The following is a 53,657-nucleotide window of genomic DNA, read 5'->3' as shown; positions in this document are numbered from 1 at the left end:
GCGATCTCCTCCATGCGCCCGCCTGAATAGGCGACAATCAGCGGAACGAAAAACAGTCCGTCTTTGATGACTTGATTGCCGTGCTCGTGCCGCCGCGCGTCACTGCGGCAGCCCTGCCAGACCGGGTGCTGGAAGAGCGCATTGATCTCGTCAGGCTGGAACGCATTGCGCTTGCTCCGGGCCCGCACTTTCTCTTGGCGACGTAGCAGAGATGGGTCAAGATCCCGGTCTACGGCGGACCCTTCGTTGAATCGCGCATGCTTCAACACCGCGCCAAATTGCTCAAGGTACGAGTTGTAGGTCGAGGGTGCGCGACCCAGTTGTTCGTCTTCCAGTTCCAGCGCTTCTGCTTCGAGATCCATCCACGTCAGGAGGGCGTCATCTTTTCGTTTCAGAAAGTTGTTCCTAAGATTCTCGACCCGCTCTTCGAAAACCCGGAAATGAAATTGCTCCACTTCGGTAACAGTCTGAACGCCCGCCAGCAGGCAAAACGTTTTCACCCGAGAACGCCGCGCATCGGCTGTCTTGTCGTCCATCTCGCCGTTTGCCTGGGCGATCTTGATGCTGCGTTCACAAGCGCCCGCGATGTCTACGCCGTAGGGCTGTTTGGCGGGCGAACGGTGCAGCGGCTCATTGCAGCCTCGCGCTGCCTCAAATTGCTCAGTCAGCCGCTGGATGGTCAACGGCTCATGAGCGAGTCTAACGCCGGGTGTCAGACACACTGGATCAAGCTCAGCGGTCGCAGGTTCATGCGCAATCGTTTTCGCCACAGGGGCGAGATTCGTGGGCGGCGCCAGAGTTTCCGGATGAGCAGGCTCTTGCATTGGGAGGCCTTCGGACACGGGCTTCGCGATTTCGCCGAGCATGTCCTGGTACGTTTTACAAACGGACACCTGGTCCGTGTCGAGGCAGTCCAGAGAGGCAAGCCGCGACTGAAGATAAACCTCCATGATTTGAGCGCGATGCTCCATCGACCTCGGGATCATTCCTGTCGCCTTGGTAAACTCCTCTGTCAGTGCATTCATCGTTTCCGGTGCCAAAAGGGCATGGGCCTCTGCATGGTGACACCGCATAATGTCAGCCAGCATGTCGGATGACCATTCCGGATTGATTTGGCTAGGGGGAAACGGCTTTCCAATCCCGTTCTGCAAGAGAGAAGCCAATGCAATTCGGAGAGGTTTACGATTTTCCGGAGCAGCAAAACCGGAACGGCCCAAGACCCATTCAAGCCGCCGCTGACGGCGCGACTTCTGAATTGACTGCGTCAACCGTACCTTCATGTAACGGTGCATCAGTTCTTCCGGGATCTCGTCCAGAACAAAGGTAAACGCATCCAGCACGTTCTCGAACTCCATGGTCAGCATCCCAACACATGTAAGCGCAAGATTCGGGTCTTTCGTCCCTAAGGAGACCAAGACGGGTGAACGAGATGTGGATAACTTTGGGATGCGCCGACGAAAATAGTACTGTCCGCGTTGCTGGTAGAGGTAAATTGAAAGGGGCATGCAATCTCCGGGTTTCGGAGAGCCTGCTTCGATGGGTGAAATGGAGCAGAGGCAACCTGATGTGCGACCTCATGTGCAACCAAATTCGCCAACTCTGGGAAACAACATCGGAGCCAAACACCAAATGCGTTTATTCTCAGATGCTTACCAGGAAATTGGCTCCGGCGGTAGGGATCGAACCTACGACCAATTGATTAACAGTCAACTGCTCTACCGCTGAGCTACGCCGGAATGCCTATGTCTGTCTTTCGGGCAACGCCCTCGGACAGCGGCTCTTTAACGCGGGCGGTCCGGGGTGCGCAAGAGCAATTGACCGATTGAAGTGAATTTTTTTCGATTATCTGCAAACGCCCGTAAAATGCGCCCCGCGACACGGTTCGGCACCGGGGGTCGGCATCACAGGTCCGTGACACATCTCCTCCCCCAGCGCTTAGGGCTGGACGGGTTGCGCGGGCTGCGGTTGAAACTGGGCTCGTATGAACAACTCAATGTCCTGAAAGGGAAAACATGACCTTCCTCTCCCCCTACCAGCCGCAGATACTCTCGCTTTTCCGCATCATGTCGGGGCTCTTGGTGCTGCAACATGGCACGACCAAGATCCTTAGCTTTCCAGCCGGGCCGATGAACGGCGTGTCGATCGCCTCGATGGGTGGAATCGCGGGCGTGATCGAATTGGTCTTTGGCGTCTTGCTGGTGATCGGCCTGTTCTCGCGCCTGTCAGCCTTTATCCTGAGCGGCTTGACGGCGGTGGCCTATTTCATCGCGCATATGCCGCAGGGGTTCTTTCCGCTGCTGAATGGCGGTGAACTGGCGGCGCTTTACAGCTTTGGCTTTCTCTACCTCGCAGCCGCCGGGCCGGGGCCGTGGTCGGTCGACGCGATGCGCGGGCAAGGCTGAAAACAAAACGGCATGGCCCTGGAACGGGCCATGCCAAACTCACAGGGGTAGCGGCCCTGATTAGAAACCCGCCGCCTGCCCGTCTTTGCGCGGATCGGACCCGGCGGAATATCCGCCCTCGGGCAGACGCTGCACCAGCTGCGCGCCGCCGAAACCGAAAGCATTGTCCGGCGCTTCGACATGGACGACATGACCCAGATCGCGCAGCCCTTGCAAAAGCTCGGGCGCCATCGCCGGCTCGCAAGCTACTTCCAGCCCCGACAGAATGCGCCAGCGCGGCGCATCGGCGGCGACCTGAACGTCCTGCCCCCAAAGCTGCGTGCGCAACAGCAGTTGCATATGGCCTTGGGCCTGAATCGGGCCGCCCATCATGCCATAGGCCATCAGGGGCTGGCCGTCCTTCATCGCGAAGCCGGGGATGATCGTATGGAAGGGCCGCTTGCCCCCCGCCACGATATTCTGATGCCCCGGCTCGGTGGTGAAGCCAAAGCCGCGGTTCTGCATCGATACGCCCGTCCCCGGCACCACCACGCCCGAGCCGAAGCCCGCGTAGTTCGACTGGATGAAGCTGACCATCATGCCCGAGGCATCCGCCGTGCTCATCAGAACCGTGCCGCCTTGCTTGGGCGCGCCCGCGCCAAAGTCCTGCGCCTTCTCGGTCGAGATCAGCGCGGCGCGGGACTTGAGGTATTCGGGATCGAGCAGCGCCTTTTCGTCGACCTCCGTCATGGCCGTCCGATCCGCCACATAGGCATGCAGATCGCTATAGGCGAGTTTGCAGGCTTCGATCTGCAAATGCACCGCCATCAAGTCGTCTGCGCCATGCGCGCGGATGTCGCTATGCTCCAGAATGCCAAGCGCCATCAGCGCGGCGATCCCCTGCCCGTTTGGCGGAATCTCATGCAGCTCTACATCGTCGAAACTTTGGCTGATCGTGCCGCACCATTCGGGCTTGTTCGCCGCCAGATCTTCCATGGTCATCGCACCGCCATTGGCCTTGGCGTGCGCCACGATCTCTTCGGCGATCTCGCCTTCGTAAAAGGCGCGGCCATTGGTTTCGGCAATCAGGCGCAGGGTGCGTGCGGCGCCGGAGTTCCGGAACCGCTCGCCGGCTTTCGGGGCGCGCCCCTCGGGGAGGAAGGTCTCGGCAAAGCCCGGCTGTTTGCCCAGAACCTCGGCCCCGCGCGCCCAGAGTGTCGCGATGGTGGGCGAGACGAGGAAGCCCTCTTCGGCATAGCGGATCGCCGGGGCCAGCACCGTCGCCAGATCAAGCTTGCCGAACTTCTCCATCAATTCGACCCAAGCGCTGACCGCGCCCGGCACGGTGACACTGTCCCAGCCATGCTCGACCATGCCCTCGGGGAACCGCTCAGGCGACCAAGCGGCAGGCGCGCGGCCCGAGGCATTGAGCCCGTGCAGCTTCTCCCCGTCCCAGAGGATGCAGAAAGCGTCAGAACCCAGCCCATTGCCCGTAGGCTCCACCACCGTCAGCGCCGCGGCGGTGGCGATCGCCGCATCAACCGCATTGCCCCCCTGCTGCATCATCAAGAGACCGGCCTGCGTGGCCAAGGGCTGAGAGGTCGCGACGACATTGTCGGCAACCACAGGAGATCGGTGGGACGGGTAAATGGGATCGTGACGAAGCATGGCTGTCCTTTGCTTGGGTAAGGCCAGCGGCGCGGTCAAACCGGCCGCCTGCGGCGTTGCCGGCAAAGTGAACGTGAATGCATCTGCATGCAACTGCCCAGCGGGAGAATTCCGCGGGGATAACGTGCTTGTTGGCGGCTTTGTTACCCGCCGCTGCCCGCGGAGCTGCGCGCCTTGAGGCGCAGCATCTTGCGGTGGTGGCGGAAACTCCGCTCGCAGTGGCCCGGGGTAAAGATCATGACCCACAGCGCCCAAAGAACGCTCTCCTCCCGGTATTGCCACGCCCTTGCACAGAGCGACTGATCGGCATCGGAGAAGATGCAATTATGCAGGATGCGAGACCAGTCTCTTACGTTAACCAACATCTGGAACCCCCTTTCGCTGAGCGATGGGGCGTCTCGCCGCCATCGCCAAGGATCTGGTCCCCCCGGATATTTAGAATGCTGGCCGAAAATTCTGCCGAGAATAAGGCGGAGGGCTGGTGAGACCGTGCCGGGCAAATGTAACGAAGTTGCAAAGCGGGGGTACGCTGGGGCGCATGCGATGACGGCCCGGTCGGGGGCGGTACTATCGTGCAGGTGTGGGTGGCGGAGACGAAGGGATTCGAACCCTCGAGACCCTTCCGGGCCTACTCCCTTAGCAGGGGAGCGCCTTCGACCACTCGGCCACGTCTCCGTCGACCCGTCTAAAGAGGTCGCGCCCGAGGGGCAAGGCGAAATTCGTGGGAAATTCTGCATTTCTTGCGGTGGGTTTCTTTTTCCGCCCGCTGATCCGCTGCGCTGAGACGGAATGCTGCGTGATCAACTGTGCTGCTGTGCAGAAGCAGCCATCCCAGCAGCCCCAACCACTGGCATTTCCCGGCCATTTGGCGCGGCTGAAGTAACTTACACGGCAGCGTGAATAACTTGTGAAACAATGCGAGGGATATATCAACTAACTGAATATATACAGAAAAAAAGACCGCAGCCTTCCTTCGCACAAGCAAAACGCCCCGCCCTATCCCCAAACTCGCAACCGCAGCGAAACTTTCGCTGCGGAGCGCCCGTTACTTCACCACAAACGATGACATCGCAATGACGCGATTTAACAGAAACCTGAAGGAACACGCTATGAAACTCATCATGACCACCGCCGCCGCCGCTTTGATCTCGACCGCTGCCGTTGCCGACAACTCCACCCGTCACAACGACATTTTCCTCGACACTTCGGTGAACGCCGACGGGAGCGACGTCTATGGTAACAGCGACCGTATGCGGAACCCGCATGCCTCGACCAAGGCGAACGACATCATGCTGAACACCGCCGACACCGACAAGAACCGCGACACCGTGATGAGCACACGCAACGCCCTGCGCAGCCCCGGTGAAGGCTATGTCTACGGTGGCTTTGGCCCGGGCAACGACAGCAAGTAAGCTGTTGCCCCAACAAACAAAAAGCCCGGCAGCGCGCGCTGCCGGGCTTTTTATGTCGGCGGAGGCCTCGGCCCCTGCCCGCTGATCATGTGTTGAACAGAAAGTGCAGCACGTCGCCGTCTTTGACGATATAGCTCTTGCCTTCGGCCCGCATCTTGCCCGCTTCTTTTGCAGGGCCCTCACCGCCGAGGCTTACGAAATCATCATAGGCGATGGTCTCGGCACGGATGAAACCCTTTTCGAAATCACCGTGGATGACCCCCGCCGCCTTGGGCGCGGAGGTGCCGGACTTGATGGTCCAAGCGCGCGCCTCCTTGGGGCCGACGGTGAAATAGGTCTCTAGGTGCAAAAGCTCATAGCCCGCGCGGATCAGCCGGTCGAGCCCGGCTTCCTTCAGCCCCATTTCTTCAAGGAACATCTCGGCCTCTTCGGCTTCGAGCTGGCTGATCTCTTCCTCGATCTGGGCCGAGATCACCACATGGGAATTGCCCTGTGCGGCGGCCATCTCGGCGACTTTGGCGGAATGTTCGTTGCCTTCGGCGGCCTCGGATTCGCCCACGTTGCAGACGTAAAGCACGGGCTTGGTGGTCAGCAGCTGCAGCATGCGCCAAGCCTTGGCGTCGTCCTCGTCGACCTCGACCACGCGGGCGGGCTTGCCGTCTTCCAGCGCCTCCAGCGCCATGCGCATCAGACGCTCTTGCTGGACCGCTTCCTTGTCACCGCCCCGCACCTTGCGAACGATGTTTTGCAAACGTTTTTCGATGCTCTCGATGTCGGCCAGCATCAGTTCGGTGTCGATGGTCTCGGCATCGGCCACGGGGTCAACGCGGCCTTCGACATGGGTCACGTCGCCATCTTCAAAACAGCGCAGCACATGAGCAATGGCGTCGACTTCGCGGATGTTGGCGAGGAACTGATTTCCCAGACCTTCGCCCTTAGACGCGCCTTTCACCAGACCGGCGATGTCGACGAAGGTCATGCGCGTGGGGATGATGCTTTTCGACTTGGCGATCTCGGCCAGCTTGTCGAGCCGCGCATCGGGCACCGCCACCTCGCCGACATTGGGCTCGATGGTGCAGAACGGAAAATTCGCCGCCTGCGCCGCAGCGGTGCGGGTCAGCGCGTTGAAAAGGGTCGATTTGCCGACGTTCGGCAGACCGACGATGCCCATTTTGAAACCCATGACGATACCCCTATAAAAGCTGCGCGTGTGTTAGGGGTAAGGGCCGCAAAGCGCAAGGCTCAGCGCGCGCGTCGGTCCTGATGCGCCTGATAGATCAGGATCCAAGCCAGCAGGATGAACATCGGATGCGTCAACCCGCCCGAGAAGATGATCGCGGGCAGCCAGATCAGGAAGACCACGATGGACAGGATGGGCCGTCCGATCAGCAGGATCGACAGCGGCGGCAGGAAAAGGGCGAGTACATAATTCATGGCCCATGAGATAGGAGGCTTTGCGCAAAATGGAAGGGCGCGGCGTGCCATAGGCGCCCACCGGAGGCGAATTTTGCCGCCCCCTGCCCCGCGGTGGATTGATTTTCACCGCGACATTCGGCATTGCCGAGGAAAGCACCAAATGAGGCAAGCCACATGACCCGTATCGACGCCAAATTCGAAGACCTCCGCGCCCGCGGCAAAAAGGCGTTTGTCTCCTATGTGATGGCGGGCGACCCGGATTTCGACCGCTCGCTGGAAATCGTGCGCGGCCTGCCCGCTGCCGGGGTCGACATCATTGAGCTTGGCCTGCCCTTCACCGATCCGATGGCCGATGGCCCGACGATCCAGCTTGCCGGTCAACGCGCCCTCGAAGGGGGCATGACGCTGAACCGCACGTTGGAAATGGTCCGCGCCTTCCGCGAAAATGACGACACGACCCCGATCGTGCTGATGGGCTATTACAACCCGATCTATTCCATGGGCGTCGAGACGTTCCTGAAAGAAGCCAAAGACGCCGGGATCGACGGGTTGATCGTGGTCGACCTGCCGCCCGAAGAAGACATCGAGCTTTGCCTGCCCGCGCAGGATGCCGGGTTGAACTTCATCCGCCTTGCCACACCGACGACCGACGACAAGCGCCTGCCGCGCGTGGTGCAGAACACCTCCGGCTTCGTCTATTATGTCTCGATCACCGGCATCACCGGCTCGGCCGAGGCGAATGCCGCGGATGTCTCGCCCGAGGTGGCGCGCATCCAAAAGGCCAGCGGCCTGCCCGTCATCGTGGGCTTTGGCGTGAACACGCCCGAGAAAGCCCGCGCCATCGCCGAAGTGGCCGACGGTGTGGTGATCGGCTCGGCCATCGTCAGCCGGATCGCCAATGGCGACAGCGCAGAGGATGTGCTGGGCTTTGTGAAATCACTGGCCGACGGGGCGCATTCAGCGTAATCCCCCTCGCCTTGGGAAACGACCCCAAGCCCGCGCTGCCCCACTGGCCGCGCGGGCTTTTTCGTTGCCCCAGCCTTCCCAATTGCCAAGCCCCCCACCAGTTGCTACCAAAAGTTAACCCATTCAGCACAGGTGGCCCATGCCCGTCATCACCAGCATCGACGATCTCAAACGTATCTACAAACGCCGCGTCCCGCAGATGTTCTACGACTACGCGGAATCGGGCAGCTGGACCGAGCAGACTTTCCGCGAGAATTGCAGCGATTTTGACCAAATCCGCCTGCGCCAGAGGGTCGCGGTGGATATGTCGGGGCGCAGCACGGCGACGCAGATGATCGGCGAAGAGGTGGCCATGCCTGTGGCCCTCGCCCCCGTGGGCCTGACGGGGATGCAATGCGCCGATGGGGAGATCAAAGCCGCACGCGCAGCCGAAGCCTTTGGCGTGCCCTTTACCCTCTCGACCATGTCGATCAACTCTATCGAAGACGTGGCAGAGGCGACGACGAAACCCTTCTGGTTTCAACTCTATACCATGCGCGATCAGGACTATGTCAGCCGCCTGATCCAGCGCGCGAAGGACGCGAACTGCTCGGCCCTCCTCATCACGCTCGATCTGCAAATCCTCGGACAGCGGCACAAAGACCTGAAGAACGGCCTTTCCGCCCCGCCCAAACTAACGGTCAAAACGCTTGCCAACCTCGCCACCAAATGGGGCTGGGGGCGCGAGATGCTGGGCGCGAAGCGGCGGCATTTCGGCAATATCGTGGGCCATGTGCATGGGGTCACCGACAACGCGGACCTCGGCGCTTGGACGGCAGAGCAGTTCGACCCCTCGCTCGATTGGGACAAGATTGCCAAGATCAAAGAGCAATGGGGCGGCAAGGTCATCCTCAAGGGCATTCTGGATGCCGAGGATGCGCGCATGGCGCTGAAAGTCGGGGCCGATGCGATCATCGTCAGCAACCACGGCGGGCGACAGCTTGATGGGGCGCTAAGCTCGATCCGCATGCTGCCAGAGATCCTCGACGCGGTGGGCGACCAGATCGAAGTCCATCTCGACGGCGGTATCCGCTCGGGTCAGGACGTGCTCAAAGCCATGGCGATGGGGGCCAAAGGCACCTATATCGGGCGCGCCTTCATCTATGGGCTGGGCGCGATGGGGCAGCCGGGCGTGACCCGCGCGCTGGAGGTGATCCACCGCGAGTTGGATCTGACCATGGCGCTCTGCGGAGAGACGCAGATCGCCAACCTCGGGCGGCACAACCTGCTGATCCCGCGCAACTTTGGCGGTGATTGGCAGGAACGGCCGCGCGATCCGGGCACATGCTGATCTTTCTCAGCCGAAACCTTACCTTTCTCGCCACGCCTAAAACCGGGACCACCGCTGTCGAAATGGCGCTGAAACCCGAGGCCGAGATCATCTTTTCGCGGGGGCGCAAACATCTGACTGCCCTGCGCTATCGGCGGCGCGTCCTGCCCTTTTTGCAGGAAACCTTCTCGGCCTCCCCCGAGGCTTTGGCGGTGATGCGCAACCCTGTCGAGCAAATCCGAAGCTGGTATCGCTACCGCAGCCAGCCCCGGCTGGATGGCAAACCGCTCAGCACCAAGGGGCTAAGTTTCGAGGACTTCGCTCTTGAAGTCATTTCCGACACGCCCCCGCCCCGCGCGCAGATCGGCAGCCAGTTTTCCTTTCTGACCTCTGACCATGGCGACCTGCTGGTCGAGCACCTCTTCGCCTATGAACGCCAACCGGCCTTTCGCGATTTTCTGGCCGAAAGACTGGGGCGGGAGGTCAAGCTCAAGCCCAAGAACGTCTCCCCCGATCTGCCCGCGCCCCTGTCGCAGGAGGTCGAATCCCGCCTGCGCGCCGCACGCGCCAAGGAGTTTGCCCTCTACGACCGGCTCATGGCGGCGGATGGCTATCTGCGCACGCCGCAGGAATAGCGACGCCCCCGCCCTTTTGCCCTTTCCAGCCGGGCAAAACCGGTCTATACGCGCGGCTTCACGCGGGAATACAGCCTTGGAGGATTCCCGCCCTAACAAATTTGGAGACTAAAATGGCCGGAGAGATTCCTGATCTTGAAGCCCAGGTACGCGCGGGGACAGGCAAGGGCGCCGCTCGCCAAGCACGTCGTGACGGCATGGTTCCTGGTATCGTATTTGGTGGCGACAAAGAGCCGCTGCCGATCAACATCCCCTTCAACAAGCTGCTGACCAAGCTGCGCGCAGGCCGCTTCAAAGCGACCCTGTTCAACCTCAAGGTTGAAGGCCACGACGACGTTCGTGTGATCTGCCGCGACGTTCAGCGGCACGTTGTCAAGGACCTGCCCACGCACATCGACCTGATGCGCCTCAAGCGGACCACCAAGATCAACCTGTTCATCAACGTCGACGTCAAAGGCGAAGAAGAATGCCCCGGCCTGAAAAAGGGTGGCGTGCTCACTCTGGTCCGTCCGGAAGTTGAACTGGTCGTCACCGCCGCGGACATCCCCGAGCATGTGACCGTCGACATCACCGGCCTCGAAATCGGCGACAGCGCGACCATCAGCCGCGTCGACCTGCCCGAAGGTGTGAAACCCACGATCGACCGCGACTTCGTCGTTGCCACGATCTCTGCACCTGCTGGTCTGGCCGCGTCAGATGACGACGATGACGACACGGCAGCGGACGAAGTGCCGACAACCGAAATGGGCCCGCCCGACGGTGAATAATAGCGCGCCGCAAGGCTGTGCTGAAACGGGGTCGCATCACGCGGCCCCGTTTTGCGTTTGGGGCCCGATTTCTTTCAAAGAAATCGCCCCGGAATTTGCAAAAAATTCCGGCGACCTTGGGGACATTCTCCCGCCCCGCTTGTTAAGATAGGCGAAACCAAAGGAGACCTCGCCCATGAAACTGATCGTCGGCCTCGGCAATCCGGGCGCGAAATATGCCCGCAACCGTCACAACATCGGCTTCATGGCGCTGGACCGCATTGCCGAAGATCACGGGTTTTCCGCGTGGAAGGGCAAGTTTCAGGGCAGCGTCAGCGAGGGGCGTTTCGGCTCTGACCGGGCGGTGCTGCTCAAGCCCGAAACCTTTATGAACAACTCCGGCCAATCGGTTCAGGCGGCGATGAAGTTCTACAAGATCGACCCCGCCGATGTGATTGTTTTTCATGACGAATTGGACCTCGCCCCCGGTAAGGTCAAATGCAAGACCGGCGGCGGCCATGCAGGCCACAACGGGCTGCGTTCGATCCACGCGCATATCGGGGCGGACTATGACCGCGTGCGCATGGGCATCGGCCATCCCGGCCATAAGGACGCGGTGGCGGGCTATGTGCTGCGCGACTTCCCCAAAGCAGACGAAGGTTGGCTGGACGATGTGCTGCGCGGCGTCTCGGACGGGGCGGCGGATCTTGCACGGGGCGACACTGGCCGTTTCATGAATGCCGTGGCGCTGCGCGTGGCCCCGCCCCGCTCGGGCACCGGCAGCAAGGGGCCAAAGAAGCCCACCGAAGCCCAGCCAAAGCCCGCCCCCCGCAAGCCCGAGCCGGAGGCAGAGCCCCAATCGCCGCTGCAAAAGCTGATGGACCGCTTCCGCTAACGCTTTCGGCCTCACGCCCATCCCGGCGCCCCTGCTGACGCCCGTGCTGACGCAATGTCGGGCTGGCCCCCGCCCCCGCGCCGTGGTTCACTGCGGGCTAACAGGGGGGATATCATGCGTACATTCGGAAAATGGCTGGGCCGGGTCTTGCTGGCGCTTTTGCTGGCGGCCATCGTCATCGGTCTTTGGAAGCGGGAAGAGATCGAACGGCTCTTGGCCGTGAACTCTCTCTTCTCCGAAGAGAAGATCGTGCACAACTTCAGCCATATGGACGGCGCTTTCCTCTCCGCCCCCGTTTCGCGGGGAGACGGGCTGACGACCGAGCTTCCCTATGGCCCCGAAACCGAACTGCCAAAGGCGGTGGACGACTGGATCGCGGCGCGTGACGTGACCGCGTTGGTGGTGCTGAAAGACGGTGCCATCGTCTATGAGAACTACTTCAAAGGCACCGGCCCCGAGGACCGCCGCATCAGCTGGTCGGTGGCGAAAAGCTATCTTTCGGCGCTGGTGGGCATCCTGCTGGAGGAGGGCCAGATCGCATCCCTCGACGATCCGGTGACCAAATATGCCCCCAGCCTGAAGGGCAGCGCCTATGACGGGGCCAGCCTGCGCAACGTGCTGCATATGGCCAGCGGCGTCACATTTGACGAAGATTATCTGGACTACGATTCAGACATCAACCGCATGGGCCGGGTGGTGGCGCTTGGCGGCAGGCTCGACGATTTCACCGCCGAATTGTCCGAGACCTTCACCGCGCCGGGCAGCCAGTGGCAATATGTGTCGATCGACACCCATGTGATCGGCATGGTGGTGCGTGGTGCCACCGGGCGCAGCGTGCCGGAGTTGCTGAGCGAGAAGGTCATCGCGCCGTTGGGGCTGGAACATGCGCCCTATTACATCGTCGATGGCTCCGGCACCGCCTTCGTGCTCGGGGGCCTCAATATGACCACGCGCGACTATGCCCGTTTCGGCCAGATGTTCGCCCAAGGTGGGCAATGGAACGGCCAGCAAATCGTGCCCGCAGACTGGGTTAAAGAATCGACCAGCCCCACTGCCCCCACCGCCGAGGGGCGCATCGGCTATGGCTACCAATGGTGGATCCCGCAGGGCGCGCCCGAGGGGGAATATATGGCGCGCGGCATCTATGGGCAGTACATCTATGTCGACAGCGCCCGCGATGTGGTCATCGCCACCAATGCCGCCGACCGTAAATTCCGTGAGGCCGGGGTGGCGGAACATAACATCGAGATTTTCCGCCAGATCGCAGCCTCACTCGACGAGGACAGCTGAGACAGAAAGGAAGCCATGACCCCGGACGACAGCATCAACGTTCTGAACCAGCCCCTTGCCATCTGCGGGACCGATCCGGTAACGGGCTTTTTCCGCGATGGCCATTGCAACACCTGCGCGCAGGATCAGGGCAGCCATACGGTCTGCGCGGTGATGACGGCGGAGTTTCTGGCCTATTCGAAATATGTCGGCAATGACCTCAGCACCCCGCGCCCCGAGTTCGGCTTTGCCGGGCTGAAGCCGGGCGACGCATGGTGCCTTTGTGCCGCGCGGTTCTTGCAAGCCGCAGACGAGGGCTGCGCCCCGCGGGTGCATCTGGCCGCCACGCATCTGCGCGCGCTTGATATCGTGCCGCTGGAGGTGCTGCGCGACCATGCCATCGACCCGAGTGAGGATTAACCATGCGCCTGCGCCTCTTGCCCCTCCTGCTGCTCTTGCCCGTCACCGCTTGGGCGGAAACCACCCTGCGCCCCGTCGATAGCGCCCGGTTAGAGACCTTTGACGCCGCCTTTGGCGATGCCATGATGCAAGCGCTGAACGGGGGCGACGCCGGGGATGTGGCGATTTTAACCCGCGCGCTCTCTGGGCAGCCTCAGGTCGCATTCTCCGCCGATTTGCAGGGCGATTGGTCTTGCCGCACGATCAAGCTGGGCGGGATCAGTCCGCTTGTGGCCTATAGCCCGTTCAAATGCCGCTTTACCGCCAGCAATCGCGGTTTCACCTTTGAAAAACTCACCGGATCACAGCTTACCAAGGGCGAGATTACCCTGCGCGAAGGCCGCGCGATCTATGCCGGGGTGGGCTATGTCCGGGGCGAAACGCCGCCCGATTATGCCGATCTGCCCGAAGATTTTACCTCAGGCGGCAAGGTACAAAGCGACGTGGCCGTGTTTCAGCGGGTCAGCCCCACCCGCGCGCGGCTGCTGTTCCCGTCACCGGCAGTGGAAAGCGATTTCGATATTCTGGAACTGACGCGCTGAGGCGCCACGCCACCCTTAGGCCGCGTGGCAGAGATGCAGTTTCGACTTGGGACGCGGCATCAGGGAATCGTCCATCAAGTCTTCGATAAAGGTGCTGAGAAGCTGGGTCCGCCCGGTCACGCCCGCCTTGCGGTAGATCGCATTGGTCTGCGCCTTCACGGTCCCTTCAGACGTGCCGCGCATCTCAGCAATATCGCGTGTATTCAAACCCTTAGTCAGGAAAATCGCCACGTCCCGCTCTGCCGGGGTAAGGTGCCATTCGCGAAAGTGTTCTTCGAGCACATCGGCGAATTCCACCGTACAATGACGCAGTGCCGTCTCTGCCCGCTCGGCCCGCTGGAGGCTCATCCGCAGTGCCATCCAGCCCAGAACGACCCCGAGAATCAGACCCAAAACCTGAATGCCCTTGTTCGGACCAATATCAGCCAGCGGGGTACCGAAAAGCGTTACGCCGCGCCCCTCCAGTGCAAAAACGAGCACGAAATAGACAGTGGCGTTGAACTGTAGAGCGGCGATAACCCACAGTGCGATCTTTTTCTTATTATTCATGGTGAAGCCTTGCCTTGGTGTTCGCCGTATTTAACCGCGGCGCACCGAAGTGCAAGGGATGGCGGACATGCGCCTTGATCAACCCTTAGTGATTTGGCACCCGCCCCGGGGGGCGAGTGCATTCTCTTGAGGCCAGTTCAGGGTTGCTTGGCTGGCCGGAAGACTGTTTTACCGCAATGCCTTAGCAGGCATCAGGCCGATATCAGCGCGGGAAACGGTTCACTTTCTCGGCGTCTTGCGCGGCGGGGAATACGGTGACGGTCACGTCAGATGTGTCTTCTGCGCGGAAGGTGCCGTTGTTGAAGATGTCCAGTTTCACATTGTCGACCGCGTCGTTGCGGCTGGCGTAGGAAACGCCTGCATCAGCTTTGTCGTTATAGCCGATTTGCTGGCCTTCCATGCCCTGTGCGAAAGCGGCGGAGCCTGCTGTGGCAAGGATCAGGGCGGTGGTTGCGAGTGTCTTTTTCATGTCGTGTCCTTTCGGGAGAAAGTTAGGGTCGCGCAGTAATCAGCGCGGGAAACGGTTGACCGAAGCGTCGCTCTGCGCGGTCGGGAAGACGGTGATGGTCACGTCGGAGAGGTCTTCGGCGCGCAGGATACCGTCTTTGAAGACTTCCAGCTTGGTCTCATCCACGGCTTCGCTGCGGCTGGAGTAGGAAACGCCATTGTCGGTCTTGTCGTTATAGCCGATGCGCTGGCCTTCCATGCCTTGAGCGAAAGCAGCGGTGCTTGCGGTGGCGAGGATCAGTGCGGTTGTTGCGAGTGTCATTTTCATCGTTTTAGCCTTTCGGGGGAGAAAGTTAGGGGGAGGAGCCGTGGCCCGCGTTTAGCGGACGAAACGGCCATCTTCTTGTGCGTCTTGTGTGGTGACGAATACGGTCGCTGTTGCCTCGGCAGGTGTTTCGGCGCGCAGATCGTCGAAGCTTAGAGCGTCGGAAGTGACGTTGCGTGTCGAATAGGCGGCATCTGCGTGATCTGCGGTATAGCCGACCTGCTGGCCTTCCATGCCCTGTGCGAAAGCGGCGGTGCCTGCTGTGGCAAGGATCAGTGTGGCGGTTGCGAATGCGTTTTTCATATCGTGTTCCTTTCAGTCCCGGGTTGGGTTGCGAGCCGCTCATCGGTGACGCGGCGTCGTTGGGATGACAGGGAAAAGGGCATTCGAGGGGGGATTGGCTATCTGCCCCGGGTTTAAATCGTCCGGTCTAAACCCCTGTAAGAGCGTCATAAACTTTGGTTTACGAAGCAAATCGGGCGCGAAAAACTGGAGGATGTTGCCTTAGCGTCAAGCCTACAAGGGCGAAACGGGGTTTCGCACGCAGGCGCGCTGGCTATAACAGAAGGCTAGCCGGTCTTTTCTCAAGGTGAAAGTTTTTTCGACCTTTTTCGGCAAAGAACTTAACCCCCTGCCCAAAGTTTATGCGCAAATCGCGCCCTTCGCTTCACCGCATAAAAAACGGGCCTACGTTTTCACGCAGGCCCGTCAAATTCGGCTCAGATTCGCGAGGGGATTTAGGCGAATTCACCCATATCGAAGTCCAATGCACGGGCGACGGTGAAGATGTCTTTGTCGCCCCGGCCACACATGTTCATCACCAGCAGGTGATCCTTTGGCAGCTCCGGCGCGATCTTGAGCACATGGGCCAGCGCGTGGCTCGGCTCCAGCGCCGGGATGATCCCTTCAAGCGCGCAGCACAGCTGGAACGCCTCCAGCGCCTCACGGTCGGTGATCGAGACGTATTTCGCGCGACCGATGTCATGCAGCCAGGAATGCTCTGGCCCGATGCCCGGATAGTCGAGCCCGGCAGAGATCGAGAAACCTTCGAGGATTTGCCCGTCATCGTCCTGCAGCAAATAGGTGCGGTTGCCATGCAGCACGCCGGGGCGGCCTCCGGTCAGCGAGGCGCAATGCTCCATCTTCTGATCCACGCCCTTGCCACCAGCCTCGACCCCGATGATGTTCACCGACTTGTCGTCGAGGAAGGGGTAGAACAGGCCCATGGCGTTCGACCCGCCGCCGATGGCGGCAATCACCGTGTCGGGCAGACGGCCCTCTGCGGCGTCCATCTGCTCGCGCACTTCCTTGCCGATGATGGCCTGAAAATCTCGGACCATCGCCGGATAGGGGTGCGGCCCGGCCACGGTGCCGATGCAGTAGAAAGTGTCGCGCACATTGGTCACCCAGTCGCGCAGCGCGTCGTTCATCGCGTCTTTCAGCGTGCCGCGCCCGGAGGTCACCGGCACCACCTCGGCACCCAGCAGGCGCATGCGGAAGACGTTGGGGGCCTGACGCTCGACGTCATGCGCGCCCATATAGACCACGCATTTCAGACCGAACTTGGCGCAGACGGTCGCGGTGGCCACACCGTGCTGGCCCGCCCCGGTCTCGGCGATGATGCGCTTCTTGCCCATGCGGCGGGCGAGGATGATCTGCCCCAGCACGTTGTTGATCTTATGCGCGCCGGTGTGGTTCAACTCGTCGCGCTTCATATAGACCTTGGCGCCGCCCAGATGCTCGGTTAGCCGTTCGGCGTGATAAAGCGGGCTGGGGCGGCCAACATAGTGGGTCCAGAGATCATGCATCTCGGCCCAGAAACTGTCGTCGGTCTTGGCCTTCTCATATTGTTCTTCCAGCTCAAGAATGAGCGGCATCAGCGTTTCCGAGACAAAGCGCCCGCCGAAATCGCCGAAACGACCCTGTTCGTCGGGGCCGGTCATGAAGCTGTTGAAAAGATCGTTGGCCATTGCGCCTCTCCTAGAATGTCGCGTCAGCCTTACCGCAGCCCGCCCGCCTACGCCACCATGAGTTTCGCAGGTGGCCAGAGCGGGGCGGCCTTGGGCTAGTCAAAGAGTTTGAACAACTCGCGTCTGACCGCATTCTCCAACTCATCCTTCACGATATCCTCGGTCGAGCGGTTGTCGTCGGGTGCGATGTTCAACTCTTCCTGTATCTTTTCGCGTACTTTATCTTCGGCCTGCTGCTTTTCTTCGGCAAAGTTCAGATCAATCGCGGCACGCAGATCGGCCTTGATCTCAGGGTCCGCCCATGGCCCCCTGATCCGCACCGGCACCGCCAACCCACCGCGCGACGCATTGACGCGCAGGGCCTTGGGCGTGACCGTATAGTCCAGCCTCTGCGCCCCCAGATCGACCTGCCCTGCCCCCGTCGCGTTGAAGTTCGGCAGCAGCATCAGCAGATCGTCGTTGCGCAAGACGCCGTTGGAGATGTCGAAAGTCGCCTCCACGGAATCGAACACCGTGCTGCCGCCTGCGGCATCGACGGAGCCAAGGAGCGCGTCCAAGTCGATCCCTGCAATCGTGCCGCGCCCCATGGTCAGCGCGCCAGAGCCGCTGAGCGAGCGCATGATCGCGTCAATCGACTGCCCCACCCCGAGGAACGACAGTTCGGCATCGCCCGCCCCGGTAAAGCGCGTCACCCCGGCGGTATCCTCAAGCAGGTCGCGCATCTGCACGCTTTGCGCTTGCAGTTTGCCGCCCACCGACAGGCCATCGCGGTTGTTCATCACAAACTCCCCCGCGACCTTGCCGCCATAGGCGTTCATATCCTGTAGGTCGAAGACCATCCGCGCGCGGTCATTGCGCAGCACGGCGCGGGTGGGGCCAAGGTCGAGCTGCCCCAGATCGATGCTTTCCGCGCTCAGGGCGATGTTCCCGTCAAAGGCGGAGAGCCAGTCGGCGTTGATCTCTTGCCATGACCAGCCCTCTGCATCCGCCGTGGCGGTGCTGTCGGCGCCTGCGGCCTGATCGCTTTCCTCGGACAGGGCCGAAAGGTCCAGCGCCCCGGTCCGCAGGTTTGCGGTGATCCGCGGCGTACCGTTCAGGGCCAGATCGGCCTGCCCGGTCAGGCTGTTGCCGCCCAAATCCACCGCGAGATTGCGCAGCGACAGACGCCGATCCGCCGTCAGGGTCAGCCCAGAGCGCAGATCAACCGACCGGCCCAACCCCCGCGGCAGCGTCACAGCGCCCGCGCCGAGCGACGCCAGAAACCGCGCCGTATCGGGGCTGTCGATCCGAATATCCCCCGCCAGCGCCCCGTTGAGCGCGCCGCGCCCGTCGAACAGGGCTTGCGCCCCGCCCGTCGTAACCTCCGCCCGCAGCGGCTGCACGCCGCCCTCCAGCAAATCCGCAAATCCTTCGATCCGCGCAGCAAGCTGAACCGGCTCGCTCGCTGGTGCCATGCTGGCGGTGATCTCCGCCGCCCCGCCTCGCTCGGGCCAGTCCAGCGCCAGATTGACACCATCATAGCGCAGCAGGTCCGCCCCTTCGGCGTCATAGATCAGCGTGGCATCGGTCACCGTCAGCTTCTGAATGCTCAGCGGGCGGCGGCTGGCGCTCGGCGCGCTCTCGGTCTCGATCCGCGCACCGCTGGCGCTGTCGGTGAACTGCCAGCTTGCACGGCCATCAAGACGTTGCTCCAACCGGATCACCGGGCTTTGCGCCGCGATATTGGTGATGCGTATCTCACCGCGCAAAAGCGCGCCCGCATCCACCCCAATCGCCGCATTGGCCGCCGTCAGCAGCGCGCCCTTGTCGGTCCAATCGGCATTGCCGACCTCAAGCCCGCCCGCGGTCACCCCCAGCACCGGCCAGAGCGTCACGCCTACATCGCCGGTGATCGACACCTCCCGCCCGGTCATCCGGCTGAGTTGCTCACTGGCGATCCGCGCGATCCGTTCGCCGGGCAGCAGGAACAGCGCCCCCAGCATGATCACGACGATCAGCAACAGCGCGCCGATGACCCGTATAATCCATCTCATGGCTCTCTCCTCCTGCCCGGCGGCTCTTTCCCCGCTCATCCGCTTGCCTTATAGCGCACGCCATGAGCACAAACCCACCCAATCTGCGCCCCGACCTCGCCCCGCAGGCGAAGATCAGCGATCCCGCCCGCCCCGGCCAGCCGACCATCGGCATGGTCAGCCTCGGCTGTCCCAAGGCATTGGTCGATTCCGAACGCATCCTGACCCGGCTTCGCGCCGAGGGCTATGGCGTTTCGCCCGATTACGCGGGCGCCGATGCGGTGATCGTGAACACCTGCGGGTTTCTCGACAGCGCCAAGGCCGAAAGCCTCGATGCCATTGGCGAGGCGTTGACGGAGAACGGCAAGGTGATCGTCACCGGCTGTCTGGGGGCCGAGCCGGATTATATCCGCGAACATCACCCCCGCATCCTCGCCGTCACGGGCCCGCATCAATACGAACAGGTGCTCGACGCGGTGCATGGCGCGGTGCCGCCCGCGCCCGATCCTTTCATCGATCTTCTGCCCGCGCAGCAGGTCTCGCTCACCCCACGGCACTACAGCTACCTCAAGATTTCCGAGGGCTGTAACCACAAGTGCAAGTTCTGCATCATCCCCGACATGCGGGGCCGCCTACAATCGCGCCCGGCCCATGCGGTGATGCGAGAGGCCGAGCGGCTCGTCGACAGCGGCGTGAAGGAACTCTTGGTCATTAGCCAAGACACCTCCGCCTACGGGGTCGACATCAAACATGCCGAGGACCGTGGCCACCGCGCCCATATCACCGATCTGGCGCGGGATCTCGGCTCCCTCGGTGCATGGGTCCGGTTGCATTACGTCTACCCCTACCCGCATGTGCGCAAGCTGATCCCGTTGATGGCCGAGGGGCTGGTGCTGCCCTACCTCGACATTCCATTCCAGCACGCGCATCCGGACGTGCTGAAACGCATGGCCCGCCCCGCCGCCGCGTCGAAAACCCTCGACGAGATCGCCGCATGGCGCGAGACCTGCCCCGACATCACCCTGCGCTCGACCTTCATCGTCGGCTATCCGGGCGAGACGGAGGAGGAATTCCAGACACTGCTCGATTGGCTGGACGAGGCGCAGCTCGACCGGGTCGGATGCTTCCAATACGAAAACGTCGAAGGCGCGCGGTCGAACGCGCTGCCGGATCATGTGGCGCCCGAGATCAAACAAGACCGTTGGGAGCGTTTCATGGAAAAGGCGCAGGCCATTTCCGAGGCCAAGCTCGCCGCCAAGGTCGGCAAACGCCTCGACGTGATCGTGGATGAGATCGACGAAGACGCCGCCACCTGCCGCACCAAATCCGACGCGCCCGAGATCGACGGCAATCTCTTCATCGACGAGGATTTCCAGAACCTCAAGGTCGGCGATATCGTCACCGTCGAAGTCGAAGAGGCGGGCGAATACGATCTTTGGGGATGTCAGATCACCTGACGCCCCCGCGGGTTTCTCTCAGGCGTAAGCGCCTGCCGAATAGGTCAGCTCATAGCTGTGGCTGTAAAGCTCGAAGACGATGCCGAAGGGGTCTTCGACATAGACCATGCGGTAGGGTTTCTCGCCCGGGAAGTATTCCCGCACCGGCATCCGCTGCTTGCCGCCCGCCGCGATGATCCGCTCCAGCAGACCTTCGACATCAGGGTCTTGGATGGCGAAGTGGAAGGTGCCGTGGCGCTTATGCTCCAGCTTTTCTTCAGGGGCGTAGTTGCCGGGGAACTCGAAGATTTCGATCCCGATGCCATCCGCTGTCGCCAAATGGGCGATGCGCAGCGATCCCCAGCCGGGGCCGAAGACATCGGTGCACATGACGCCGATGGCGGTGTCTTCTTCCACCGCTTCGGTGGGCTGCATCACGACATAGAACCCAAGAACTTCGGAATAGAATTTCACGGCGGCGTCGAGGTCCGGCACGGATAGGCCGATGTGGGAAAAGGTACGGGGGGTGGTCATATGTAGTCTCCTGTTTGCGTTGAGGTTGAGATAGACAGGCGCACCCCACATGTGAAATTATCAAATCTCATCGAAATCATAACGAACCGTTTGTCATGCTGAACGCCACCTGGCTTGAGACCTTCACCACCCTTTGCGAGACCGGCCATTTCACCCGCACGGCGCAGCGGCTCAACATGACCCAGCCGGGCGTGTCGCAGCATCTGCGCAAGCTGGAAGACCAGTTGGGCCAGCCGCTGATCGCGCGCGATGGCAAAAGTTTCACCCTGACCCCGGCGGGCGAAGCGCTGTTTGAAACCGGCCTTGCCCGCCGCCGCGAAGAGCAGCGCCTGCGCGAACGCATCGCGACCGACCTGCCCGACCGGGGCGTGGTGCATATCGCCTGCTCCGGCAGTTTCGCCATGCTGCTCCAGCCGCTCCTGCTGGCGTGGATGACCCAAGCGCCTGACCTCTCTCTCCATCTCGAAGCCGCCCCCCAAGCCACAATCCGCGCCGGGCTGCTCGATGGGCGGTTTGATCTGGGCGTGCTGGCCGATGACCCTGCCCACGCAAGGTTAGAGGCCCGGCATCTGGGGCGCGAGGAACTTTGCCTCGTGCTGCCGGTTAATGCATTGGAACAGATAGAAAGTTTTGCCGATCTCGAAAGCCGGGGCTTCATCGCCCATCCCGATGGCTTCGCCTATGCCGACGATCTGCTCCAGCTCAATTTCCCGGACAGCTATCCGGGGGCCGACCGGATGCGCCTGCGTGGCTATGTGAACCAGATCGGCCAGATCCCAGCGGCAGTGGCGCGGGGCGTGGGCTATACGCTTTTGCCCCGCAGCGGGGTCGAAACCTTTGCAGCCAAGGACCGGCTCAGGCTGCTGCCTCTGCCCAAGCGGCGTTGGCATGACCTCTGGCTCGCCTCCCGGCGCGGGCGCCCCCTGCCCGCGCGGATGGTGAAGACGGCGGAACTGATCGCAGAGGCGGCGGAACAGCTACGATAGCGGACGCCTCACAGATATTGTGGAACAAAACACCCCCGATACTAGATATACTATCATGGAAGGGCGAGATTACGGAGAGACTTGAACATGTTCCCTTTCTGTTCTATATGTAGAACGCAGTAGCAGAGGAATGACCAGATGTCTTTTCAACCTCAGTTTCCCGGCATCTTCGACCTTGAGCAGCAAGGCCGCCCGCCCCGTGGCAGCGATAGCGCGCAGCCCAAACAGGCCGACCGCCGCATGCCCGCGACCGAAAAACAGATGCAATACGCCCAGTCCCTCGCCAAGCGAACGGGTGAAGAGCTTCCGAAAGGCATCGAAGCGGATCGCGCGGCGGTCTCGGAATGGATCGACGCCCATAAACCGCAAGCGTTGGAGGGGCCCTTTGCCGCCTACCCTTCCGCCAAACAGGTCGCCTTTGCCGAACGCATCGCGCGGTTGAAACGCCGCGATGTCCCGCAGGAGTGTTTTCGCGACAAGACCCTGATGTCGCGCTGGATCGACGGCAACAAACCGCGCTGATCCACCGGGCTCTGCGCTTTACCTTTCGTCACCCATGGCAGAGGGTGGTTTCGCTGCTACCTTTCTGTCATGGGCTATCCGACCTCCATCGCTGAGACTTTGGCCGACGGCACCGTGCATGTGCTGAGCCTTGGCTTCGCCATTCCCGCCAGCATCCTTTTGATGATCCATGCCGCCGGGCAAGAGGGGCAATTGACCGCCACGGCGATATATGCGGGCTGCATCCTTGCTTCTTTCACTGCATCTGCCGTCTACCACCTGCTGCCCTTCGATCGCAGCCGCGCCTTTCTGGGCCGGGTCGATCATGCGGCGATCTACTTTAAGATCGCGGGCACTTATACGCCGCTGGTGATGGTGATCGGCTCTGGCTTTGCCTATGGCATCCTTGGCGTGGTCTGGGCGCTGGCGGTGATCGGCGCGGTGGCCAAGCTCTGGTTCTGGCGCACCGATGCGCGCGGGTCACTCGCGCTCTACCTCGGCATGGGCTGGCTCTCGGTGCTGCTGATCTACCCGATGTGGCACAATCTGCCGGGGGCAGCACTGGCGCTGGTGGCCGTGGGCGGGCTGACCTATTCGGCGGGTACCTTGGTCTATGCCCACCCGGGCATGCGCTATCAAAACGCGATCTGGCATGTCTTCGTGCTGGTCGCCACGGCCTGTTTCTTTGCCGCCATCGCGCTCAGTCTTTAGCCTTCGGGCGCATCCAGATAGGCCCGCACGCATGTTTGCACATGGCGAAACCGATCGCCGCCCAGATGTTTGCCGCCGTACCAGCGGGTGACGACGATCAGATGATCGGTCAGCCCCTCGCGCTCCAACATCCGCAGGATCACCATGCCCGCGCCGGATTCGCCATCGTCCCCTTTCAGCGGGCCGCCATCCGACAGCAGCACCGCCCAAGTGTTATGCGTGGCCTTGGCGTAGGATTTGTCGCGTTTGAGGTCTTTCAACGCGGCATCGACCTCGGCCCGGTTGCGCGCAGGGCAGCCCGACACCGCATATTTCGACCCGCGGTCGTTCAGCACCTGACCCAGTTTGCGCAAAGCGTTACAGCCCCGCCATGGTGCGCCGCACGATATCGATCCGGGCGTTATTGGGCGGATGGGTGCCAAGGAAACGGTCGCCGGGATCGGGAATGCGGGTAAAGAACTCGGCCCCCCTCAGCGGATCATAGCCCGCCCGCGCGGTGATGATCGTGCCAAGGGCGTCGGCCTCAAGCTCGAAATCCTTGGAATATCGCCGCGCGCCGACCTCTGCACCCAATTCCTGCGCCGTGCGCACGGCATTGGCATCGCCCCCGCTCAGCGTGGCGAGACCGGCAAAGATCACCGCCCCCGCCATGGCGTTTTGCTGCTGGCGTTCAATATGGCCCGCGATGTGATGCGCGGCCTCATGGCCCAGCACAAAAGCAAGCTCGTCTTCGTTGCGAGCATCGGCGATCAGCGCCAATGTGAACGCCACGATGGGGCGGCCATTTTTATCAAGCGTTTGGAATGCATTGGCCGGTTGGCCGGGGCGGTCATCAACCACGATATTGAAATCACAGTTCATCCCCGTCGTCCGATTGCGACACTCCCGTTCGGCCACGGGTTCAAGCGTGCGGACCACCTGAACAAAGCTCCGCGCCGCCGCGCTTGCGCTCAGCCGCGGGCTTGTCTGCCCCGTGGTCTGCGGCCTGTCGGCCGGGATCGGGCCTGTCTGGATCGGTGCCACCTCACAGGCAGAAAGCAGGGCGATGACGGCAAATGCGCCAAGGGCATTTAACAATTTCACGGCTGATCCTCGCTCGGGGGTCCTTGAGCCACCTGTCTATCATGACGCCCTGCCACCGCCACCCCCGTTCACGGAGCTTTGACGCTCATACGGCGGCCTTGCGCTCGCGAGCACAAAGCCTAATGTGCCCTCATGTTTACCATCGAGCATGAATTCGACGCCACCGTCATCACCCTGATCGACGAATCCGACGCGCCCCTGCGCGAGGACGTCACCGTCTCTGCCTTCGCGGGGCAGATCACGATCGAGCAATGGGACGCCCGAACCGACCGTGTGGCCAAGATCACCCTGTCCCCCGCGCAGCTGAGCGATCTGACGGCGGCCTTAAACCTGCCCGAGGGCATCTACCGAAGCAATTCCTGAGGATCGTCACATGGCCACCGGCACAGACATCAAGACCTATTTCAACGGCGCATGGCATGACGGCGATCTGCCGACCATCAGGGCCGCCGACCACGGCGCATGGCTGGGCACCACCGTTTTTGACGGCGCGCGGCTGTTCGACGGGCTCGCCCCCGATCTGGAAGCGCATTGCGTGCGGATCAACCGCTCGGCCCGCGCGCTGATGATCACTCCCACGGTTGAAACCGAGGATATGATCGAGATGTGCCGCGAGGGGCTGAAGAGCTATTCGCGTGATCAAGCGGTCTATATCCGCCCGATGTATTGGGCGCTCGCGGGCGACGAGTTGGGCATCGTGCCGCGCGAAGGTGCCACCGGCTTTGCCATCAGCCTTGAGGCCATCCCCATGGCCCCGCCCGAGGCCGCGACCACCCTCACCCGCACCCGCTTCCGCCGCCCGGTGCTGGAGGATAACGTCGTTAACGCCAAGGCGGGCTGCCTCTACCCCAACAACGCCCGCATGATGGTCGAGGCGCGCTCCAAAGGTTTCGGCAACGCACTGGTGGCCGATGCCATGGGCAATGTCGCCGAAAGTGCCAGCGCCAATGTCTTCATGGTCAAGGATGGTGAGGTCTTCACCCCCATCCCCAACGGCACATTCCTTGCCGGGATCACCCGTGCGCGGCATATGTCGAACATGCGCGAGGCGGGGATGAATGTGCATGAGACCGTCCTCAGCTTTGACGATTTCCATGCCGCCGATGAGGTCTTTCTGTCGGGCAATATGATGAAGGTCACACCTGTCAGCGCCTTTGACGACACGCAATATGGCACCGGGGACAACCAGAACCCGGTCACGCGCCGGGTGCGTGAAATGTACTGGGATTGGGCCGCAAGTCAGCGCGGCTGAAGGCCCGGACGGCAGCGGCGCGCGAAAGCAATTGCCAGCGCCGCCCGCCCGCGCCATGATCGCACCGCACCGGGAGGAGGTGCGGAGAGAGGGTTTGATGCGGAAATTCCTAGTGGTGTTGGACGATAGCACCGAATGTTTGAATGCCATGCGTTTCGCCGCCCTGCGCGCAGCGCGCACGGGGGGCGGCGTGGCCGTGCTTTCGGTGATCCCACCCGAAGAGTTCAACCATTGGATCGGCGTTGGCGACCTTATGCGCGAAGAGGCCCGCGAACGGATCGAGGTGCATTTCGAGGTCTTCGCCAAATGGATGCGCGACAAACAGGGCGTCGATCCTGAGTTGATCATCCGCGAGGGCGAACCGACGGACGAGATCATTCAGCAGCTGTCCGACGACCCCGACATCGGCGTTCTGGTGCTCGGCGCCAGCGGTGACCGCAAGAAAGGCCCCGGCCCGCTGGTCACGCAATTGTCGCGCTCTGCCGGCGCCCTGCCCGTGCCGATCACCATCGTGCCCGGCGATCTGAGCAAGGAACGGCTCGAAGCGATCACCTAAGCGTTCTGCCGCCCGCCCCAATGCCCGGCGCCGCAATTTAGAACGGTTCTAAACCTTGACTTGCCGCCCGCGCAGGCGCATATCAGGAGCCACGCCGAAAGCGAGGTACACCCCATGTTCATCCAGACCGAATCCACTCCGAACCCCGCAACGCTCAAGTTCCTGCCGGGTCAGACCGTGCTGGAGATGGGCACCGCTGATTTCCCCTCTCCCGAAGCCGGGGCGACCTCCCCGCTGGCCCAACGGCTCTTTGCGGTCGAAGGCGTGACCGGTGTGTTCTTCGGCACCGATTTCGTCACCGTGACCAAGCAAGACGCGGTGGAATGGGACCATGTGAAACCCGCCCTGCTCGGCGCTATCATGGAGCATTTCCAGTCCGGCGAGCCGGTCATGGCCTCTGACCACCAGCCCACATCCGGCCACGCCGCGCATGAGGGCGAAGACGGTGAAATCGTCGGCCAGATCAAAGAGTTGCTCGACAGCCGCGTGCGCCCCGCCGTGGCCCAAGATGGGGGCGACATCACCTTCCACGGATTTGAGCGTGGCGTCGTCTATCTGCATATGCAGGGCGCCTGCGCCGGTTGCCCCTCTTCGACCCTGACGTTGAAAATGGGCATCGAGAACCTGCTGCGCCATTACATCCCCGAGGTCACAGAGGTGCGCCCGGTTGCCTGAGCATCACGCAAGCGGGCCACTGATTCTGGCCTTTGACACATCGGCCGCGCATTGCGCGGCCGCTTTGCTGTCGGGCAACCGGATATTGGCCTCCCGCACCGAGCCGATGACCAAGGGTCAGGCCGAGCGGATCATGGTCCTTTGCGAGGAATTACTGAGCGAGGCCGGGCTGGGCTATGCCGACCTCACCGCGCTTGGCGTCGGCATAGGGCCGGGCAATTTCACCGGTATCCGCATCGCCGTTTCTGCCGCCCGCGGGCTGGCGCTTGGCCTTGGCATTCCGGCGGTTGGGGTCGATGCCTTCGACGCGCTGCGCGAAGGCCATGACGGCCCCTGCGCCTGTGCAGTGGATGCCCGCCGCGATCAGGTGTTTCTGCAAGGCTTTGACAACCCCGGCATTTCCGAACCCGCACTACACGACGCCGCCGCCCTCCCGGCCTTCACCGGCCCGCTGATCGGCACGGGCGGAGAGCCGCCAGCGATGCCCGTGGCCGAAGCCATCGCCCGCATCGCTGCGCGCCGCTTTGCCAGCAATCCGCCGCGCCCTGCGCCGCTTTACCTCCGGCCCGCCGATGCCGCCCCCGCCCGCGACGCGGCACCGGTGCTGCTGCCGTGACACCGGCGGCCCTCGCCACGATTCACGCTGCGGCCTTCACCCAAGACAGGCCGTGGCAAGAGGCGGAGTTCGCAAGCCTGCTCGACAGCCCCTTCGTGCAGCTTTTCACCTGCCCCGGCGGCTTTGCCCTGACCCGCACCATCGCGGGCGAATCCGAACTGCTGACGCTTGCCGTGGACCCTGCGCAGCAACGTCGGGGGCTGGGCCGGGCCCTGCTGCGCGACTGGCTGGCCGCCCTGCCCGCCGACTGCGAAAGCGCCTTTCTCGAAGTCGCTGCCGATAATCTGCCCGCCCGCGCGCTCTATGATGATCAAGGTTTTGCCCAAATCGCTACCCGCCGTGCCTATTACGCGCGCAGCGGCGTCCCACCCGTGGATGCCTGCATCCTGCAACGCGTCTTGACCCATGGTCACGCTGGCGATCCGTGCGGCTTGCCCTCAAAAAGCGGTTGACCCTACCCCCCGCCTGCGCCCTAGATTATACCTGATCACATGATCCACAAACGCCGTGGCGGCAGCATCTGATTGACCGCCCGACACCACAACCCGGGAGACACCAAATGACCCTCATGACGAAATTCCTCGGCGCTGCTGCGGGCCTCGCGCTCACCGCAGGCGCGGCAGCGGCTGAACCGGCGCTGATCTTCGACCTCGGCGGTAAGTTCGACAAGAGCTTCAACGAAGCGGCCTTCAACGGTGCCTCCCGCTGGGCCGAAGAAACCGGCGGCAAATTCGCCGAGATCGAAATGCAGTCCGAAGCGCAGCGTGAGCAGGCCCTGCGCCGCTTCGCCGAATCCGGTGCCAACCCGATCATCACCATGGGTTTCGCCATGGCCGATCCGCTGGCGACCGTCGCGCCCGACTATCCCGACACCAAGTTCGCCGTGATCGACGTAAACTGGCTTGACCTGCCCAACGTGCGTCAGGTCAGCTTTGCCGAACATGAAGGCTCCTACCTCGTCGGCGTCATGGCCGCGATGGCCTCCGAGAGCGACACCGTGGGCTTCGTCGGTGGCATGGACGTGCCGCTGATCCGTCACTTCGGCTGCGGCTATGCCCAAGGCGTCAAAGCGACCAACCCCGACGCCACCGTCATCGCCAACATGACCGGCACCACCCCCGCCGCGTGGAACGACCCGGTGAAGGGCTCTGAGATCACCAAGGCGCAGATCAACCAAGGCGCTGACGTGGTCTATGCCGCGGCGGGCGGCACCGGCGTGGGCGTGCTGCAAACCGCTGCCGACGAAGGCATCCTGTCGATCGGCGTCGACAGCAACCAGAACCACCTGCACCCGGGCAAGGTCCTGACTTCCATGCTGAAACGCGTCGATGTCGCCGTCTATGACGCGATGATGGCGGGCGAAGACCTTGAAGTCGGCGAAGTCGTGACCCTCGGCCTTGCCGAAGAAGGTGTTGGCGTTGCCATCGACGAGCATAACCAAGATCTCGTGACCGAAGAGATGAAGGCCGCTGTCGACGAGGCGCGCCAGAAGATCATCGACGGCGAGATCAAAGTGGTCTCCTACTACGAGAACGACAGCTGCCCGGCACTGGACTTCTGAGCCCGATTTATCCACAATCGACCCCCGGGGCCGCGCCGATCATCGGCGCGGCCCCTTTTAAAACCCCACAGCGTGACCGGGGCAGCGATGGACCAACGCCAGATCAAGGGCTGCAACGCCCGCAGGACCTTTTGACATGACCGATACCGCCCCCGCGATCGAACTCAAGGGCATCTCCAAGGCCTTCGGCCCGGTACAGGCCAACAAAGATATCTCCATCCGCGTCATGCCGGGCACGATTCACGGCATCATCGGCGAGAACGGCGCCGGTAAATCGACGCTGATGTCGATCCTCTACGGCTTCTACAAGGCCGATGCGGGCGAGATTTTCATCAGTGGCCGCAAGACCGAGATTCCCGACAGCCAGGCCGCCATCGCCGCCGGCATCGGCATGGTGTTCCAGCACTTCAAGCTGGTGGAAAACTTCACCGTGCTCGAAAACATCATCCTCGGCGCCGAGGATGGCCGCCTGTTGAAGCCTTCACTATCGAAGGCGCGCAAGACGCTGATCGAACTGTCGAAGGACTACGGTCTCAACGTCGATCCCGATGCGCTGGTGCAAGACATCGGCGTGGGCATGCAGCAGCGCGTGGAAATCCTGAAAGCGCTCTACCGGCAGGCCGACATCCTCATCCTCGACGAGCCCACGGGCGTACTGACCCCCGCTGAGGCCGACCAGCTCTTCCGCATTCTCGGGCGTCTGCGGTCCGAGGGCAAAACCATCATCCTGATCACCCACAAGCTGCGCGAGATCATGGAGATCACCGACACCGTGTCGGTCATGCGCCGCGGCCAGATGACCGCCACCGTAAAAACCGCCGAGACCTCGCCCCAGGAACTGGCCGAGCTGATGGTCGGGCGCAAGGTGCTCTTGCGCGTCAACAAAGAGCCCGCCACCCCGGGCGAGGTGATCCTCGATGTCAAAGGCCTGCGGGTCGTTGACGACAAGGGCGTCGAGCGGCTGCGCGGGATCGACCTTCAGATTCGCGCGGGCGAAGTGCTGGGCCTCGCGGGCGTTGCGGGCAACGGCCAGTCGGAACTCTTGGAAGTGCTGGGCGGCTATGCCGACGGCACCGGCAACGTTACGCTCAACGGCACGCCGCTGGACCTCTCGGGCAAGAAAAGCGACGGCCAGTCGCGCCGCGCGCGCGGCGTGGCCCATGTGCCCGAAGACCGCCAGCGCGAAGGACTGATCATGGATTTTCAGGCTTGGGAGAACAACGTCTTCGGCTACCACCACGACGATCGCTTCAACAGTGGCATGCTGATGGACCACGCCGCGATCCGCGCCGATGCCGAGGACAAGATGGCCCGTTTCGACGTGCGCCCGCCCGATCCGACACTCGCCGCCAAGAACTTCTCGGGCGGCAACCAGCAGAAAATCGTTCTGGCGCGCGAGATCGAGCGCAACCCAGACCTGCTGCTGATCGGCCAGCCCACGCGCGGCGTCGACATCGGCGCGATCGAATTCATCCACGAGCAGATCATTGCTCTGCGCGATCAGGGCAAGGCGATCCTGCTGGTCTCGGTCGAGTTGGAAGAAATCCTCGCCCTGTCGGACCGCATCGCGGTGATGTTCGACGGGCAAATCATGGGCGAACGCGCCGCCGATCAGACCGACGAAAAGGAGCTTGGGCTGCTCATGGCAGGCATCACCGATACCGAGAACGAACACAGCGTGGCCGAGGTCGAGGCCAATCTCGCCCGGGCGGGCGGCGACGCGCGCAAGGAGGTCTGAGATGGACGTGATGCCGAAATGGGCCGAGGTGATCCTCGTGCCGCTGATCTCCCTCCTGCTGGCCGCCGTGCTTTCCGCGCTGGTCATCCTCGCCATCGGCGAAGACCCGATCGCGGCCGTGAACCTGATGGTCAAGGGCGCGCTCGGCTCGACCTATGGCTGGGGCTACACGCTCTACTACGCCACCAACTTCATCTTCACCGGCCTTGCGGTCGCCGTGGCCTTCCACGCGCGGCTTTTCAACATCGGCGGTGAGGGTCAGGCGATGCTGGGCGGCCTCGGCGTGGCGCTGGCCGCGCTCTACATCCCCTGGCCGCATTGGACGCTGGCGCTGATCGGTTGCGGCGTCATGGCCGGTGTTCTGGGCGCCATCTGGGCGGCGATCCCGGGCTGGCTACAGGCCAAGCGCGGCTCCCACGTCGTCATCACGACGATCATGTTCAACTTCATCGCCGCGGCGCTTTTGAACTACGTTCTCGTCAACGTCATGCGCCCACCGGGCAGCATGGACCCGGCCAGCGCCCGCTTCCCCGAGGCCGTGCATCTGCCGACCTTGCACGAGTTGCTGGCCCCCCTTGGCATCGCCTTCTCGAAATCCGCGCCCGCCAACGTCTCGCTGCTGGTGGCGGTCGGCGCCTGCGTGGCGATCTGGATGCTGATCTGGCGCACGCGTCTGGGCTATGAAATCCGCGCCTACGGCCATTCGCAGCCGGCGGCGAAATACGCGGGCATCTCGCCCGTGCGCATCACCATGATCACCATGATCATCTCGGGCGCGCTGGCGGGGCTGATGGCGATCAACAACGTCATGGGCGAAAGCGAGCGTCTGGTGCTAAACGCGACCGAGGGCGCGGGCTTCATCGGCATCGCCGTGGCGCTGATGGGCCGCTCGCACCCGGTGGGCGTCTTCTTTGCCGCCCTGCTCTTCGGCTTCCTCTACCAAGGCGGCGCGGAACTGGCGCTCTGGACCTCGATCCCGCGCGAGTTGATCGTCGTCATCCAAGCGCTCGTGATCCTCTTCACCGGGGCGCTCGACAATATGGTGCGGATGCCGCTGGAGCGTCTCTTCTTGATGTTCCGCCGCCCCGGCCCGCCCAAACCCGGCCCCCGCAGCGCCCAGTCGGAGAGCCCGGAATGAGCCCCTATACCCCCCTGAGAAAGCGGGTCTGACCTATGGACTACATCACGCTCATCCAATTGCTCGACAGCACCGTTCGGCTCGCGACGCCGCTGCTCTTGGCCTGTCTTGCCGGTCTTTTCTCCGAACGCGCGGGCGTTTTCGACATCGGGCTCGAAGGCAAGATGCTGGCCGCGGCCTTCTTCTCGGCGGCACTCGCGTCGCTCACCGGGTCGGTCTGGCTGGGTTTGGCGGCGGGCATCGCCTCCTCGCTGGCGCTCAGCGCCGTGCATGGTCTCGCCTCGATCACCTTCCGCGGCAACCAGCTCATTTCCGGCGTGGCGATCAACTTCCTCGCCGCCGGCATGACCGTGCTGATCGCGCAGGACTGGTTCGCCCAAGGGGGCCGCACCCCCTCGCTCTTCGGCGGCGCGCGGTTCGAGCCGATCACCCTGCCCTTCGCCGAGGCGATGGAGAGCGTGCCGGTCATCGGCCCGCTCTACGAAGAGCTCATCTCCGGCCATTCGATCCTCGTCTATGCCGCCTTCCTCGCCGTGCCGCTGACATGGTGGATCCTGTTCCGCACCCGCTTCGGCCTGCGCCTGCGCGCGGTGGGCGAGAACCCCGCTGCCGTCGACACCGCCGGTGTCTCGGTCGTGGGTCTGCGCTATGCCGCGGTGGCCATCGCGGGGCTGCTCTGCGGCGTGGCGGGGGCCTACCTCAGCACCGCGCTGCAGGCGGGTTTCGTCAAGGACATGTCGGCGGGCCGCGGCTTCATCGCGCTGGCCGCGCTGATCTTCGCCAAGTGGCGTCCGTGGTACGCCCTTTGGGCCACCCTGCTCTTCGGCCTCTTCGGCGCGCTGGAGACCCGACCGGACGTGATCCAGTCGGTCATCGGCATCAAGGTGCAGGGCCAGCTTCTGGGCGCCCTGCCCTACCTGATGACCGTGGTGATCCTCGCCGGTTTCGTCGGAAAAGCGATCCCGCCGCGCGCGGGTGGCGAGCCCTATGTGAAAGAACGCTGACACTTCCTTCCGGCCCTTGCACCCGAGGGCCGGATCGGCGCAACCTGTCAAAGTGGTCACCTCACCGCGACAAGCTATGTTGAACTGCGCGGCCGTTCGGGGCTAGGAAACGTCATGCAAATCTACCTGCCCATTGCCGAAGTATCGGTCAACGCCTTCCTCCTTTTGGGGTTGGGCGGCATCGTGGGCATCCTTTCGGGCATGTTCGGCGTCGGCGGCGGGTTTCTGATCACGCCGCTGCTGTTCTTTGTCGGCATCCCGCCCGCCGTGGCGGTGGCGACCTCGACCAATCAAATCGTAGCCTCTTCCTTCTCGGCGCTTCTGGCGCATCTCAAGCGAAAGACGGTCGATTTCCGAATGGGCTGGGTGCTGCTGGCCGGGGGCCTGATCGGCTCCGGCATCGGCATGTTCATCTTTAACTACCTGAAATCGCTCGGCCAAGTCGATCTGCTGGTGACGCTTTGCTATGTCGTTTTCCTTGGCATTATCGGCGGGCTGATGTTCGTGGAATCGCTCCGCGCCATCCGCCGCACCCGCAAGGGGGGCCGAGTCAAACGCAAGAAGCACTATTGGGTGCATGGGCTGCCGTTCAAAATTCGCTTTCGGGTTTCGGGCCTTTATATCTCAGTGATCCCGCCGGTGCTGGTCGGCGCGGCTGTCGGGATGCTTTCGGCGATCATGGGCGTGGGCGGCGGTTTCATCATGGTGCCTGCGATGATCTACCTGCTTGGCATGCCGACCAAAGTGGTGATCGGCACCTCGCTTTTGCAGATCATCTTCGTCACCGGCTTCACCACCATGCTCCATGCCACCACCAACCAGACGGTCGACATCGTGCTGGCGGTGCTGCTGCTGGTGGGCGGCGTGCTCGGCGCGCAGGTGGGCACGCGGATCGGCGTGCGGATGCAGGCCGAACAGCTGCGCATCCTGCTCGCGGTGCTGGTCTTGGCGGTCTGCGGCAAGCTGGCGCTTGACCTGTTGCTGGAACCGGCGGAACTCTATTCACTCAGCCCGGTGGCGGCGGAATGATGCGCGCGCTAATCGCCTTCCTTGGCCTGTGTTTCACGGCCCTGACCGCCACGGCGGAAGAGGAGATTGTGCTTGGCCTCAGCCAGGCCGAAGTCTCCATCACCACCAATTTCGACGGGTCCGAGATTCTCGTCTACGGGGCCGTCAAACGCGAAACCCCGATCCCCGATGGCGCGCCGCTCGAAGTTGTCATTACCGTCTCCGGCCCCTCGGCCCCGGTCATGGTGCGCCGGAAAGAGCGGCGCTTTGGCATCTGGGTGAACACCGCCGCGGTTGAGGTCGACCGCGCGCCGAGCTTCTACGCCGTGGTCACCTCCGGTCCGCTGGCCGAGGTGCTCAAACGTATCGAAGACCTGCGCCACCGCATCTCCATCCCCCGCGCCATCCGGTCGGTCGGCGCCCCGATGGAGATCGCGGACCCCACCCAATTCACCGACGCGCTGATCCGCGTGCGCAAAGATGCGAACCTGTACCAAGTCATCGAAGACGGGGTGAAGGTGGATGAACAGACCCTCTTCCGCGCCGCCGTCGCCCTGCCCGCCTCGCTCACCGAAGGGGCCTATGACACGCGGATTTTCCTCACGCGCAGCGGCGATGTGGTGGCGCAATATGAGACGATCATTGACGTGCGCAAAGTCGGGATGGAGCGTTGGTTGTTCAACCTCGCCCACCAACAGGCGTTTCTCTACGGGCTGCTGTCGCTCTTCATCGCGGTCGCGGCGGGCTGGGGCGCTTCGGCCGTCTTCGGCCTCATGCGCCGCTAAGCCGCGCCATCCTCGGTCGCCTCAAGCGTCAGCGCCGCCGCTGGCGCCGCCCGCAGATCGTCCACCCGCAGCGGCCCCGAAGGCTTGCTGAGCCGGTTGCGCACCACCCAGATCAGACGCTCCTGCGCGCGGGTGATGGCGACATAGGCCAGCCGTTTCCACAGCGGCTGCCCCGCCTCGCTCCGCCCCATCCGCGCGGCGGCATAAAGATCGGGGGCGAAGACCTGCACGTTCTCCCACTGGCTGCCTTGGGCCTTGTGGATCGTCACCGCCGCCCCGTGCAGAAAAGTCGCCCCCATGCGGGCGGCGAAGGGGATGAAGGGCTCTTCTTCGTCGGGTTTCTCGATCTTCACGATTGAGGCGGCACTCACCTGCGGGTCCTCGGCCCCGATCACATGCAAGCGGCTGAAGCCGGGCTTGCGCCCCTCGCCCAGATAGACCACCTGCGCGCCCTTGATCAGGCCGCGCGCCTCCAGATCCAGCCGTTTCTTGCGGTGTTTCAGCGGCAGCTCGATCCCGTCGCAGATCAGCGGCTCACCGGCCAGCAACGCATCCTCCGGCGCGCCATGTACGCTGCGGAACGCATTGATGAGCCGGATGCGCGTCGCGTTGCGCCAGACCAGCACCGGGCTGCGCGCCATGAGATCGACTTCGACACGCTGGCCCCAGACCACGCGGTCATCCTTGCGCGCCGCGTCTTCGATCATCCGCTCAAAGTCATGAAACTCCAACTGCGGATCGGCCAGCGCATGGGCGAGATCAAGGATCGGGTTGTCTGCCTCTTGCCGGTGAATGCGGTTGAGGTTCAAGACGCGCTTCTCGGGCAGTTTCTCGAAGACCATCGTGCCCGACTGCCCCACCGGTGCCAACTGCGCCGGGTCGCCGAACAACAGCAGCGTCGGGAAGATCTCTTTCAAATCCTCGAACTGCTTGTCGTCCAACATTGAGCTTTCGTCGACAAAGCCGATGTCCAACGGCTCTTCCCGCCGTTTCCAGCCGGTGATGAAGTCGCTGCCACGCAGCCCCGCCGCCGCCAACGCCCCGGGCACCGACTTGTTGTTCGCGAAAAACGCCGCCGCGCGGTCCAGTGCCATTTCACTGAGGCCCTCGATCTCGGGCTTCTCACCGTTGCCGGTCAGCCATTCGGCGATGCGCTCATACTCGGGGTGATAGACCGGCGTATAGAGAATGCGGTGGATCGTCGTCGCGGGGACCCCGCGCAACCGCAGCACGCTCGCCGCCTTATTGGTGGGCGCGAGGATCGCCAAGGTGCGCTTCTCGCGCTTCTTGCGCGATTCGTAATCGCCCGAGACGATCTCGACCCCGGCCCCTTCCAGCGCGCGGTAAAGCTCGGCCAGCAGCAGGGTTTTGCCCGATCCGGCCTTGCCGGTCACCGCCATCACCTGATCCGGCCCGCCCGCAGGCGGCATCAAAAGCGAGTCGTCCAGATCGATGCCCGCAGAGCGCAGCATATCGGCCACCTTGTCATGGGCGGCGGCTTGGTCTTCGGAATAGGTGAGCGCGGTAGATGTCATTGGGCGACCCTAAATGAGCCCCGCGCCGGGGGCCAGATGGCTTTGCTCCGCGCGCCTGCAATTCATGTGGATTATCCGCCTCAGACGACGATGAGCCCCCGGCTGAGTGCACGGGCGACAGCATGTGTGGTGTTGGATGCCCCGAGTTTGAAGCGGGCGCTTTCCACATAGGCGCGCAGCGTATGTTCCGAAATCGACAAACGGTCGGCCACTTGCGCGCGGCTATAGCCCACCGCCAGCAGGGTCATCGCATCCACCTCGCGCGGGGACAACGCCTGCACGGCACCCGGCGCCCGCTCCGGAGCCAGCGCCAACGCCTTTTCATTGAAGCAATGGGCCGCCCAGATCAAATCGCGGCGGTGCCGCGCGGTGAAAGCGGCCCAAACCCGATCGGTGCAACTGTGGTTCGTGGTGAAAAGCGCGAATTGCCCATGCGGCCCCCGGATCGGGACCGAGAACCCCTGATCGCCGACCCCATGGTACAAAGCATCCCGGCGAAACTGCCGCGCCGCGCGAGAGGACCAATCGAGGTCTTTCCAATCCACCGGCTCAAACCGGCGATAGCAGCCCGCGACCACAGGATCGATGCGCAGGTAGTTATGCGCCTGATAGCGCTCAGACCAAAGCGCGCCATAGGTGCCGCAGCCATATTGCACCCCCGCCGTGTCGACCCAGTGATAGACGACATGCAGAATGCCATAGTGATCACGCAGGTCTTTGCAGGCCTGCCCAAGGGCGGGCTGGCCATCAGCCTGCGCCAGCCTTTCCCAAATCCGTTCCAGATGCGGCTCTATCCTCATGCGTCTGGCCCATGGCCCTTTCGCGTTGCAAGGACATCTCAGCCAGAGCGATCAGCGCCGCGTCGTCCAACTGTTCCGCCGTGCGCGGCAGTTGGTTCGCCATGGCAAAAGCCCTGAGATCGGCCAAAACGTCCAATATCCAATCATCTCGCATGAGGGTCGCCCAGCTTTGGTTAATGGCAGATTAATACAACCCTAGCATGTACGAAATTTTGCACCATCCGCGCTTTCTGCCCCCCCATAAATAGCGGGGTTTCGGGCGCTAAGCCTCTGTTTCGACAGGGCTCCACGCAAAACCCCCGCAGCCGAAGCCGCGGGGGTCTCATCTTAGCCGATCCGTGTCGCTTAGTCGCGGGCGACCAGCGTGTCTTCCAGCGTGCGCAGCCCGGTCGTCGGGGCTTGGACCAGTACCGACATATTGCCCGGCTTATGTTCGTTGCGCATCATCTTCATATGCGCCTCGGGCAGATCGGCCCAGCTAAAGACCTCGGACATGCAGGGGTCGAGCCGCCGCTCCATCATCAGCTTGTTGGCCGCACTCGCCTGTTTGAGGTGGGCAAAGTGGCTGCCCTGCAAGCGCTTCTGGTGCATCCACATGTAGCGCACGTCGAAGGTCAGGTTGAACCCGCTTGTGCCTGCGCAGATCACCACCATGCCGCCCTTCTGCACCACGAAGGTGGAGACCGGGAAGGTCGCCTCGCCGGGGTGCTCAAACACCATATCGACGTTCACGCCCTTGCCGGTGATGTCCCAGATCGCCTTGCCGAACTTGCGCGCTTCCTTGAACCACTCGGCATATTCCGGCGTGTTCACGGTAGGCAATTGGCCCCAGCAGTTGAAGTCCTTGCGGTTCAGCACCCCCTTCGCGCCCAGATCCATCACGAACTGGCGCTTGCTCTCGTCGCTAATCACGCCGATCGCATTGGCGCCCGCGGTGTTGATGAGCTGGATCGCATAGGAGCCGAGGCCACCGGAGGCGCCCCAGACAAGCACGTTCTGGCCGGGCTTCAGGTCATGCGGCTCATGGCCAAAGAGCATCCGATAAGCGGTCGCCAGCGTCAGCGTGTAGCAGGCACTTTCCTCCCACGTGAGGTGCTTGGGGCGCGGCATCAACTGCTGGCTCTGCACCCGGGTGAACTGCGCGAAAGAGCCGTCGGGCGTCTCATAGCCCCAGATCCGCTGGCTGGGCGAATACATCGGGTCGCCGCCGTTGCATTCCTCGTCGTCGCCATCGTCTTGGTTGCAGTGGATCACCACCTCATCGCCAACCTTCCAGCGGGTCACCTTATCGCCCACCGCCCAGACGATGCCCGAGGCATCGGAGCCCGCGATGTGGTAAGGCTCGCCATGGCCGTCGAAGGGGCTGATCGGCACGCCGCGCGCGGCCCAGACACCGTTGTAGTTGATGCCCGCCGCCATCACGAGGACCAGCACGTCTTGGCTGTCAAGCTTGGGCACGTCGACCACCTCTTGCAGCATCGCGCTGTCGGGGTCGCCGTGCCGTTCGCGGCGGATCGCCCAAGCATACATCTGTTTCGGGACATGCCCCATCGGGGGCATCTCGCCCACTTCATAGAGGTCCTTTTGCGGGGCGTCATATTCGGCGTGTTTCGTATCCAGTGCCATGTGGGCCTCCTGCCGGTGATCGGTGTCTACAAGGTCTGTGCCGCACCGCAGAATCGCGGCGGCTCCCTTTCGGGATATGATCCACCGCGCAACAATGCAACCCCTAGATGCCGCCGTTTGTAATTTTATGACCCAGCAGTCGCAGCAATTTCTGCCGCAGGTGCAGCATTCTCCGAGGGGAAATGTGCAATGGAATTAGCGTAGAAGGCCAAAACAGGCCCCTGCCCCTCGACGATCTCCAGCCCCTCCGGGCCTTCGGAAATGACGCCACGTTTCTTGAGCCGCGCGACGGCGCGGGCGACCCGTTCGGGCAGGACTTCTGGCTTCGGCACCCGATTGCGCGGTGGCATCTGCTCCAAAGTGGCAGCCACTTCGGCCAGCAGATCGGCCTCCTTCATCGGGCGCGCGGCCTGCAACATCACCCGCGCGATCAGCGGCACGGTCAGCACCGGCATCGCCTGCGCGATCCGGTCCATCAAAATCTCCGACAACTCGGATACCGGCACCCCGGCCCCGGTACGGCGCAGCGACAGCGGATCGCCAAAGGTCACCGCCGCCGTGCCAAAACGCGTGTCGCGCCCGCGCAGCCGCCGCCACATCTTGCGCAGCACGAAGCCCACAACCACCGTGATCCGCGCTCCGAAACGCCGGTCCCCGCGCTGCCCGGCGGCGATCAACACGCGGTCCTCCAGCACCCGGTCATAGTTAATCGCCACGGGCACAAAGATGATGTCGCGCGCGCCCTCGGGGTCGAACCCATCCACGACATAGGAAAGAAGCCCAACCTTCGGCGGCTGCAAGGCCCCAGTCAGGCTCAAGCCGCCCTCGGGGTAGAAGGCCTGCGTCACCCCGCCCGTCGTGGCCATCTGCACATAGCGCGCCAAGACCTTGCGATAGAGCGCCCCGCGCGACCGGCGCCGGATGAAGTAGGCCCCCATGGAGCGGATCAACGTGCTTAGCGGCCAAACCCGCGCCCATTCCCCCACCGCATAGCTCAGCGCCGAAGACCGCGCGGCGAGATAGGTCACCAGCATGTAATCCATGTTCGACCGGTGGTTCATGATGAAGACCACCGTGGCATCCCGCGGTAGCGCGGCGAATGTCGTCTCGTTACTCACCGCCGTCTCGACCCGGTAGACCGTATTGGTCAACAGCCGCGCCAAGCGGATGCCGAAACTGAAATAGGCGAAGGCCGAAAACCGCGGCACGATCTCGCGCGCATATTCCCGCGCCTTTTGAAAGGCCACGTTTTCCGGCACGCCGTTGCTGCGGGCATAGTTGACGATCTCTTGGCTGACCTCCGGATCATAGATCAGCCGCTGGATCATGTCGTGCCGCCGCGCCAGTTTGAAGGGCTCAATGGGCCGCGTCAGCCGCTTGTTCAACCGCGCCACTGCCCGCTCAAGCCGCCGGCGAAAGAACCAACGCACCGACGGCAGTAGAAAATGGCTCAGCGCCGTGACGGCTGCGAAAACCACGATGAGGATGAACAGCCAAAGGGGCAATTGCACAGTCTGCGTCATGGCTTAACCCTTACAGCGCGGGGGCGAGAGGACAATATTTATCTGTTTCCCGCCTACCTAAGCGGCCCGAGTGATGCCGCAACGCAGCGAATTGACAGAGGCATATTATTTCCCTTATCAACGTCATGACGCAACTTTATTTCCACCCAGATTCATGAGGCCACGATGACCCAACCGCAGAAAGACCGCCCCTGGCTCATTCGCACCTATGCGGGCCATTCCACCGCCGCCGCGTCTAACGCGCTTTACCGCTCGAACCTTGAGCGCGGGCAGACCGGGCTTTCCGTGGCCTTCGACCTGCCGACCCAAACTGGCTATGACAGCGACCATGTGCTCAGCCGTGGTGAGGTGGGCAAGGTGGGCGTGCCCGTCAATCACCTCGACGATATGCGCGCGCTGTTTGACGGCATCCCGCTGGAACAGATGAACACCTCAATGACGATCAACGCCACCGCCCCATGGCTGCTGGCGCTCTACATCGCGGTGGCCGAGGAACAGGGCGCGGATGTCTCCAAGCTGCAAGGCACGGTGCAAAATGACCTGATCAAGGAATACCTCAGCCGCGGCACCTATATCTGCCCGCCCGCGCCATCGCTCAAGATGATCGCGGATGTGGCCGAATTCTGCTATACGAATGTCCCGAAATGGAACCCGATGAACGTCTGTTCCTACCACCTGCAAGAGGCGGGCGCGACGCCGGAACAGGAATTGGCATTCGCTCTGGCCACCGCCACCGCCGTGCTCGACGCGCTCAAACCCCGCGTCCCGGCAGAGGATTTCCCGAAATTGGTGGGCCGGATTTCCTTCTTCGTGAACGCAGGCATCCGTTTCGTCACTGAAATGTGCAAAATGCGCGCCTTTGTAGATCTTTGGGACGAGATTTGCCGCGAGCGCTATGGGGTTGAAGACCCAAAATTCCGTCGTTTCCGCTATGGGGTGCAGGTCAATTCGCTGGGGCTGACCGAACAACAGCCCGAGAATAACGTCTACCGTATTCTCATCGAAATGCTGGCCGTGACCCTGTCGAAAAAAGCCCGCGCCCGCGCCGTGCAATTGCCCGCATGGAACGAAGCCCTCGGCCTGCCCCGCCCCTGGGATCAACAATGGTCGATGCGGATGCAGCAGATCATGGCCCATGAAACGGATCTTTTGGAATTCGACGATCTATTCGACGGCAACCCGGCGGTCGATGCCAAGGTCGAATTGCTCAAAGAAGGCGCGCGGGCCGAATTGGCGAATCTCGACGGTATGGGCGGCGCGATTTCCGCGATCGATTACATGAAAGGACGTTTGGTCGAAAGCAATGCCGACCGACTGCGCCGCATCGAAAGCGGCGAAACCGTCGTGGTCGGCGTCAACAAATGGCAGCAAGGCGCGCCCTCGCCCCTGATGACCGGCGCGGGCGATATCATGCAATCCGACCCCGGCGCCGAGGCCGACCAGCTCGCCCGGCTCGACGCATGGCGCAGCGCGCGCGACGCGGGTGCCGTGAAACAGGCGCTGGCCGATCTGCGCGCCGCGGCGCAGGCGGGCGAGAACATCATGCCCGCCTCCATCGCCGCCGCGAAAGCCGGGGTGACGACCGGCGAATGGGCCGCGCAGATGCGCGCCGTTCACGGGGAATATCGTGGCCCCACAGGGGTTTCCGCAGGCCAGTCCAACAAGACCGAAGGCCTGGACGACCTGCGCGATGCGGTAGACGCGGTCAGCGACAAACTGGGCCGCAGGCTGAAATTCCTCGTCGGCAAACCGGGGCTCGACGGCCACTCAAACGGGGCCGAGCAGATCGCCGTCCGCGCCCGCGATTGCGGCATGGACATCAGCTATGAAGGCATCCGTCTGACGCCTGCGGAGATCGTCGAAGCAGCACAAACGGAAGCCGCCCATGTGGTCGGCCTGTCGATCCTCTCGGGCTCTCACGTGCCCCTGGTCGAAGACCTGATGAAACGCATGGCCGAGGCCGGGTTGACCCATATTCCCGTCATCGTCGGCGGCATCATTCCCGAGGCCGACGCCACCCGTTTGCGCGCCGCTGGAGTTGCGCAGGTCTATACGCCGAAGGACTTCGAATTGAACGTCATCATGCAGGATATTATTACGCTCGCCGATCCCAAAGCGGTGGCGGCGGAATAGGCTGACACAAAATACATCGTGCAATTAACCTATTGGCGCTATAATTCCCTCTACCAGCACAATCTGGAAAGGAAATATCAGATATGGAAAAAGACCTGAAATCCATGAGCCGTAAGGAACTGGAGAAACTTCTGTCGGATGTCAAAAAGGCATTGCAGGCCGCACAGGCGCGCGAACGCCGCGCCGCACGCAAGGCAGCGCAAAAGGCAGCGGCGGAATATGGCTTTTCCCTGAATGAGTTAGCTGATGAGGCCCCCGCGCCCAAGAAGGCCAAGAAGCCGCGCAAAGCCTCCGCCGGTCCGAAATCGAAACCCCAGTTCGCCAATCCAGAGAACCCGTCCCAGACTTGGACCGGAAAAGGCCGCCAGCCAAATTGGTTCCGCGCCCAAGTAGAGAATGGTTCCGATCCGGAAACGATGCGGGTTTAATACTTCCCGAAATACGGGAACTTCGCGCCGGTTGAATAGCAATTCACCGGCGCTTTTTTATTGCTAACGGAAATGTGAATTCGATAGTCACCGCCCGCACGGCGCCGAGCGGAAGTTTACGTCACGCCCCCTGCCCCACCGCAGCCCTTGTGAAGCCCGCCTTGCGCGGGCAAAATGCGCCAAACATCAGGAGACAGAAATGACCGTCCATATTGGCGCGAAACCCGGCGATATCGCCGAAACCGTATTGATGCCCGGCGACCCCTACCGCGCGAAATGGGCGGCGGAGACCTTTCTCGAAGGGGCCGAACTGGTCAACGAAGTGCGCGGTATGCTGGGCTTTACCGGCACATGGCGCGGCAACCGGGTGACGATCCAAGGCTCGGGCATGGGCATGCCGTCTCTGTCGATCTACGCCAATGAGTTGATGACCGAATATGGCGCGCAGACCCTGATCCGCATCGGCTCTTGTGGCGGCATGCAATCCCACGTCGGCATCCGCGACGTGATCATCGCCATGACGGCGAGCACCATCACCTCGCCCTCCTCCGGCATTTTCCGCGAATTGAACTACGCCCCCTGCGCCGATTACGGCCTTTTGAGCGCTGCTGTCGCTGCCGCCGAAAAGCTGGAGGCCAAGACCCATGTGGGCGGGATCTATTCCTCGGATGTATTTTATGCGGAGCGCCCCGACCTTGACGAGCAGATGGTGCGCCATGGCATCCTCGGTGTCGAGATGGAAGCGGCGGAGCTTTACACGCTGGCCGCGCGGCACAAGCGGCGTGCCTTGGCGGTGTTGACGGTGAGCGATCATTTGCAGACCGGCGAGGCGTTGCCGTCGGAGGATCGCGAAAAGAGTTTTGGCGATATGGTCGAGATTGCGCTGGAGGCGGCCTTTGCCTGAGTGCGGCGCCTGCTGAGAGGGCGGGATTGGTATTTGAAAAAGGATGAAGGGGCGCGGCGGGGGTCGCGCCTTTTTTCGTGGCTTGGCGGGTGGTGTGAGCGAGGGGGGTGCTTCGTTGGTTGGCGCTCGCGTGTGGGGAGAGTGCGGAAGGTATTTGGGAAAGGATGAAGGGAGGGGGTGTGGCGCGTCTTTCAGGCGTGTTGGCCGACGAGGCGGCCGGAGTAGAGGCAGCCGCCCAAGAAGGTGCCTTCGAGGGCGTTGTGGCCGTGGTAGCCGCCGCCGCCGAAGCCGCAGACCTCTCCGGCGGCGAAGAGGCCGGGGAGGATGGTGCCCGCAGGCGTGAGCACGCGGCCTTGGGTGTCGCTGTGTAGGCCCCCGAGGGATTTTCGGGTGAGGATGTTGAGCCGCACGGCGATGAGCGGGCCGTTGGCCGGATCGAGAATGGCGTGGGGTTTGGCGGTGCGGATCAGGCGGTCGCCACGGTAGTTGCGGGCGCCGCGGATCGCGGTGATCTGGGCGTCTTTGGCGAAGGGGTTGCCCAATTGGCCGTCGCGGGCTTTGATCTGGGCGCGGATGTGCTCTAGGGCGACGGGGCTCTCGGGTGTGAGGGCGTTCATGCGGGAAACGAGGGTTTCCAGATCCTCGGCGACGATGAAGTCCGCGCCTTTTTCTTTGAAGGCCTCGACTGCGGCGGTTGCCCCCTTGCCGAGCCGTGCTTTTAGGACTTCGCCCCATTTGCCGGAGGTGAGATCGGGGTTCTGTTCGGATCCCGAGAGGGCGAATTCCTTTTCGATGATCTTTTGCGTCAGGATGAACCAGCTGTGCTCGCATGCTTGCAGGATGCGTTTGAGGGTCGAGAGCGTGTCGAAGCCGGGCAGGCAGGGCGCCTCCATCCGGTCGCCGTGCGCGTCGAACCACATGGACGAGGGGCCGGGCAGGATGCGGATGCCGTGGTTGGGCCAGATCGGATCCCAATTTTGCACGCCTTCGCAGTAGTGCCACATGCGGTCTTCGTTAATGAGCCCCGCCCCGGCCTTTGCGGCGATGGCGTGCATCTTGCCGTCGACGTAGTCGGGCACGCCGCTGACCATGTGGCGCGGCGCGGGGCCGAGGCGGTCTTTGGGCCAGTGTTGCCGCACGAGGTCGTGGTTTGCGCCGATACCGCCGGTGGTGAGGATGACGGCCTCGGCGGCATGTTCGAAGTCGCCGGTGACATTGCGCGATGTGCTCTGACCGCGCGGGGCGTCGCTGTCTTCCAGCACCTCGCCCGCCACGCCGGTGACCGCGCCATCCGTTGTGACCAGCCGCGTGACGCGGTGGCGGAAGGCAAGGCGCAGCCTGCCCGCTGACGCGTATTCCTGCATCAGCCGCGCGAAGGGGGCGACGACGCCGATGCCGGTGCCCCAAGTGATATGAAAGCGCGGAACAGAGTTGCCGTGGCCATGGGCCCCTGCCCCGCCGCGCTCGGCCCAGCCGACGACCGGGAACCAGCGCAGGCCAATCTGGTGCAGCCAAGCGCGCATGTCGCCTGCCGCCCAGTCGATGAACCCTTCGGCAAGCTTGCGGGGGTTGGCGTCCACCGCCCGGTCGAACTGCGCCGAGCCCATCCAGTCGCGATAGGCGAGTTCCGCGCTGTCGCGGATGCCCATGCGGCGCTGTTCGGGCGTGTCGACCATGAAGAGACCGCCGAGCGACCAATAGGCCTGCCCGCCGAGACTTTGCGGGCCTTCTTGGTCCATGAGCAGCACCCGGCGGCCACGTAGCACGGCCTCATGGGCGGCAACCATGCCGGCCAAACCCGCGCCCACGACGATCACATCTGCTTTGAAACGCTCACCCATTGCCGCCTCCCCAGTTCCCGCAAGCTTGCGGTGGGTTGGGGGCAAAAGCAAGTCACAGACGCGGGGTGTCGAGCCCTTTGAGGCAGCGGTCAGGTGGGCCTTCGCTGCGGTAGGCTTCGGCCCCGCAGGCTACGCAGTGGTATTTGCGCAGCGCGCCTTTGTCCCCCGCCCGGTCTTCGCGCCAGCGGCAGTCCCGCGTGGGCGCGTTGCGACGGGCAAAGATCAGCACGATCACAAAGACGATAACGATGACGAAGGGCAGGATCATGGGAAAAACCAAAGGCCCGGCGCTTGGCCGGGCCTTCCTGTCGGATTGGGTGGATTAGACGGTGCGCTCGACCATCAGTTTCTTGATATTGGCAATCGCCGCCGCCGGGTTCAGCCCCTTGGGGCAGGTCTTGGCGCAGTTCATGATCGTGTGGCAGCGGTAGAGCTTGAAGGGGTCTTCGAGGTCATCCAGACGCTCGCCCGTCGCCTCGTCCCGGCTGTCGATGATCCAGCGGTAGGCATGCAGCAGGGCCGCTGGCCCGAGGTAGCGGTCGCCGTTCCACCAGTAGCTGGGGCAGGAAGTCGAACAGCAGGCGCACATGATGCACTCATACAGACCGTCGAGCTTGGCGCGATCGTCGATCGACTGTTTCCACTCCTTGCGCGGCTCGGGCGTGTCGGTCTCCAGCCACGGTTGGATGCTGGCGTGCTGGGCGTAGAAGTGAGTCAGATCGGGGATGAGGTCCTTGACCACCGGCATATGCGGCAGCGGGTAGATCTTCACCACGCCGTTGATCTCTTCCATGCCGTAGGTGCAGGCCAGCGTGTTGATCCCGTCGATGTTCATCGCACAAGAGCCGCAGATACCTTCGCGGCAGGAGCGGCGGAAGGTCAGCGTGGGGTCGATCTCGTTCTTGATCTTGATCAGAGCGTCGAGAATCATCGGCCCGCAATCGTCCATGTCGACGAAATAGGTATCCAGCGCCGGGTTCTTCCCGTCATCGGGGTTCCAGCGGTAGATGTGGAACTCGCGCAGATTGGTCGCCCCTTCGGGCTTGGGCCATGTCTTGCCGCTGGTCATGCGGGAGTTCTTGGGAAGCGTCAGTTGAACCATTATGCGTCTCCTAAAGCGTCATGCCAGCTGCGGGCGCGGCGGCCAGCAGGCAGGTACGGGTCTCGGGGCGCGACAGGATGGTGCGCACGGTGCCCGTTGTTGTGTCGTCCACGCCGACCACGGTGGCGCGGGCCAATTCGCGCAGCTCCAGCGCGTCAGCATTGTCGATGATGCAATCGGTGAAGGGGGTGATCAGCTCTTTCGGCACCTGCGGAAAACGGGTGGCCAGAACCTCGGTCACCACGCCTTTGGAGGTCTGGCGGGCGGTGTCATCCACCGCCTGCTGAACCTCCACACAGGCCGACAGGCCGAGCAACGTGGCCGCGATGAGTGCTGTGCGGACCATCAATACACCCGTGCCTTGGGGGCGATCTTCTTCATGTCGATGCCGCCTTCATCCTCTTTTGTCAGCGGATCAAGGTGCACGGCGCGGTAGGTCAGCTTGGCATCGTTGCCGTCGAACCAGGCCAGCGAATGCTTGCGCCATTCGTCGTCGTTCCGGTCCGGATAATCCTCATGCGCATGCGCGCCCCGGCTCTCTTTCCGCGCGGCGGCGGCGGTGATCGTGGCGGTGGCGTTGGGCATCAGGTTGGTCAGCTCCAGCGTCTCCATCAGGTCCGAGTTCCAGACGAGGCTACGGTCGGTGACATGCAAATCGTTCAGCTTGTCGGCCACGTCGATCATCTTCTTGCGGCCTTCCTCCAGCGTCTTGTCGGTGCGGAAGACGGCGGCATCGGCCTGCATAGTCTTTTGCATCTCAAGGCGCAGTTCGGCAGTCGGCGTGCCGCCCTTGGCATTGCGCAGACCGTCGAAGCGATCGAAAGCCTTCTCGACCGATTTGAGGTTCGGCGCGGGCACCGGGCTGTCGGCGTCGACGATCTTGGCGGCGCGGATCGCGGCGGCGCGGCCAAAGACCACGAGGTCGATGAGCGAGTTGGAACCCAGACGGTTCGCCCCATGTACCGAGGCACAGCCCGCCTCGCCCACGGCCATCAGGCCGGGTGCGATGGCGTCGGGGTTGTCCGCAGTCGGGTTCAGCACCTCGCCCCAATAGTTCGTGGGGATGCCGCCCATGTTGTAGTGCACGGTGGGCAGCACCGGGATCGGCTCTTTCGTGAGGTCCACACCGGCAAAGATGCGTGCGGATTCCGAGATGCCCGGCAGGCGCAGGTCCAGCGTCTCCGGCGGCAGGTGGTTGAGGTGCAGGTGGATGTGATCCTTATTCTCGCCCACACCGCGGCCTTCGCGGATCTCCATCGTCATGCAGCGCGAAACAACGTCACGGGATGCTAGGTCTTTATAGGTCGGCGCGTAGCGTTCCATGAAACGCTCGCCCTCGGAGTTGGTCAGATAACCCCCCTCGCCGCGCGCGCCTTCGGTGATCAGGCAGCCCGCACCGTAGATGCCGGTGGGGTGAAACTGAACGAATTCCATGTCTTGCAGCGGCAGACCCGCACGGGCCGCCATGCCGCCGCCGTCGCCGGTGCAGGTATGCGCCGAGGTCGCCGAGAAATAGGCGCGGCCATAGCCGCCGGTCGCCAGCACGACCATCTTGGCGCTGAACAGATGCATGGTGCCGTCGTCAAGCTTCCAACACAGCACACCTTGGCAGACACCGTCGTCCGACATGATCAGGTCGATGGCGAAATATTCGATGAAGAATTCCGCGCTTTGCTTCAGCGACTGGCCGTAAAGCGTGTGCAGGATCGCGTGACCGGTCCGGTCAGCGGCGGCGCAGGTACGCTGCACGGGCGGGCCTTCGCCGAATTCCGTGGTGTGGCCGCCGAAGGGACGCTGATAGATCTTGCCCTCTTCGGTGCGCGAGAAGGGCACGCCGTAATGCTCAAGCTCGTAAACCGCCTTGGGCGCTTCACGGGCGAGGTATTCCATCGCGTCGGTATCTCCCAGCCAGTCCGAGCCCTTGACCGTGTCATACATATGCCACTGCCAGTTGTCGGGGCCCATGTTGCTCAAGGACGCGGCGATGCCACCCTGCGCCGCCACGGTGTGGCTGCGGGTCGGGAACACCTTTGAGATACAGGCCGTGCGCAGCCCCTGCTCCGCCATGCCCAAAGTCGCGCGCAGACCAGCACCGCCTGCACCCACCACGACAACGTCATATTCGTGGGTTTCGTATTCATATGCTGCCATTTAATCGGTCTCCCGTTTGGGCGTATTGTTACAGGGCGAGCTTGGCGATGGCGAAAACGCCGACCGCTGCTGCGCCGTAGCTGATGATGGTCATCACGATGAGGGCGACTTTGTTGGCCAGCCCATGGACATAGTCCTCGATCAGCACCTGCACGCCGTCATTGAAATGTTTAAAGCCCACGATCAGCGTCAGCGCCGCCACGATGGCCGGGAAGGGCCGCGCGTAATAGGCAAGGATCTCTTCATAGCTGCCGCCGAGCGCACTGCCGAAGGTAAAGACGAACAGCGGGATCAGAACCAACAGCGCCAGCGAGGAGACTTTCATCGCCCAGAAATGCGCGGTGCCGGTTTTCGCCGAGCCAAGGCCGCGGGCGCGTTTGCGATCTGTCATGTATGCCATGGTGTCGCTCCTCAAACGATGATGATGGTCAGGATGGTCAGCACGACCGATCCGATCAGCACGGTCCAGCCCAGCTTTTCCGCGGTGGGGATATCGAGCATGCGGCCCGTGTCCCAGATCAGGTGCCGAACACCGGCCAGCGTGTGATACCACAGGCCCAAGAGCGACAGGGTAAAGACCAGATCACCGAACCAGCTGGTCATGATCCCGTTCACCGTGTCGAAATACTCAAGCGACGTGGCCGCGGCGAGGAACCACCACACGATCAGCAGCGCGGTGATCAGCATCGCGTTGCCGGTGATCCGGGTGAGAATCGACGTCATGGAAGTCAATTGGGGGCGATAAATCGTCAAATGCGGGGATAGCGGGCGGTTACCCCGGTTCACATCGGCCATGGCGCGGTCCTTTGTCCTGTGCTTTGTCCTGTGCTTTGCATCTTGATAGCGGTTTTTACAGGACTGTCACGGGGAACTGCGGGGAATCTGCGGGGTTTGGGCGGTGTTTCGGTGGAAAAATGACAGAGTGATGTGGTCCTGCCCGCTTTTGTGATCACAGCATATTATCGTGTGATCACAAAAATGCCCCCTCTCCCGAACGAAAAAGCGCGCCCCGATTGGGACGCGCTTTCGAACCCATATGCCGGGAAGCTTAGGCGAGGCTCTCATCGATGCCTTTGCAGGCTTCGACCAGACCTTTGACCGCGTTGACGGAGTTGTCGAACATCGCCTGCTCGTCTTTGTTCATCGAAATCTCGACGACACGCTCAACACCGCCTGCGCCGATCACGGTGGGCACGCCCACATAGAAGCCGTTCAAGCCGTAGGCCCCATCGACATGCGCCGCCGCGGGCAACACGCGCTTTTGGTCCTTGAGGTAGGCTTCGGCCATCTCGATCGCGGAGGTGGCGGGCGCGTAGAAGGCCGAACCGGTCTTCAACAGGCCCACGATCTCGGCGCCGCCGTCACGGGTGCGCTGCACGATCGCGTCGAGCTTGTCCTGCGTGGTCCAGCCCATCTTGACCAGATCCGGCAGCGGGATGCCTGCGATGGTGGAGTAACGCACCAGCGGCACCATCGTGTCGCCGTGGCCGCCCAGAACGAAGGCGGTGACGTCTTTCATCGAGACGTTGAACTCGGTTGCGAGGAAGTGGCGGAAACGCGCGGAGTCCAGCACGCCAGCCATGCCGCAAACCTTGTTGTGCGGCAGGCCCGAGAATTCGCGCAGCGCCCAGACCATCGCGTCAAGCGGGTTGGTGATGCAGATGACGAAGGCGTCGGGGGCGTGTTTGGCGATGCCCTCGCCCACGGATTTCATAACCTTGAGGTTGATGCCTAGCAGGTCGTCGCGGCTCATGCCCGGCTTGCGCGCCACACCGGCGGTGACGATGCAGACGTCCGCGCCCGCGATGTCAGCGTAATCTTGAGTGCCCGACATCGTGGCGTCGAACTTGCCCGAGGGGCCCGACGACGCGATATCGAGAGCTTTGCCCTCAGGGGTGCCCTCGGCAATGTCGAACAGGACGACATCGCCCAATTCTTTCAACGCTGCGAGATGGGCGAGAGTGCCGCCGATTTGCCCCGCGCCGATAAGCGCGATTTTGGGTCTGGCCATGGTCATGTCTCCGACAGAGGTTTCATTTGCGCCGGAGATACCGAAATGCGCGGTCCCGTGCAAGTTGCAGCACTGGCGGGCGGCTAACCCCTGCCCTCACCACGAAAAAGGCCGCCCCGAGGGGCGGCCAATTGCTGAACTTTAAGGCGAAGAATTAGTCGCCTTGGTACTCAGGCTGCGATTCCAGACGCTCTTCGGTGCTGTCGATGTAGATGCGCACGTCGTCGCCTTCCACGTTTTGCAGAACCTGAAGTTCGTCAAATGTCACGGCCACCGGCTTTTCGCCCAGACCAAGGAAACCGCCCACGTTGATGACAACACGGTCAATCTGGCCGTTGTCGCCGATCAGCAGCGAGTCGATTTCACCGACGGTCTCATCGTTGGCACCATAGACATAGGAGCCTTCGAGGTCTTCGGCGCTCATCTGCTCGATCATCTCGGCTTCGGCGTTGGCATAGCCTTCACGCTCAACTTCGGGGCGCGGCAGCAGTTCACGCTCAACGGTTTCGTCGCCTGTGATCACGGTGGTGTTGGCTTCGGCTTCGTTGACAGCTTCTTCTGTCTCGGCTTCGGCGTTCTCCATCATGGTTTCGGCTTCTTGCGCCATTTCCTCGGATTCGGCCTCTACGTCATTGGCCATCTCTTCGGTCTCGGCTTCAAGGTTCTCGGCCGTGTTCTCGGTGTCTTGCACCAGTTCCTCGGTCTCGGCCTCTACGTCATTGGCCATTTCCTCGGTCTCGGCTTCGACATCGTTCGCCATTTCTTCGGCTTCGGTCTCGCCATTGATGACGGTGACGTTCGCGTCAGTCTCGTTCATGGCGTCGCCTTCCATCTGCTCGCCGTCCATCATGGGGCGTTCGAACTCAGGCGCTTGCTCCAACATCTCTTTCGAGGTGTTCACAACGAGGAAGCGCTCACCGCCTTCATCGTTCAGGATGCGAATCTTGTCCATGGAGATGGATACGTCACGTTCACCCATGCCGAGGAAGCCGCCGATGCCAAGGATCACGGCAGTCACTTCGCCGTCCTGCGACACGATGATGTCGTTAATCTCGCCAATATCATCCCACTCCTGCTCGGCGCCATCGGCAACGGGGGTGGCCGCGTCAACTTCGGCTTCGGAGTTGTAGATGCGCATGCCGATCAGGTCGGATGCAAGGAAATCTGTCTGCTCTACGGCAACGTTGCCAAAGCCTTCGGAATGCGCGTCAGCAAAGGCTGCGCCGGTCATGGTCAATACGATGGCCGTGGTGCTCAGAAAACGTTTCATTGTAGGTCTCCTTCCAAAAATGAGCGTTGCTTGCTCTTCTGGAACCACAACCCGGATGGCCCTTTCCAGTTCCACGGCGGCACAAATAAATGGCGGGACTTCGCCCAAGCAGCGGCAGGCCCCAAACACGGAAAAGGCGGCCCCAGGCCGCCCGCGCTTCCACGATATATTCCGCCCTCAGGCGTCTTCGCCCTTGGCGGGCAACTCCTCTGCCAGCGTCTCGAACCCCTGGCCCGAGGCGACGAGACAGGTGATACCGTTGACCCCGGTGACCGTGATCGTCCAACTGCCCGTCTGGTTGGAGGCGAAAACCTCAACCACCGCATTATCGCCGCCCAGTCCCATGGACTGGCGCGTCTCGCCATAGCCATCGGCCAGCCGCAGCACCACATGATCGCGCGGCGCGCAATTGCGCGGCGTCTGCGCCTCGGTCGTGGTGGCCAACACAATCGCCGAAGCGGCGGTGAGCGCCGCGAGGTGAAGAAATTTAACGAAACCTGTCATAGCATCTGCCTTCGCATCGAAAGGCGTGATCCTTGGGGGATGGCAATGCGCCGTCTTTCGCACCGGCCCCAAAGCAGCCTTGGTTGAAATGACTGCATCCGCTGCGCTGGAAACTGCCTCAGATGCGACGCAACAGGGAGTGCGCCCCAAGGCTGAAAGACTGGTTAATCCGCCGCGCGGAAATCACCGCAACAGCTTCGCTGCGTCGCGGCATGTTTTGCCTTGAAGTTTTCGCATAAAAATGCCCCTCTGTGCGCAACAATGTTAGGCGGCCAGCGCGCCGCCCTGCCCGAGGAGCCTTTCATGACCGCCACAACCCGCCCCCTGCGTTCCGTTCTCTACATTCCCGGCTCCAAGCCCCGTGCCTTGGACAAGGCCCGCGGATTGGCCTGCGACGCGGTGATCTTCGACCTCGAAGATGCCGTCTCCCCCGATGAGAAGGTCGCTGCACGTGAAACATTGGCCGAGGCACTGGCCGAAGGCGGCTACGGCGCGCGGATGCGGGTGGTGCGGATCAACGGGCTCGATACCGAATGGGGCGCCGATGACGCCCGCGCCGCCGCCGCAATGAACCCCGATGCGATTCTCCTGCCCAAAGTCGGCTCCCCCGCCGATCTCGAAGCGCTGGCCGAGATCGTGGGCGACATCCCCCTTTGGGCGATGATGGAAACCCCCGGTGCGATGCTCAACGCCGCCGCCATCGCCGGACACCGCCAGTTGCAGGCCATGGTCATGGGCACCAACGATCTGGCGAAAGACCTGCAAACCCGCTTCCGCCCCGACCGGCTGCCGCTGATGACCGGCCTCGGGCTTTGCCTGCTGGCCGCCAAAGCGCATGGCGTGGCGATCATCGACGGGGTGTATAACGCGTTCAAAGACGAAGACGGCCTGCGCGCCGAATGCGAACAGGGCCGCGACATGGGATTCGACGGCAAAACGCTGATCCACCCCGCGCAGCTCGACATCGCGAATGCCGCCTTTACCCCGTCAGAGGAAGAAGCCGCCCTCGCCCGCCGCCAGATCGACGCCTATGAAGAGGCACAGGCCGCAGGTCAGGGCGTGGCGGTCGTCGATGGTAAAATCGTGGAAAATCTCCATGTTGCCACCGCCCGCGAAACACTGGCAAAACTGGCGGCAATTGCAGCCATGAGCCCGGAGCCTTCGCCATGACAATCCTCATCCTCGGCCTGATCCTTTGGATCGGGGCCCATCTCTTCAAACGCCTGATGCCTGCCCAACGGGCG

60 protein-coding genes and 2 tRNA genes (2 of these 62 cut by a window edge) are annotated in these 53,657 nt (G+C 62.6%); 31 read left to right on the top strand and 31 right to left on the bottom strand.

Annotated elements, in window-relative coordinates; translation table 11 throughout:
• Both ACGYK9_RS06335 and ACGYK9_RS06330 read right to left on the bottom strand, forming a co-directional pair.
• Positions 1 to 1,505 carry the 5' portion of a DUF6538 domain-containing protein gene (locus ACGYK9_RS06335; protein ID WP_346348372.1) on the bottom strand. The gene continues 481 nt to the left of window position 1, outside the view, so only the first 1,505 of its 1,986 coding nucleotides appear in the window; its start codon is at positions 1,503 to 1,505; the stop codon falls past the left edge of the window.
• Between the two features lie 156 nt (positions 1,506 to 1,661).
• Positions 1,662 to 1,736 (bottom strand) — tRNA-Asn (locus ACGYK9_RS06330).
• Between the two features lie 276 nt (positions 1,737 to 2,012).
• Between ACGYK9_RS06330 and ACGYK9_RS06325 the strand changes: the two genes are divergently transcribed.
• Complete coding sequence (locus ACGYK9_RS06325) at positions 2,013 to 2,402, top strand: DoxX family protein (RefSeq protein ID WP_271689384.1); 390 nt, start codon at positions 2,013 to 2,015, stop codon at positions 2,400 to 2,402.
• A 60-nt stretch (positions 2,403 to 2,462) separates the two neighbouring features.
• On the opposite strand, the gene ACGYK9_RS06320 is transcribed toward ACGYK9_RS06325, so the two are convergent.
• The 3 genes from ACGYK9_RS06320 to ACGYK9_RS06310 all read right to left on the bottom strand — a co-directional run bounded on the left by ACGYK9_RS06320 (position 2,463) and on the right by ACGYK9_RS06310 (position 4,724).
• On the bottom strand, positions 2,463 to 4,049 hold the full coding sequence (locus ACGYK9_RS06320) for a gamma-glutamyltransferase family protein (RefSeq protein WP_394413205.1): 1,587 nt from the start codon (positions 4,047 to 4,049) through the stop codon (positions 2,463 to 2,465).
• A gap of 143 nt (positions 4,050 to 4,192) precedes the next feature.
• A complete protein-coding gene (locus ACGYK9_RS06315) occupies positions 4,193 to 4,414 on the bottom strand; it encodes a hypothetical protein (protein ID WP_394410725.1) in 222 nt (73 codons plus the stop codon).
• A 220-nt stretch (positions 4,415 to 4,634) separates the two neighbouring features.
• Positions 4,635 to 4,724: transfer RNA gene (locus tag ACGYK9_RS06310), tRNA-Ser, on the bottom strand.
• Positions 4,725 to 5,158: 434 nt separating this feature from the next.
• On the opposite strand from ACGYK9_RS06310, the gene ACGYK9_RS06305 reads away from it, so the two are divergent.
• Entirely contained in the window at positions 5,159 to 5,461 is a 303-nt protein-coding gene (locus ACGYK9_RS06305) for a hypothetical protein (RefSeq protein WP_394413202.1), read from the top strand.
• 85 nt (positions 5,462 to 5,546) lie between these two features.
• Here the strand turns inward: ACGYK9_RS06305 and ychF are convergent, their stop codons facing one another.
• On the bottom strand, positions 5,547 to 6,644 hold the full coding sequence (gene ychF / locus ACGYK9_RS06300; RefSeq protein WP_394413199.1) for a redox-regulated ATPase YchF: 1,098 nt from the start codon (positions 6,642 to 6,644) through the stop codon (positions 5,547 to 5,549).
• A 59-nt stretch (positions 6,645 to 6,703) separates the two neighbouring features.
• A complete protein-coding gene (locus ACGYK9_RS06295) occupies positions 6,704 to 6,895 on the bottom strand; it encodes a hypothetical protein (RefSeq protein WP_067261693.1) in 192 nt (63 codons plus the stop codon).
• A gap of 156 nt (positions 6,896 to 7,051) precedes the next feature.
• Between ACGYK9_RS06295 and trpA the strand changes: the two genes are divergently transcribed.
• The 8 genes from trpA (at position 7,052) to ACGYK9_RS06255 (ending at position 13,698) form a co-directional block, all read left to right on the top strand.
• Entirely contained in the window at positions 7,052 to 7,843 is a 792-nt protein-coding gene (gene trpA, locus ACGYK9_RS06290; protein WP_271691945.1) for a tryptophan synthase subunit alpha, read from the top strand.
• A gap of 139 nt (positions 7,844 to 7,982) precedes the next feature.
• The gene (locus ACGYK9_RS06285) at positions 7,983 to 9,173 is read left to right on the top strand and encodes an L-lactate dehydrogenase (protein WP_394413196.1); all 1,191 of its coding nucleotides are present in this window, start codon (positions 7,983 to 7,985) and stop codon (positions 9,171 to 9,173) included.
• Complete coding sequence (locus tag ACGYK9_RS06280) at positions 9,167 to 9,787, top strand: hypothetical protein (protein WP_394413193.1); 621 nt, start codon at positions 9,167 to 9,169, stop codon at positions 9,785 to 9,787. The genes ACGYK9_RS06285 and ACGYK9_RS06280 overlap by 7 nt, the downstream gene beginning before the upstream one ends.
• Positions 9,788 to 9,900: 113 nt before the next feature.
• Positions 9,901 to 10,554, top strand: coding sequence for a 50S ribosomal protein L25/general stress protein Ctc (locus ACGYK9_RS06275; RefSeq protein WP_271689377.1), 654 nt, complete (start codon positions 9,901 to 9,903; stop codon positions 10,552 to 10,554).
• Between the two features lie 175 nt (positions 10,555 to 10,729).
• The gene (pth, locus tag ACGYK9_RS06270) at positions 10,730 to 11,428 is read left to right on the top strand and encodes an aminoacyl-tRNA hydrolase (protein ID WP_394413190.1); all 699 of its coding nucleotides are present in this window, start codon (positions 10,730 to 10,732) and stop codon (positions 11,426 to 11,428) included.
• A 114-nt stretch (positions 11,429 to 11,542) separates the two neighbouring features.
• On the top strand, positions 11,543 to 12,718 hold the full coding sequence (locus ACGYK9_RS06265; protein WP_394413187.1) for a serine hydrolase domain-containing protein: 1,176 nt from the start codon (positions 11,543 to 11,545) through the stop codon (positions 12,716 to 12,718).
• Between the two features lie 15 nt (positions 12,719 to 12,733).
• A complete protein-coding gene (locus ACGYK9_RS06260; RefSeq protein ID WP_271689374.1) occupies positions 12,734 to 13,117 on the top strand; it encodes a DUF2237 family protein in 384 nt (127 codons plus the stop codon).
• A 2-nt stretch (positions 13,118 to 13,119) separates the two neighbouring features.
• Positions 13,120 to 13,698, top strand: a complete 579-nt coding sequence (locus tag ACGYK9_RS06255) for a DUF4893 domain-containing protein (protein ID WP_394413184.1) — start codon at positions 13,120 to 13,122, stop codon at positions 13,696 to 13,698.
• 15 nt (positions 13,699 to 13,713) lie between these two features.
• Here the strand turns inward: ACGYK9_RS06255 and ACGYK9_RS06250 are convergent, their stop codons facing one another.
• From ACGYK9_RS06250 to ACGYK9_RS06225, 6 genes are all read right to left on the bottom strand, one after another.
• The gene (locus tag ACGYK9_RS06250) at positions 13,714 to 14,247 is read right to left on the bottom strand and encodes a LuxR C-terminal-related transcriptional regulator (protein WP_209217422.1); all 534 of its coding nucleotides are present in this window, start codon (positions 14,245 to 14,247) and stop codon (positions 13,714 to 13,716) included.
• A 202-nt stretch (positions 14,248 to 14,449) separates the two neighbouring features.
• Positions 14,450 to 14,716, bottom strand: a complete 267-nt coding sequence (locus tag ACGYK9_RS06245; RefSeq protein ID WP_271691952.1) for a tryptophan synthase subunit beta — start codon at positions 14,714 to 14,716, stop codon at positions 14,450 to 14,452.
• Positions 14,717 to 14,755: 39 nt separating this feature from the next.
• The gene (locus tag ACGYK9_RS06240; RefSeq protein ID WP_394422443.1) at positions 14,756 to 15,022 is read right to left on the bottom strand and encodes a tryptophan synthase subunit beta; all 267 of its coding nucleotides are present in this window, start codon (positions 15,020 to 15,022) and stop codon (positions 14,756 to 14,758) included.
• Between the two features lie 51 nt (positions 15,023 to 15,073).
• On the bottom strand, positions 15,074 to 15,322 hold the full coding sequence (locus ACGYK9_RS06235) for a tryptophan synthase subunit beta (RefSeq protein WP_394413178.1): 249 nt from the start codon (positions 15,320 to 15,322) through the stop codon (positions 15,074 to 15,076).
• Positions 15,323 to 15,756: 434 nt separating this feature from the next.
• The gene (gene trpB / locus ACGYK9_RS06230) at positions 15,757 to 16,989 is read right to left on the bottom strand and encodes a tryptophan synthase subunit beta (RefSeq protein ID WP_394413175.1); all 1,233 of its coding nucleotides are present in this window, start codon (positions 16,987 to 16,989) and stop codon (positions 15,757 to 15,759) included.
• A gap of 95 nt (positions 16,990 to 17,084) precedes the next feature.
• Positions 17,085 to 19,022, bottom strand: a complete 1,938-nt coding sequence (locus ACGYK9_RS06225; protein ID WP_394413172.1) for an AsmA family protein — start codon at positions 19,020 to 19,022, stop codon at positions 17,085 to 17,087.
• Between the two features lie 62 nt (positions 19,023 to 19,084).
• Between ACGYK9_RS06225 and rimO the strand changes: the two genes are divergently transcribed.
• Positions 19,085 to 20,458, top strand: coding sequence for a 30S ribosomal protein S12 methylthiotransferase RimO (gene rimO, locus ACGYK9_RS06220; RefSeq protein ID WP_394413169.1), 1,374 nt, complete (start codon positions 19,085 to 19,087; stop codon positions 20,456 to 20,458).
• An 18-nt stretch (positions 20,459 to 20,476) separates the two neighbouring features.
• Here rimO and ACGYK9_RS06215 read toward each other — a convergent pair whose 3' ends face one another.
• The gene (locus ACGYK9_RS06215) at positions 20,477 to 20,971 is read right to left on the bottom strand and encodes a lactoylglutathione lyase family protein (protein ID WP_067261541.1); all 495 of its coding nucleotides are present in this window, start codon (positions 20,969 to 20,971) and stop codon (positions 20,477 to 20,479) included.
• Between the two features lie 95 nt (positions 20,972 to 21,066).
• Between ACGYK9_RS06215 and ACGYK9_RS06210 the strand changes: the two genes are divergently transcribed.
• From ACGYK9_RS06210 to ACGYK9_RS06200, 3 genes are all read left to right on the top strand, one after another.
• On the top strand, positions 21,067 to 21,957 hold the full coding sequence (locus ACGYK9_RS06210) for a LysR family transcriptional regulator (RefSeq protein WP_394413165.1): 891 nt from the start codon (positions 21,067 to 21,069) through the stop codon (positions 21,955 to 21,957).
• A 138-nt stretch (positions 21,958 to 22,095) separates the two neighbouring features.
• Positions 22,096 to 22,479: a hypothetical protein gene (locus ACGYK9_RS06205; RefSeq protein WP_082851951.1), complete on the top strand. Its 384-nt coding sequence runs from the start codon at positions 22,096 to 22,098 to the stop codon at positions 22,477 to 22,479.
• A gap of 69 nt (positions 22,480 to 22,548) precedes the next feature.
• Entirely contained in the window at positions 22,549 to 23,169 is a 621-nt protein-coding gene (locus ACGYK9_RS06200) for a hemolysin III family protein (RefSeq protein ID WP_394413162.1), read from the top strand.
• On the opposite strand, the gene ACGYK9_RS06195 is transcribed toward ACGYK9_RS06200, so the two are convergent.
• Positions 23,166 to 23,522: a YigZ family protein gene (locus ACGYK9_RS06195; protein ID WP_394413159.1), complete on the bottom strand. Its 357-nt coding sequence runs from the start codon at positions 23,520 to 23,522 to the stop codon at positions 23,166 to 23,168. The two genes, ACGYK9_RS06200 and ACGYK9_RS06195, sit on opposite strands and share 4 nt — an antisense overlap.
• 4 nt (positions 23,523 to 23,526) lie before the next feature.
• Positions 23,527 to 24,252, bottom strand: coding sequence for a M48 family metallopeptidase (locus ACGYK9_RS06190; RefSeq protein WP_394413156.1), 726 nt, complete (start codon positions 24,250 to 24,252; stop codon positions 23,527 to 23,529).
• A gap of 132 nt (positions 24,253 to 24,384) precedes the next feature.
• On the opposite strand from ACGYK9_RS06190, the gene ACGYK9_RS06185 reads away from it, so the two are divergent.
• The 12 genes from ACGYK9_RS06185 to ACGYK9_RS06130 all read left to right on the top strand — a co-directional run bounded on the left by ACGYK9_RS06185 (position 24,385) and on the right by ACGYK9_RS06130 (position 34,585).
• Positions 24,385 to 24,615 carry a hypothetical protein gene (locus ACGYK9_RS06185; RefSeq protein WP_067261534.1) on the top strand — a complete coding sequence of 77 codons (231 nt, stop codon included), beginning with the start codon at positions 24,385 to 24,387 and terminating at the stop codon, positions 24,613 to 24,615.
• A 10-nt stretch (positions 24,616 to 24,625) separates the two neighbouring features.
• The gene (locus tag ACGYK9_RS06180; RefSeq protein WP_394413153.1) at positions 24,626 to 25,504 is read left to right on the top strand and encodes a branched-chain amino acid aminotransferase; all 879 of its coding nucleotides are present in this window, start codon (positions 24,626 to 24,628) and stop codon (positions 25,502 to 25,504) included.
• 97 nt (positions 25,505 to 25,601) lie between these two features.
• Positions 25,602 to 26,060: a universal stress protein gene (locus ACGYK9_RS06175; protein WP_040700546.1), complete on the top strand. Its 459-nt coding sequence runs from the start codon at positions 25,602 to 25,604 to the stop codon at positions 26,058 to 26,060.
• A 114-nt stretch (positions 26,061 to 26,174) separates the two neighbouring features.
• On the top strand, positions 26,175 to 26,735 hold the full coding sequence (locus tag ACGYK9_RS06170; RefSeq protein ID WP_271691962.1) for a NifU family protein: 561 nt from the start codon (positions 26,175 to 26,177) through the stop codon (positions 26,733 to 26,735).
• Positions 26,728 to 27,351 (top strand): tRNA (adenosine(37)-N6)-threonylcarbamoyltransferase complex dimerization subunit type 1 TsaB, encoded by a 624-nt coding sequence (gene tsaB / locus ACGYK9_RS06165; RefSeq protein WP_394413149.1) that lies wholly within the window; start codon positions 26,728 to 26,730, stop codon positions 27,349 to 27,351. The genes ACGYK9_RS06170 and tsaB overlap by 8 nt, the downstream gene beginning before the upstream one ends.
• The gene (locus ACGYK9_RS06160; RefSeq protein WP_394413146.1) at positions 27,348 to 27,803 is read left to right on the top strand and encodes a GNAT family N-acetyltransferase; all 456 of its coding nucleotides are present in this window, start codon (positions 27,348 to 27,350) and stop codon (positions 27,801 to 27,803) included. Before tsaB ends, ACGYK9_RS06160 begins: the two co-directional genes overlap by 4 nt.
• Positions 27,804 to 27,910: 107 nt before the next feature.
• Positions 27,911 to 28,912 carry a BMP family protein gene (locus tag ACGYK9_RS06155; protein WP_271689361.1) on the top strand — a complete coding sequence of 334 codons (1,002 nt, stop codon included), beginning with the start codon at positions 27,911 to 27,913 and terminating at the stop codon, positions 28,910 to 28,912.
• A gap of 136 nt (positions 28,913 to 29,048) precedes the next feature.
• Positions 29,049 to 30,650, top strand: coding sequence for an ABC transporter ATP-binding protein (locus ACGYK9_RS06150; RefSeq protein WP_394413143.1), 1,602 nt, complete (start codon positions 29,049 to 29,051; stop codon positions 30,648 to 30,650).
• Position 30,651: 1 nt separating this feature from the next.
• Positions 30,652 to 31,788 carry an ABC transporter permease gene (locus tag ACGYK9_RS06145; RefSeq protein WP_394413140.1) on the top strand — a complete coding sequence of 379 codons (1,137 nt, stop codon included), beginning with the start codon at positions 30,652 to 30,654 and terminating at the stop codon, positions 31,786 to 31,788.
• A 35-nt stretch (positions 31,789 to 31,823) separates the two neighbouring features.
• Complete coding sequence (locus ACGYK9_RS06140) at positions 31,824 to 32,792, top strand: ABC transporter permease (protein ID WP_394413137.1); 969 nt, start codon at positions 31,824 to 31,826, stop codon at positions 32,790 to 32,792.
• Between the two features lie 114 nt (positions 32,793 to 32,906).
• Positions 32,907 to 33,821 (top strand): sulfite exporter TauE/SafE family protein, encoded by a 915-nt coding sequence (locus tag ACGYK9_RS06135; protein ID WP_067261874.1) that lies wholly within the window; start codon positions 32,907 to 32,909, stop codon positions 33,819 to 33,821.
• A complete protein-coding gene (locus ACGYK9_RS06130) occupies positions 33,818 to 34,585 on the top strand; it encodes a TIGR02186 family protein (protein WP_394413134.1) in 768 nt (255 codons plus the stop codon). Before ACGYK9_RS06135 ends, ACGYK9_RS06130 begins: the two co-directional genes overlap by 4 nt.
• Here the strand turns inward: ACGYK9_RS06130 and ACGYK9_RS06125 are convergent.
• From ACGYK9_RS06125 to ACGYK9_RS06105, 5 genes are all read right to left on the bottom strand, one after another.
• Positions 34,582 to 36,120, bottom strand: a complete 1,539-nt coding sequence (locus ACGYK9_RS06125; RefSeq protein WP_067261876.1) for an ATP-dependent RecD-like DNA helicase — start codon at positions 36,118 to 36,120, stop codon at positions 34,582 to 34,584. The genes ACGYK9_RS06130 and ACGYK9_RS06125 overlap by 4 nt on opposite strands.
• Positions 36,121 to 36,200: 80 nt before the next feature.
• The gene (locus tag ACGYK9_RS06120) at positions 36,201 to 36,920 is read right to left on the bottom strand and encodes an autoinducer binding domain-containing protein (RefSeq protein WP_394413131.1); all 720 of its coding nucleotides are present in this window, start codon (positions 36,918 to 36,920) and stop codon (positions 36,201 to 36,203) included.
• On the bottom strand, positions 36,868 to 37,074 hold the full coding sequence (locus tag ACGYK9_RS06115; protein WP_394413128.1) for a hypothetical protein: 207 nt from the start codon (positions 37,072 to 37,074) through the stop codon (positions 36,868 to 36,870). Before ACGYK9_RS06115 ends, ACGYK9_RS06120 begins: the two co-directional genes overlap by 53 nt.
• A 191-nt stretch (positions 37,075 to 37,265) precedes the next feature.
• Positions 37,266 to 38,546, bottom strand: a complete 1,281-nt coding sequence (ccrA, locus tag ACGYK9_RS06110; RefSeq protein WP_394413125.1) for a crotonyl-CoA carboxylase/reductase — start codon at positions 38,544 to 38,546, stop codon at positions 37,266 to 37,268.
• A gap of 125 nt (positions 38,547 to 38,671) precedes the next feature.
• Positions 38,672 to 40,069 (bottom strand): 1-acyl-sn-glycerol-3-phosphate acyltransferase, encoded by a 1,398-nt coding sequence (locus ACGYK9_RS06105; RefSeq protein WP_394413122.1) that lies wholly within the window; start codon positions 40,067 to 40,069, stop codon positions 38,672 to 38,674.
• A 165-nt stretch (positions 40,070 to 40,234) separates the two neighbouring features.
• On the opposite strand from ACGYK9_RS06105, the gene ACGYK9_RS06100 reads away from it, so the two are divergent.
• From ACGYK9_RS06100 to deoD, 3 genes are all read left to right on the top strand, one after another.
• A complete protein-coding gene (locus tag ACGYK9_RS06100; RefSeq protein ID WP_394413120.1) occupies positions 40,235 to 42,202 on the top strand; it encodes a methylmalonyl-CoA mutase family protein in 1,968 nt (655 codons plus the stop codon).
• A gap of 83 nt (positions 42,203 to 42,285) precedes the next feature.
• Positions 42,286 to 42,630, top strand: coding sequence for an H-NS family nucleoid-associated regulatory protein (locus ACGYK9_RS06095; protein WP_394413117.1), 345 nt, complete (start codon positions 42,286 to 42,288; stop codon positions 42,628 to 42,630).
• 199 nt (positions 42,631 to 42,829) lie between these two features.
• Positions 42,830 to 43,534, top strand: a complete 705-nt coding sequence (deoD, locus tag ACGYK9_RS06090; RefSeq protein ID WP_209217445.1) for a purine-nucleoside phosphorylase — start codon at positions 42,830 to 42,832, stop codon at positions 43,532 to 43,534.
• Positions 43,535 to 43,725: 191 nt separating this feature from the next.
• Here deoD and ACGYK9_RS06085 read toward each other — a convergent pair whose 3' ends face one another.
• The 10 genes from ACGYK9_RS06085 to ACGYK9_RS06040 all read right to left on the bottom strand — a co-directional run bounded on the left by ACGYK9_RS06085 (position 43,726) and on the right by ACGYK9_RS06040 (position 52,413).
• Entirely contained in the window at positions 43,726 to 45,375 is a 1,650-nt protein-coding gene (locus ACGYK9_RS06085; RefSeq protein WP_394413114.1) for an FAD-binding dehydrogenase, read from the bottom strand.
• A 52-nt stretch (positions 45,376 to 45,427) separates the two neighbouring features.
• The gene (locus ACGYK9_RS06080; protein WP_067261889.1) at positions 45,428 to 45,643 is read right to left on the bottom strand and encodes a hypothetical protein; all 216 of its coding nucleotides are present in this window, start codon (positions 45,641 to 45,643) and stop codon (positions 45,428 to 45,430) included.
• A 54-nt stretch (positions 45,644 to 45,697) separates the two neighbouring features.
• Positions 45,698 to 46,477: a succinate dehydrogenase iron-sulfur subunit gene (locus tag ACGYK9_RS06075; RefSeq protein ID WP_067261891.1), complete on the bottom strand. Its 780-nt coding sequence runs from the start codon at positions 46,475 to 46,477 to the stop codon at positions 45,698 to 45,700.
• Between the two features lie 10 nt (positions 46,478 to 46,487).
• Positions 46,488 to 46,823, bottom strand: a complete 336-nt coding sequence (locus ACGYK9_RS06070) for a hypothetical protein (protein ID WP_394413111.1) — start codon at positions 46,821 to 46,823, stop codon at positions 46,488 to 46,490.
• Entirely contained in the window at positions 46,823 to 48,628 is a 1,806-nt protein-coding gene (sdhA, locus tag ACGYK9_RS06065) for a succinate dehydrogenase flavoprotein subunit (RefSeq protein WP_322329225.1), read from the bottom strand. Before sdhA ends, ACGYK9_RS06070 begins: the two co-directional genes overlap by 1 nt.
• A 28-nt stretch (positions 48,629 to 48,656) precedes the next feature.
• Positions 48,657 to 49,028, bottom strand: a complete 372-nt coding sequence (sdhD, locus tag ACGYK9_RS06060; protein WP_067261896.1) for a succinate dehydrogenase, hydrophobic membrane anchor protein — start codon at positions 49,026 to 49,028, stop codon at positions 48,657 to 48,659.
• A gap of 11 nt (positions 49,029 to 49,039) precedes the next feature.
• Positions 49,040 to 49,423, bottom strand: a complete 384-nt coding sequence (gene sdhC / locus ACGYK9_RS06055; RefSeq protein ID WP_067261898.1) for a succinate dehydrogenase, cytochrome b556 subunit — start codon at positions 49,421 to 49,423, stop codon at positions 49,040 to 49,042.
• 253 nt (positions 49,424 to 49,676) lie between these two features.
• On the bottom strand, positions 49,677 to 50,639 hold the full coding sequence (gene mdh / locus ACGYK9_RS06050) for a malate dehydrogenase (protein ID WP_394413108.1): 963 nt from the start codon (positions 50,637 to 50,639) through the stop codon (positions 49,677 to 49,679).
• Between the two features lie 154 nt (positions 50,640 to 50,793).
• A complete protein-coding gene (locus ACGYK9_RS06045) occupies positions 50,794 to 51,909 on the bottom strand; it encodes a PRC-barrel domain-containing protein (RefSeq protein ID WP_394413105.1) in 1,116 nt (371 codons plus the stop codon).
• A 177-nt stretch (positions 51,910 to 52,086) separates the two neighbouring features.
• Positions 52,087 to 52,413 carry a hypothetical protein gene (locus ACGYK9_RS06040; RefSeq protein WP_271689346.1) on the bottom strand — a complete coding sequence of 109 codons (327 nt, stop codon included), beginning with the start codon at positions 52,411 to 52,413 and terminating at the stop codon, positions 52,087 to 52,089.
• Between the two features lie 303 nt (positions 52,414 to 52,716).
• Between ACGYK9_RS06040 and ACGYK9_RS06035 the strand changes: the two genes are divergently transcribed.
• Positions 52,717 to 53,583: an HpcH/HpaI aldolase/citrate lyase family protein gene (locus ACGYK9_RS06035; RefSeq protein ID WP_394413102.1), complete on the top strand. Its 867-nt coding sequence runs from the start codon at positions 52,717 to 52,719 to the stop codon at positions 53,581 to 53,583.
• On the top strand, positions 53,580 to 53,657 hold the 5' portion of the coding sequence (locus ACGYK9_RS06030) for an NnrU family protein (RefSeq protein WP_394402592.1). 480 nt of this gene lie beyond the right edge of the window; the window shows 78 of its 558 coding nt (coding positions 1–78); it begins with the start codon at positions 53,580 to 53,582; the stop codon falls past the right edge of the window. Before ACGYK9_RS06035 ends, ACGYK9_RS06030 begins: the two co-directional genes overlap by 4 nt.

The sequence above is a fragment of the Sulfitobacter sp. 1A15258 genome (assembly GCF_043557045.1).
Classification (GTDB): Bacteria; Pseudomonadota; Alphaproteobacteria; order Rhodobacterales; family Rhodobacteraceae; genus Sulfitobacter; species Sulfitobacter faviae.
This window is presented reverse-complemented; position numbering and strand designations above follow the sequence as displayed.

Excerpts from the sequence above, each read along its gene's own strand:
- ACGYK9_RS06325 (WP_271689384.1), top strand. The coding sequence starts at position 2,013 with ATGACCTTCCTCTCCCCCTACCAGCCGCAGATACTCTCGCTTTTCCGC.
- ACGYK9_RS06320 (WP_394413205.1), bottom strand. The coding sequence starts at position 4,049 with ATGCTTCGTCACGATCCCATTTACCCGTCCCACCGATCTCCTGTGGTT.
- ACGYK9_RS06315 (WP_394410725.1), bottom strand. The coding sequence starts at position 4,414 with ATGTTGGTTAACGTAAGAGACTGGTCTCGCATCCTGCATAATTGCATC.
- ACGYK9_RS06305 (WP_394413202.1), top strand. The coding sequence starts at position 5,159 with ATGAAACTCATCATGACCACCGCCGCCGCCGCTTTGATCTCGACCGCT.
- ychF (WP_394413199.1), bottom strand. The coding sequence starts at position 6,644 with ATGGGTTTCAAAATGGGCATCGTCGGTCTGCCGAACGTCGGCAAATCG.
- ACGYK9_RS06295 (WP_067261693.1), bottom strand. The coding sequence starts at position 6,895 with ATGAATTATGTACTCGCCCTTTTCCTGCCGCCGCTGTCGATCCTGCTG.
- trpA (WP_271691945.1), top strand. The coding sequence starts at position 7,052 with ATGACCCGTATCGACGCCAAATTCGAAGACCTCCGCGCCCGCGGCAAA.
- ACGYK9_RS06285 (WP_394413196.1), top strand. The coding sequence starts at position 7,983 with ATGCCCGTCATCACCAGCATCGACGATCTCAAACGTATCTACAAACGC.
- ACGYK9_RS06280 (WP_394413193.1), top strand. The coding sequence starts at position 9,167 with ATGCTGATCTTTCTCAGCCGAAACCTTACCTTTCTCGCCACGCCTAAA.
- ACGYK9_RS06275 (WP_271689377.1), top strand. The coding sequence starts at position 9,901 with ATGGCCGGAGAGATTCCTGATCTTGAAGCCCAGGTACGCGCGGGGACA.
- pth (WP_394413190.1), top strand. The coding sequence starts at position 10,730 with ATGAAACTGATCGTCGGCCTCGGCAATCCGGGCGCGAAATATGCCCGC.
- ACGYK9_RS06265 (WP_394413187.1), top strand. The coding sequence starts at position 11,543 with ATGCGTACATTCGGAAAATGGCTGGGCCGGGTCTTGCTGGCGCTTTTG.
- ACGYK9_RS06260 (WP_271689374.1), top strand. The coding sequence starts at position 12,734 with ATGACCCCGGACGACAGCATCAACGTTCTGAACCAGCCCCTTGCCATC.
- ACGYK9_RS06255 (WP_394413184.1), top strand. The coding sequence starts at position 13,120 with ATGCGCCTGCGCCTCTTGCCCCTCCTGCTGCTCTTGCCCGTCACCGCT.
- ACGYK9_RS06250 (WP_209217422.1), bottom strand. The coding sequence starts at position 14,247 with ATGAATAATAAGAAAAAGATCGCACTGTGGGTTATCGCCGCTCTACAG.
- ACGYK9_RS06245 (WP_271691952.1), bottom strand. The coding sequence starts at position 14,716 with ATGAAAAAGACACTCGCAACCACCGCCCTGATCCTTGCCACAGCAGGC.
- ACGYK9_RS06240 (WP_394422443.1), bottom strand. The coding sequence starts at position 15,022 with ATGAAAATGACACTCGCAACAACCGCACTGATCCTCGCCACCGCAAGC.
- ACGYK9_RS06235 (WP_394413178.1), bottom strand. The coding sequence starts at position 15,322 with ATGAAAAACGCATTCGCAACCGCCACACTGATCCTTGCCACAGCAGGC.
- trpB (WP_394413175.1), bottom strand. The coding sequence starts at position 16,989 with ATGGCCAACGATCTTTTCAACAGCTTCATGACCGGCCCCGACGAACAG.
- ACGYK9_RS06225 (WP_394413172.1), bottom strand. The coding sequence starts at position 19,022 with ATGAGATGGATTATACGGGTCATCGGCGCGCTGTTGCTGATCGTCGTG.
- rimO (WP_394413169.1), top strand. The coding sequence starts at position 19,085 with ATGAGCACAAACCCACCCAATCTGCGCCCCGACCTCGCCCCGCAGGCG.
- ACGYK9_RS06215 (WP_067261541.1), bottom strand. The coding sequence starts at position 20,971 with ATGACCACCCCCCGTACCTTTTCCCACATCGGCCTATCCGTGCCGGAC.
- ACGYK9_RS06210 (WP_394413165.1), top strand. The coding sequence starts at position 21,067 with ATGCTGAACGCCACCTGGCTTGAGACCTTCACCACCCTTTGCGAGACC.
- ACGYK9_RS06205 (WP_082851951.1), top strand. The coding sequence starts at position 22,096 with ATGTCTTTTCAACCTCAGTTTCCCGGCATCTTCGACCTTGAGCAGCAA.
- ACGYK9_RS06200 (WP_394413162.1), top strand. The coding sequence starts at position 22,549 with ATGGGCTATCCGACCTCCATCGCTGAGACTTTGGCCGACGGCACCGTG.
- ACGYK9_RS06185 (WP_067261534.1), top strand. The coding sequence starts at position 24,385 with ATGTTTACCATCGAGCATGAATTCGACGCCACCGTCATCACCCTGATC.
- ACGYK9_RS06180 (WP_394413153.1), top strand. The coding sequence starts at position 24,626 with ATGGCCACCGGCACAGACATCAAGACCTATTTCAACGGCGCATGGCAT.
- ACGYK9_RS06175 (WP_040700546.1), top strand. The coding sequence starts at position 25,602 with ATGCGGAAATTCCTAGTGGTGTTGGACGATAGCACCGAATGTTTGAAT.
- ACGYK9_RS06170 (WP_271691962.1), top strand. The coding sequence starts at position 26,175 with ATGTTCATCCAGACCGAATCCACTCCGAACCCCGCAACGCTCAAGTTC.
- ACGYK9_RS06155 (WP_271689361.1), top strand. The coding sequence starts at position 27,911 with ATGACCCTCATGACGAAATTCCTCGGCGCTGCTGCGGGCCTCGCGCTC.
- ACGYK9_RS06150 (WP_394413143.1), top strand. The coding sequence starts at position 29,049 with ATGACCGATACCGCCCCCGCGATCGAACTCAAGGGCATCTCCAAGGCC.
- ACGYK9_RS06145 (WP_394413140.1), top strand. The coding sequence starts at position 30,652 with ATGGACGTGATGCCGAAATGGGCCGAGGTGATCCTCGTGCCGCTGATC.
- ACGYK9_RS06140 (WP_394413137.1), top strand. The coding sequence starts at position 31,824 with ATGGACTACATCACGCTCATCCAATTGCTCGACAGCACCGTTCGGCTC.
- ACGYK9_RS06135 (WP_067261874.1), top strand. The coding sequence starts at position 32,907 with ATGCAAATCTACCTGCCCATTGCCGAAGTATCGGTCAACGCCTTCCTC.
- ACGYK9_RS06130 (WP_394413134.1), top strand. The coding sequence starts at position 33,818 with ATGATGCGCGCGCTAATCGCCTTCCTTGGCCTGTGTTTCACGGCCCTG.
- ACGYK9_RS06125 (WP_067261876.1), bottom strand. The coding sequence starts at position 36,120 with ATGACATCTACCGCGCTCACCTATTCCGAAGACCAAGCCGCCGCCCAT.
- ACGYK9_RS06120 (WP_394413131.1), bottom strand. The coding sequence starts at position 36,920 with ATGAGGATAGAGCCGCATCTGGAACGGATTTGGGAAAGGCTGGCGCAG.
- ACGYK9_RS06115 (WP_394413128.1), bottom strand. The coding sequence starts at position 37,074 with ATGCGAGATGATTGGATATTGGACGTTTTGGCCGATCTCAGGGCTTTT.
- ccrA (WP_394413125.1), bottom strand. The coding sequence starts at position 38,546 with ATGGCACTGGATACGAAACACGCCGAATATGACGCCCCGCAAAAGGAC.
- ACGYK9_RS06105 (WP_394413122.1), bottom strand. The coding sequence starts at position 40,069 with ATGACGCAGACTGTGCAATTGCCCCTTTGGCTGTTCATCCTCATCGTG.
- ACGYK9_RS06100 (WP_394413120.1), top strand. The coding sequence starts at position 40,235 with ATGACCCAACCGCAGAAAGACCGCCCCTGGCTCATTCGCACCTATGCG.
- ACGYK9_RS06095 (WP_394413117.1), top strand. The coding sequence starts at position 42,286 with ATGGAAAAAGACCTGAAATCCATGAGCCGTAAGGAACTGGAGAAACTT.
- deoD (WP_209217445.1), top strand. The coding sequence starts at position 42,830 with ATGACCGTCCATATTGGCGCGAAACCCGGCGATATCGCCGAAACCGTA.
- ACGYK9_RS06085 (WP_394413114.1), bottom strand. The coding sequence starts at position 45,375 with ATGGGTGAGCGTTTCAAAGCAGATGTGATCGTCGTGGGCGCGGGTTTG.
- ACGYK9_RS06080 (WP_067261889.1), bottom strand. The coding sequence starts at position 45,643 with ATGATCCTGCCCTTCGTCATCGTTATCGTCTTTGTGATCGTGCTGATC.
- ACGYK9_RS06075 (WP_067261891.1), bottom strand. The coding sequence starts at position 46,477 with ATGGTTCAACTGACGCTTCCCAAGAACTCCCGCATGACCAGCGGCAAG.
- ACGYK9_RS06070 (WP_394413111.1), bottom strand. The coding sequence starts at position 46,823 with ATGGTCCGCACAGCACTCATCGCGGCCACGTTGCTCGGCCTGTCGGCC.
- sdhA (WP_322329225.1), bottom strand. The coding sequence starts at position 48,628 with ATGGCAGCATATGAATACGAAACCCACGAATATGACGTTGTCGTGGTG.
- sdhD (WP_067261896.1), bottom strand. The coding sequence starts at position 49,028 with ATGGCATACATGACAGATCGCAAACGCGCCCGCGGCCTTGGCTCGGCG.
- sdhC (WP_067261898.1), bottom strand. The coding sequence starts at position 49,423 with ATGGCCGATGTGAACCGGGGTAACCGCCCGCTATCCCCGCATTTGACG.
- mdh (WP_394413108.1), bottom strand. The coding sequence starts at position 50,639 with ATGGCCAGACCCAAAATCGCGCTTATCGGCGCGGGGCAAATCGGCGGC.
- ACGYK9_RS06045 (WP_394413105.1), bottom strand. The coding sequence starts at position 51,909 with ATGAAACGTTTTCTGAGCACCACGGCCATCGTATTGACCATGACCGGC.
- ACGYK9_RS06040 (WP_271689346.1), bottom strand. The coding sequence starts at position 52,413 with ATGACAGGTTTCGTTAAATTTCTTCACCTCGCGGCGCTCACCGCCGCT.
- ACGYK9_RS06035 (WP_394413102.1), top strand. The coding sequence starts at position 52,717 with ATGACCGCCACAACCCGCCCCCTGCGTTCCGTTCTCTACATTCCCGGC.